Raw genomic sequence first — 57671 nt, 5'->3', positions numbered from 1 at the left:
GCTGAGCCAAGGTTCCGGCACCTGAAGTACCTTCAGAATCATTAGGACCGACTACATCGGTGACATTCCCAGTACTCAAGACGATGCCGTCTTTTAAACCGAAGGGGTCGTCATTGAAAAGACCAAAAGCATCAGCATTGCCTGTGGCATTGACAGAAAAGTTACTCAGTCCAGTCGTATCGCCCAACAGGGCATTCAGCAAAGCATTCGTATTGTTGTTTGGAGTCACCGTGAAAGCCATTGCTGAATTCCCAAACATGGTCAGGGCAGCAGTAACACCAATGGCAGCTGAAGCAGAGATTTTAGCAAAAAGATTCATAGTCCGTCTCACACAAGATTAGATGTTGATAGTAAAAATACCCAGGTGTTCGCAGCTTTTCTATTAACAGAAGCTGTAAATACTTAGAAAGTTCGTTCCTTAGGCTTACTTTGAATACAAGGAAGAATGTGAGTATTTCGGAAAAGCTTGTCGTTAATTCTGATCATTCTTCAGACCAATACAAGTATGTATTCGCTCAGAAATCTCAACAAGTGAATTTCCATAAAATTGGAAATAAGATGAATTGTAGAAATTACTTAGGTTTTAACCTTGCTGCCAATTTTTAGGTATCAAGGCTTGAAAGCAGCTTTCCGTATAGCGGTGACTCATCAAGATTTATCCGCAGCTTTACAGAAAATATACAATCAGAAAATCAGTGGTAAGGGAAAAAAATTGCCAAGTGTCTTATCCAATCAAGCTTTAATACTAATTTTCAGCTAAAAACTAAATGAAGATTCTATGAAGCTTTGAATTGGTTGTAACAGGGAATTGCTTAAGTAATACTACGTAGAAAGTAAGTTTCTATTACCCGCAATCTGCCTGCAAGACCTTAGCTCCATTCTTGGGCGATCGCTCGTAGGGCATTCTGAGGCAAGACGCGAACTGACAAGTCAGCGCTTCGCTATCGCACCTTTGAATGAGGCAAGTGAATTCAGAGCGATCGCTCCTATGTTTCCTCACTTGAGAGAGTGCCGTATTACTTTTGGGTTCCAGCTAGCGGCGGAAATTACCTTAATCGTTGAATCAGTAACGAGATAACAGTAGCAAGAGCAAGTTAGTAGCCATAAAAAAGCTGTGCCTTCTGTAAAGACACAGCTCTGTCAAAAATTATGCGTATGAGTTAAAACTCATACTATTGCGCCTAAGATAGGCACTCAAGCATCAATCTTTGCAATTCCAGCCAAATTACGCTTTTAGTGCTTTTTGCTTGTTGCGACGGCTGATCAAGGTCATACCACCAACACTCAGCAAGCCGAGCATTAAGCTGGGTTCAGGAACATCCTTCGGAGGCGCTACGACTCCCACAGAATTCCCTTTAATGAACACAGCGGAATCGTATGAACCATCTCCTACATCCTGAATCTTGATGCTCAGAGTGTTCTTGGCGTTTTTGTTGAGTAAACCTTCAAAGGTCAAGGTTTTGGTGTAACCATCTAACTGAGTACCAGGACTCCCTGCGGGATTGTTAATGTAGTCGGGGTTCGCAGAAGATAGATCGTCCTGAACGGGAACGAGGTTGTTGATCGTGACGGTTTTGCCGTCGTTTAACTTAGCTAGATTGACGCCATTGAGCAATAGCTCAAAAGAGTCGTTGAAAGAGGAACCACCGAACTCTAGGAACTCTTCCGAGCCGAAGACATATTGGAAGAACAGCTTATCTACGGTCGCGCCAGCGTCAAAGCTGATATCCAGTTGAGCCAAGTCACCATCGGAGCCACCGGGTCCGAAACCTGTACTCTGACTTGGAGAATTATTGGGACCAACTACATCGGTGACTTTACCCGTACTCAAGACAATGCCGTCTTTTAAACCGAAGGGGTCGTCACTGAAAAGACCAAAAGCCGCAGCATCACCTGTGGTGGTGATTGAAAAGTTACTCAGTCCCGTCGTATCACCCAACAGGGAATTCAGCAAAGCATTTGTATTGTTATTTTGAGTTACTGTGAATGCCATTGCTGAATTCCCAAACATGGTCAGGGCAGCAGTAACACCAATGGCGGCTGAAGCAGAGATTTTAGCAAAAAGATTCATAGTCCGTCTCACACAAGTTAGAAGTTGACAGTGAAAATACCCTGGTGTGCGATCGCAGCTTTTCGATTTACAGAAGCTGTAAGTACTTAGGAACTTCAGTATCCAATTGACCTTGAGTTCCAGTTCCAATTTATTTCTGTATCTACTGTGGCATTCTGCAGAGAGCCTTGTCAGTAGGATTTCCTAAACTTCATTAAAAAAATATATCCTTAGCTCGTAGAATTTTAGACGATTAATAGTGTAAGACAGACGAATTGCTGACTCTATAACTATTTCATCTGTCCTAAGGCTTACCTTTGCTACAGCTAAAAGTATGAATTTTTCGTAAAGGCTAGCCCTTAAGCCTGGGATTTTTCTCAGTACTAAGAAAAATTTTTATTTGCTTTTGGATGTCAAAAGTAAATTCCCTTAAAAATGAGAAAAAAGACTCTGTAGAAATTACTGAGGCTTTAATCTTGCTTTCATTTTTCAGTCATCAAGGGGTGAAACCTGCTTTACATATAGCAGCGAGTTATCAATATCTATTCACAGCTTTACAGAAAACTTACAATGATAAAATCAAGCAGAAGAAAAAATATTTGCCGAATGGCTTAGTTAATCAGGCTTTAAAGCTAATTTTTCACTAGAAACTCAATGAAGATTTTATAAAGGTTTAAATGAATAATTGCGTGAAAATACTTAAGCATTATTACTTAGAGCCGGGGTACTAATTGTCTAAAATCTGCTTACAAGACTTTGCTTCATCTTCGGGCGATCTCTTGTAGGGCATTCTGAGGCAAGACGCGAACTGACAAGTCAGCGCTAGGCTAACGCCTCGCTTCGCTAACGCTATCGCGCAGGTGAATGAGGCAAGACGCGAACTGACAAGTCAGCGCTTTGCTATCGCACCTTTGGGTGACGCAAGTGAATTCAGAGCGATCGCTTGATAATAGACACTCTCACTTCAAGTGTCATATCATCTTTGGGTTCCTACCAGCGGCAGCGATCGCCCTAATTGTTGAATCAGTAGCGAGATGACGGCACCAAGAGCCAGTGAGTAGCCATAAAAAAAGCTGTGCCTCCTAAAAGACACAGCTAGCTAGCAGTCAAAATTGGGTTTTGCGCTAAAGGTCTTACTCTTATGCCTGGGATAGGCACTCAACCAGCTAAACTATCTTTGCCATCCCAGCCGAATTAAGCCTTCAATGCTTTTTGCTTGTGGCGACGACCGATCAAGGTCATCCCACCAACACTCAGCAAGCCGAGCATTAAGCTGGGTTCTGGAACATCTTTCGGAGGCGCTACAACTCCCACAGATTTCCCTTTAATGAACACAGCGGAATCCCATGAAGAATCACCTACATCTTTAATCTTGATGCTGAGAGTGTTCTTGGCGTTTTTGTTCACTAAACCCTCAAAAGTCAAGTTTTTGGTGTAACCATCTAACTGAGTAGTCGCACTCCCTTGGGGATTGTTAATGTAGTCGGCGTGATAAGGACCATTAGGATTGGGAACGAGGTTGTTGATTGTGACGGTTTTGCCGTCGTTCAACTTAGCTAGGTTGACACCATTGAGCAGAAGTTCAAAAGAGTCGTTGAAAGAGGAACCACCGTACTCTACAAACTCTTCCGAGCCGAAGACATATTGGAAGAACAGCTTATCTACGGTAGCGCCAGCGTCAAAACTAATGTCGAGCTTAGCCAAGTCATAGGAACCAGCCGTATCACCGGACGTTCCGAAACTTGTACTCTTACTTGAAGAATTATTGGGACCGACTACATCGGTGACTTTACCCGTACTCAAGACAATGCCATTACTCAAACCGAAGGGGTCGTCACTAAAAAGACCAAAAGCAGCAGCATTGCCTGTGGCATTGATCGAAAAGTTACTTAGTCCCGTTGTATCGCCCAACAAGGCATTCAGCAAACTATTCGTATTGCTGTTTTGAGTCACTGTGAACGCCATTGCTGAATTCCCAAGTAGAGCGAGAGCAGCAGTGACACTAACGGCAGTTGAGGCAGCGATTTTAGCAAGAAGATTCATAGTTTGTCTCACACAAGTTAGATGTTGGCAGTGAAAATACTCTGGGGTGAAGATGGCAGCTTTTCTATAAATCTAAGCTGCGAATAATTAGGAACTTATAGTAGTTAATTAACCTTTGGTTCCTGTGATTTCTTTTCTGTACCTACTTTGGCATCCTTAAAAAGGAATTACTAGACCATTTATCTAAAATTCATCAAAACAATATGTACGTAAGTAGTGCAATCGCGGATTAATTAACTAGCATTTTTACGCCAAATTGCTTATAGAGTAAGCTTTTTGTCCATAGAAAAGCTTGTTTTTCCAAGCAAACGCATACAAAATTCCAGTAAAGTAAAATTCTTTTATTAAACAACTCTTCACTTTTCAGAATAATGTTTGATTTTATTAAAATTCAACAGCGTAGATTTTCGGGTATTTCAGTAAAAACACGTTGTATAAAATTACAATAATTAAGTTTTTATGTTTTTTGAGGTGTCCAGACATGAAACTCACTTACGTATTACGGGCAAAAAAATAATTTTTCTTGGTAGTTTTATTCAAAAAAATACGTATGGCAAGCTAATAGCCATATAGCTATAAGGAATTATTTGTCGCGTGCGTTACTCAATAAAGCTTTGAGGCAAATTGAAAGCTTAAATACTAGAGAACATTAATATGAAAATTTAGCTTTGCTTTTAAGTGAAATTAAGTAAGTAAGATTTCTATTGCCAGGAATTTGCCCGAAATACATTCCCTTCATCGTCGGGCGATCGCTTATAGGGCATTCTTAGGCAAGACGCGAACTGACAAGTCAGCGCTTCGCTATCGCACCTTTGGGTGAGGCAAGTGAATATCAGAGCGATCGCTCTTTTGTGTCCTCAATCCAGTGAGAGTGCCGTATTATCTTTGGGTTTCTGCCAGTGGCGGATATTGCCCTAATCGTTAAATCAGTAAGGAGATGACGGCACCAAGAGCAAGTTAGTAGCCATAAAAAAATCGCTGTGCCTTCAACGCTCAACAAGCCAAGCATTAAGCTGAGTTCAGGAACATCCTTCGGAGGCTGTACGACTGCCAGAGACTTCCCCTTAATACAGTGGAAGGCAATACACGCTGCGATCGCTATCCTTCATGCAGAGATGGATGCGATCTCATTTAGGGAAAACCTCTCCTGAATCATTCCGCAAAAAAACTACCATGCCTTTTAAAAAAAGACATAGCAGTCACGCAGTTAAGCTGGCGCGAGGCGCATCGGCTATTAGCTTAAGCTTTGCCTTGCTGTTTACGCTTGATCTGTGAAGTTGCCCCAAAAGCACCTACCGCTAGCAAACCAAGCACTGAAGCGGGTTCGGGCACTGACTTAGCCACTTGCCCGAAAGTGAAGTTATCGAGAGTTGCACGGGACTCGAAGCCAGTTTGGGAGAAGGAGTCGGTGTCGTTGCTGTCGATGACGCCATCGTTGTTGGTGTCTCTAAGACCGTCCTGGTTCCAGGAGAAGTGGCGGGGAACTCCCAGCAACTTGATTGAGCTGATTGCCGTATCAGATGTGAATCCAACAAAATTAATTGAGGGATTGAAATCAAATATCTGGTCATCGATACTGATCTTAAAGTCGTCAGTACTTAGGTCGAGCAAGCTCTTGAAATCGAATGCGATCGATGTCGTATTCGATGGGAGAAGAATAGTGAGGTGCTTGCTAACGGAATCGGAAGAGGATTCGCCACCGTATGAGCTTGACTCCGAGTAGCTAAAGCCGTAGGTATATAGCGCATCACCTGAACCTAAAATGGGGACTGAGTCGCTATAGTCGTAGCCGTAAGGAAAACCCCCAACCACCGCCTTGGAATCACCACCTTTAAATTGGACACCTTTCTCCGTAAGCGTGGTGGTGCTGCCTCCGTAGTATGTATATCCACTGCTGTCGGGGTCGTTCTCGGCTGTGTGTAAATCTTCAAAGTCAATATTCTGGAGATTTTTTGATCCAGCATTGAAGGCTGCACGATCCGAGTAGAAGGTTAAAGCTTGGGCTGGAGCAACAGCGGCAATTGTTGCGAGGGCTGCGGTTGCTACTATGACGGCATGAGGAATAAATTTCTTAACCAGGGTAGAAATAGCCATTAAACTTTTGACTCCAAAAAGGTGAATGTTGCGGTCTGAATACCCAGCCAGTGCGAACATGCAAAATCTCTGCTGGGTCTATGAATACTCAGACAGTGCGATCGCAGTTTTTCGATTTCCAGTAGCGGTAAATACTTAAAAACTTTGCTCGTTGGGCTTATTTTTACTACGGGTCAAAGCCTGGGTATTACGGAAAGGCTAGTTCTTGATTCTGATAATTTTTTAGAAAAAAGATATGCATTTGTTTGCTCCAAATGTCAACAAGTAAATTTCCATGAAATTGGAAAAGAGATGACCTAGAGAAACTACTTAGGATGTCCTATTACTTTGGTTTATCAGTCTGTAAGAAGCGAAACTGTTGTCAAATATAGCAATGACCGTTCAATATCTATTCGCAGCTTTACAGAAAACTTACAATGGTAGAATCAAGCGGAAAGAAAAATATTTACCAAATGGATTATCCAGTAAAGCTTTCAAACTGATTTCCAACTAAAACTTTAATGAAGATTTTATAAAGCCTTTAAATTACTAATCTCGTGAAAACACGGAAGGGTTATTACGTAGGAGAAGGGTGCTAATTGTCCACAATCTGCCTGCCAGAGCTTGGCTTCATCGTTGGGCGATCGCTTAGAGAGCATTCTTTGCGGGACTTAAACAAATTTAAAGGCTCTAAAGGGGCTGAAAAGCTCTCTGGGTAAGGAAAAGAGATTGATGACCTAAAAACGCCTGAAACCCTTGTGGATACTAGATTTATGCATATTCGAGCTGAAAATACTTCTCTGTCTAGGTTTGAAGCGATTTTTGCCTTAGTTTTTGGCTAAGTCCCATTAGGCAAGATGCGATCGCTCTGGTAGGGACACGCGAATTCAACATCCCTTATCAAAAAAAACTGCTGTGCTTCTGGGATGGAAGATACAGCAGTTCTCAATATTGATTTTGCATTCACTTGGGACTATCTTCCTATTTGTGTTGCCGTTTCCCCAACAGCCGCGAAATAGAACCTAACGCACCAAGCGCTAATACACCCAACCCAAAAGAGGATTCAGGAACAGCAACAGCAACAACTGTACGGGATGCGAGGCGAAACTCAGCCATGCCAAAGCCAAGAGAAGCACCGTTTGAGAGATCGGTGATTTTGATGCTGGAAAGCAAATCCCCCTCAGTGGCATAAAACCCAAAATACTTAGCACCTGAAATACCATTAACTTTCTGCAACAGGGTTGTCGAGGTACCATTGATACCCGTTACTGCGATATCGAATAAGCCAAAGAGGTTTGGCTCTACATATAAATCAAATGCACTAATCCCAGTTGGCAGTGTAATCGTCGTGGTTAAGACATTCCAGCCGCTAAAATATACCTCGCCCATGTAGCCATGACTCCACGTTGTCCAGCCGGAATTAATTTCCATTTTTTGAACCTCAGGGCTGAAGGTCAAATTACCCAAAGGCGATGAGAGAGTAGAAATAATCGAAAACTCTGGTTCGGAACTATTTGTTACCTGAACCATGTTGAAACCTAGCTTAGATAGGGTATCTGATCCAGTTGCCCATGACCCTGAATTATCTACTGCCAGAATTGCCGCTTTGAGGGGGGGGACATTGGCGCACATCCCTCCTGCTGAGATACAGGCTACTCCAGCGGCTGTCATAGATAGTTTTTTCATAAGACTTAAGGCACTCATAAAACTTTTTTCTAAAAAAGTGAATCTTGACTATATGGGTTGCCCGCTCCGCTGGAGGGAACTGTGAAAAGTTTGTGGCGTTCGCAAGCCAAAGCACTGTAAAGATGACGAATCAGGATTTCAGGTAATCGCAGATAGAATCAATCTCTACAGATGAATTTTCAAGGTTTCGTGTCAGTTGTTGGTAAAAGCTGCTCCAGATAGATAGAACTTTCTACAATTCCGTGCCTATCCAGTTAAATGTTAATAACTGTATAGTCTCTGACGTATGAGTGCCTTTGTTGTTTCAAACAAATCTACAAATCTCCTCTTGACTTTGTGTACTTTAAAAAATAAAACTTTTTTTGTAGTCATTTCTGTGGAAAGTGTGGCACATTTATTGAATCAATTACCAGCCCCTTCCCGTAATCTTTATCGAAACAATATATTTAAATAGCTAAAGTCAAGAAAACTTGAAATCCTAAATCAGCCTTTAGACAGAATTTCTATTGCTAAGTTAATGCTAGGTTGTAAAAAATTATACAGAGAGTTCATAAACTTTCAATAAAGGATTAATCTTTGGAATGCTACTTTAACAGCCGTTAAGGGCGATCGCTCTGTCAGCTCCCTGTCTAGAGGCGATCGCATCTGGTGTTAGTTATGCTGGGAGGGTAGTTGGGGCTTTGTCGGCTCACGCCGTGCAGACACTCCCCAATCCGTCAAAACGGTTTGCAAAGAGGTGATTGGACATCCCCAACTCCCTTAACAAAGAGGCTTAGAATCGATTTTTTCCCTTAAAAAAGAGGCTTGGGAGAGCAACAAAATCATCGCGGTATACGCTAGCTGCAAAGCTGCTGTGATAATGCGATCGCGTGTTGGATGTAACGTGAAGTAGGAAATAGTATTGCCCAATACATCTCTCCTCTCTGACACCAATTGCTATCCTTTCTAAGGAAGATCCGGAAATTTCCAATTTTTTCTCGCCATTAGTTAAGGATGTTTGTCTCTGGCTTTCTATTCCCCTTTTTGTATCAGCATTTCAGAGTGATTATTAGCACTAATCACCCATTCCCTGGATGCAGAATCTGGTTCTCCTGGCACTTCCTAGAGCGGTGGATTCCCCGTGATCCCAGTTGGCTGTTTAAATTTGGGATTTTTGGTTTTGAAATCCTGATAAATAGGTAGTTTCAAAGATTTAACCCATACAAGGGCTGAACCAAATTGATGACTTCCTCACATCATTACTAGCTAGCCATTTCCAAAGCTACTGTACGATTTATAACTGTAATTTTCACCGTTTTTAGTTCTACATAAACTTAGGTGGCATTTCCGGTTTATAAATTGGATAGAAGCGATCGCTTTTTCGGAAGATTCCAGCCCAATCTAAGGGCGTCCGGCTTCTCCTTCCCTTACGCTCAAGGCGTTTAAGCGTGTTAAGTTGTCTCGCTCCCAATTGGATTGGAGCTATGCAAAAGCGATCGCTTTTTGACAAAACTTTTATTTTTTATCTAGATAGGTGAAATTGACAGGTTGGGCTATGCCAACCTGCCTAAGAAGCAAGCTAATTTTTCAGGACTGTTTGCGCTTGCGGATAGCACCCGCACCAACAGCACCAAACGCCAATAGAGCGATCGCGCTCGAAGGTTCGGGGACGTGTTTAACAGTCACATCAAAAGAACTGAAAGCAAACCCACCATCGCCATCAGAGACTCTTAAGCCAACGGTATAAGTCCCGCGATCGCTAAAAGCCCATTGCCCTGCTGTGCCGGTGAAGTCATCAAAAATGCCATCATTATTGATGTCCCAATCAAAGCTGAGCAGATCCAGGATGCCCGGATCGGTTGCGGTAGCCGCAAAATCAAATTTCTGGTTTTCTAAAACCGTGAGTGCTGAGGTGATGCTAGTAATGGTGGGGGCAACGTTCTCAACCGTCACGTTAAAACCACCGTAAGCATACCCACCATCGCCATCTGAGACTTGCAGCCCGATGGGATTGAAACCTTCATCGGCAAAGGAAGACTGCCCGTTGGGGCCAGTGAAGTTATCAAACAGGCCGTTGTTATCCAAGTCCCAATTGTAGGTTAGAACATCATAGATCCCTGGATCGGTCGCGGTGCCACCAAAATTAAAGAGATCGCCTTCTTTAATAGTTAAATTTGGGGTCAGGTTAGTGATAGTGGGGGCAACATTGAGAACCGTCAGCGTTTGAGTAACGGGCGGACTATTCTCACCTCGACTATCCTGTGCTTGCGCTGTCAAGGCAAAACTTCCCTCATCCGCATAAGTCCCTAGGGGTACGGACAATGCACGGACTCCTGAAGTATTAGGATCGCTACCAACAAAATTGCCATTCAGAAAGAAGGCGATCGCGTCGGGATCGGGATCGGTGGCATACAGTATCGGCGATACCGATTGACCCTCATAAATCGTGTAATTGTCAAAACTCAGAACCGGCGCGATGTTTGGGGGTGGTGGCGGCGGTGGCGGCGGTGGCGGCGGCGGTGGCGGTGGTGGTGGCGGTGGCGGCGGCGGTGGCGGCGGCGGTGGTGGTGGTTCTAAGGGCTTCACTGGATCGGCGGTGGTACCGCTATCCGTATCGGCGATAAATCGCATCGTCCCGTTAAAGCCGCCGTTCCAGGACATCGAAAGCGCCCCAAATAAGTCGCCGTTTGAAATGTCAATCGGGACTGAGTAGGCATACGCAGTGGGAGATTGCCCTGATATTACCTGGAATTCCCAACCCTCTGCTGACCCAGGCGTATTCTGGGAACCATTTAGATTAGGATAAGTATCAAAAACGGCATTTCCAGGAATCGCATTGATGAGTAGCGAACCAATAGGGCTGACACCGGAGTGAGTCAATCTCCAGCCGTATGCACCATAGGCTGGAGCGTAATCGTATGTATTACCCGCTTGGGTGAGCGACCAGCCACTCCCAAATGCGCCGCCCGAAATAGAATCTGTGGCACCCCAAATTGCTGTTTGGGAGGTTCCATCTAGAAAACCAACTGTAATCTGCATCCCACTCATCATGTTTCCGGTAGTTGCATAACCGGAGAGAGTGGTTGCCCTAGAGGGTGCGGCTGTTCCCAAGGCAATCAGGGTGGTCACGATACCGGCTGATAGATGTTTCCACAAAGAGGTAGTCATTACACCGGCTCATCCTCAAGAGTAGATATTTTAATGCTGCAACGGGTTTTCTCGATGCCCCTAATCAATCGACTCCTGAAAAGCTCTTTTTTTTGTGGGAAAAGAGTTTTAAATACTGGAGTGATTCTCTTTTTATTGTTAATGACAACCGATAAATTGCCTATCCACCCACAGCAGTAAAAACAGCCAATCCGTTTATGTTTAACTTTAGCCAGAGGAGTAAGTTTCATGGCAAATTAGACTCATTCGCCCTAAATTTGCATGAAAACTAAGTTCGCTCTGAGGAGATAGGAAAGCATAAAAGCTTGAGATTTAGAATCCCATTTATTTTAATTTTAAGAAATAAAAATAGGATTAAAAATTTTGTGACGGCTTTGATAGGATGGGTGCCGCCCTCCAGCAGATGTCAGGAACGCATAGAGTAGCGATCGCTCATCAGTACGCTCCTGAATGCGATCGCTACTCTTTATCCTCTGGCTCCGCCTCTGTTTTGACTCGCCGGATAGGCAAATTGGCGATTAATGCCGTTGCCCGTTGGCTACTTTCGAGAGAAAACTCCAACCCCTCTGCCTCGATTTCGACATAGCGAGAGACGACTTCCAGGATTTCCTTCCGCATTGACTCCACCATCTCTGGTGTTAAATCAGCTCGATCGTGGGCAATGACCAATTGCAAGCGGCGCTTGACTTCCGCGCGGCTGTTGTCAACATTAATGCGAGGAAAAAGTCGTTCTAAAAGTTCGCTAATCATGGATCGGGCAGATGTGAAGGTTAGATAATCTTAGACCACAATAATTTTCGGATGCGAGAAAAGAAGCCGTCATTACCAGCATCCAAATTCAGAAACTCAATCGGCTCCCCTTCTAGACGGCGAGCAATGTTGAAAAATGCCGTTCCCGGTAGGGTAGGATTTTCAGCCAGTACCAGAGGTTCGCCCCGATTGGTGGAGACAATAACCCGCTCATCATCAGGAATCACACCAATTAAGGGAATGGCGAGAAGTTCCTGCACATCTTCTACCGACATCATGTCATTGGCTTGCACCATTGCCGGTCGAATGCGGTTGACGATCAGGTGGGCACGCTTAATGTTTTGTGCTTCCAGTAAGCCGACAACCCGGTCAGCATCGCGCACAGAGGCAATTTCTGGCGTTGTCACAATCAAGGCTTCCTGGGCGGCAGCGATCGCATTCTTGAAGCCCATCTCAATCCCCGCTGGACTGTCAATCAAGACATATTCGTACTTGGCAGCTAATTCATTAACCAGCTGTTTCATCTGATCGGGGCTGATTGACTCCTTGGTTCGGGTTTGGGCAGCGGGTAATAACACCAGTCCCGGCTGCCGCTTATCTTTCACCAATGCTTGATCTAACCGACATTCGCCTGCCAGGACTTCAACCGCTGTATAGACAATCCGATTTTCTAGCCCCAGCAGCAAATCCAAATTTCTCAAGCCAAAATCCGCATCAACTAGAGCAACTTGACGCCCCGCCCTAGCTAAAGCCATGCCTAAATTTGCCGTTACGGTGGTTTTCCCCACCCCTCCTTTGCCGGAGGAAATCACAATAATGCGACTCATGTTGAAAAGTTCTTAGCTTCGTTTTAGTGCGTGAAAGTATAGGGGCGAGTTTAATCGAATTGTCTATTCTCCCACAGCTATACCTAGTAAATTCGCCCTTGAGAGAGTTTGGATTTTCCCGTTTTCAATTAGGTCAATCAATTATTTTTGAGTTTTTTAGTTTTGAGTTCAGTATATACTTACTACTCAAAAATAATAAGTCCTTCAATGAAAGCTAAGGCAAAACTTAGGGCAGACAGAGAGTAGACATCGCCCCTACAACCCCTACAGAACTTATCACTCCCCCTAGATTGCCTTTTTAACGTCCAACCCCCATCGATAAAGACTGAGTTTTAGAAAACTCAGTTGTTCTTGCGATCCGAATTCCTTCCGGCGTTACGTAGGCAACCTCCGGATAAAATTGAGCCGGTGGATTTTCCGGTGCCCTCGCCAGATAATCAGCGATTCGCAGTTGGGTGGGTTCCATCTGTAGCGCCATAATTAAACACTCTTGATTGCCCTCAGCACCAGCATGAGCAATCCCGCGCAGACGCCCCCACACTATAATGTCGCCCGATGCGATGATACTGCCGCCCGGATTTACTTCTCCCAGGATAATGACAGTACCGGGATGACGAATTTCCACCCCCGAACGCACGGTCGTTTGCACATAGAGGGGTTCAGCTAATACAGTCGTTGGCGGCGAAGGCGGTTGATTGAGGGGCGAAACTGGGGGTGCTTGTTCCACCGAGTAACCGGCAGCCGCCGCAGCAACAGCGGTTTGACGGCGACTGGTGTAGACACGCTTGAGTTGTAGCCGATCTTCGGCAAGGGCATCTGCGATCGCTTGTAGTTGGCGTCCATCTAATAAGCGATCTTTTGCCACCAAATGCACCTCTGTATTCGGCTGCCAGAAGCGTTCACCGGCATTGAGGCGCTGCTTCAGCTGTTGCCAAAGGTCAGACCAGCTAGCCGTGGCGGGTGTCTCCGCTTCTGGGGGCAAAATTAATGTCAGCCACCTTTGGTCGCTTTTGATGCGAACTTGTTCGTGGCAATTTACTTCCCCTGTATTTTCGGGAACAACTGAAACAGCTATCGGAACGGACGAATCAGAAGTCATGGACGAAAAGCCTGACCTGGGCGGATTGACTAATTATCCATGATATAGGCAAGCGGCATCAGGGCAAGGAGACAAGAGGGCAACCGGAGAACTTCTTATCCCTCAACCTTGAACCTTCCGTTGGCTAACGATGCTGACTCAGACGCCGATAAACCGTTGCTAACCCATCCGCATCCCCCACATTGCCAGGAAACAGCACCACGGGCAAATTTGGAAATTGGGGATGATTCTCTGGAGTCCGTACCATCGAACATCCGGGCAAAATCTGACCGAGTAACCACGCTGAGGTTAACGCCAACCCTGTACTCAGCACATCATTAGAAGTAATGCCGCCTTTGCTGATGAGAAAACCAATATTTGCAGGTAAACCCTGTACGATATCCATCAACAAAGCAGAAACATCTTCCCCAAACAGTAACCGCGTTTGCACATCCTTAAAAGTAAGTTCTTTGCGGCTAGTGTAAACTACAGGCGTTTTCCCGGAATTGTACGCTGCATGAACCTTTTCCAGTGTTTCATTGAGGAGACTTCCTAACGCAGTAACAGAATCATCAAGTAAACGTTCAATCTCTACTTCAATGCCAACTGTCCCCGGTTCTTTTAGCAGTTGTTCTAGCTGTTGTGTCGTCTTTTTGACATGAGAACCGACAATCACTGCACCCAGTTTGCCTTCCCGCACATATTGCGCCATATCTTCTGCCGCTACGGGTTGTGGAGGCAAAGCAGCTAAGGCGGTTAAGATACTGGCAGCACTGCGAAATAGGAAGCGTTTTCCCTGACTGGCTGCTGCTAGAATATCCTCTGCAAAGCGGTTTAAATCTGCCTGATTTTCTCCATCTACGACGCCGCACCGATTGCCACTGAGGTTCATCAGTCGTTCCAAACTCCCAGCGCGAATATCTGTTAGTAAAAAGCGTTCTACCTTGTTAGCTGGAATTCTACCTTTTGTCTTCTCTTCCACATAATCAGGCAAATAACTATGGTGGTAGCCAAAGACTGAATCGCGGGCAAACTCAGTTTCATGAACGGGTGTAGGAACGCCGTCAATTATCAAATAATGTACGCTGTCGCGGGTCACTCGTCCCCCCTCGAAGAAGGCAGGAACTAGAAAATGGGCATCAAAGGAACCCAATTCTTCTGCAATAACATCCGTTTCGACTGGGTAATGTCCGCGCAGGGTGGAGTCAGAACGACTAACAATTAGAAAATCATGAATGTTTGATTGGGTAATGGCTTCCTTCAAGTTACGGCAAGCTTCTCTAGTAACCTTTGCCGCTTCCTCTGGAGTCAGCGCCCTCGTATTCGTCAGCACAAAGAAAATCGGCGACTCATCCGCCAACCCTAACCGCAAGGTATTTACATCCCAGCGCGTCAGCAGCAGGCAGCCGTGAACGGTCTGAGAACCAGTAGGATCATCATCGAGGACAATAATTTTTGGTTTGGTTGTCATCTTAAATCCGAACGCTGCCCCTATAATTTTCTCATCTCTTTCTGCACGCTGACTCCAATCTCCAACGCTTCAAATTCGTGACAGAAAGTTTCAATTTATTAGTATAGGCGATTGCCTGCAATAATTTGTTGCAATAATTAGTTTGGATACAAGGATGCGATCGCTCTTTTCCAACCCCTTCCATTCATGTATTAGACAGAGAGAATGACAATAGGAATCGCCAATTGAAAAACAGCAAAAAATTCTCTTAAAAATCTATTCCCTTCAAATTTTCCTTAAATTTACTCTGCTTGACGAGCCAGATGCCATTAATCGGCGTAGCTTACTTTTGTTGGTGTCAAAAAGCTGGGTTCAAATAATGTCAGTTCTGTCGCATAGCTGTGACTACGCAAACTCGTACAAACACCTAAATCTAGATACTGTTTTATATCTACAAGAATTTTGTTTGCAAGCATTTTTGCCAAGCTAACAGGAACGGCATTTCCGACCATTTTATAACCGTCTGAAATATGCTTGTATTTAAAAATAAAATTGTCTGGAAAAGTTTGTATTCTTGCACATTCTCTAACAGATAATCTCCGATATGAATTTAATGAATTAGGGTCAAATATCCATTTATCTTTTCCAACCCAAACCATTTTTTTTGCCTGAGGATGTATAGGAGCGTGTCTACCACCAGCCTGAATCGTAAAAGATGGCTCATCCCAGCTTCTTACTCTATTTCTTGACATATAAATGCTGGAAAAGCCCCCTTCCATATATTCATGATTAGGTACAAATGAGTGACGTTTATATACCTCGCTTACTATTGGGATAGGTTGTATTTGATTCAGATCATAGATAGCGTCTCTTAAATTTAAAACTTCAGCGCTACCCTTCGGGAACTCAAAAGTTCCTCCCAGGTCTTCTCGATATCCTATAATAATTACCCGTTTTCTATCTTGAGGTACTCTAAAATTACTAGCATTCAGCAGTTTGTAAGTCACATCATAACCAGCATCCTTAAATTGGTACAAAATGTTTGTAAAGGCTTGAGTATGCTTTTCTGCTAAAATTCCGCTGACATTTTCAGCTAGAAAAAAAAGTGGCTTTTTTTCCTTAATAATCCTAATATAATCATAAAATAACTGACCTCTAGTATCATTTATTCCTCGCCCAGCACCAGCTTCACTCCAACTTTGACAGGGAGGTCCACCAATGATACCTATGGCATCAGGAATTTCATGAGAACTGATTGTTCTAATATCTCTTCTATCTAGCTTTGTTTCTGGATGGTTTAATTCGTAAGTTTCCCAAATTGTCTTATCATATTCATTTGACCAGACGACATTAAATCCGGCTTGACGAAAACCTAAGTCTAAACCACCACAACCAGAAAATAAAGATAAAACATCCATTGATTTTTGCTGTCAATTATTATATTACAATAGTTTATAAGCTATGACTTTAGCAGGAATAAGCTGAACCGGATTATTTGGAGATTTTATATTCACATCAATAATTTTCAGCTCATTATTAACCAAGGATTCGATTTCATTCCGGTCTGGTGCAGGAAATGATAGATACTTACTTTCTTTCATTATAGCAATCATTTGAAACTGGTTATTTTTCTGATAATCCAAGTTTACATAGTCAAAAACTGATAGTGGATTTTCTATTCCCCACATTCCTCTAATCCTCAAATAAGTTATATTCAGAGGATCTACTTTATTGATTCTACCTAGTTCTTTTGTTTTTGAAAAATTAACGCCCGGTATTTGATTAATTCCTCTTGCCATTGTATCTATAATCCTTTCATAAATTTCTCTGTCTGCGGCATAGCAGTCACCATAGATAAGCCAAAGTAGTTTTATTCTTTTATTTTCTGCAACTCCAATCGCATAAATAATATCTTTTTCATGCCAATTTTCACAGTTACGGCAATGACTTGTAATCAGCGGACTATCAGAAAATAACTTAGACTTAGGGTAAGAGCTGTTTAAGGCGATAGCTGCTCCCAACGACTCTATCTTTTTAACTTCTATAGCATCACCATTTTTCAATATTAAATCCGGTGGGTTGTTAGCATTTCCACTATAAGAAAACACTTCAGAATATTTCGCTAATCTTCTTCCCTGGTCTGTCTCATTAACAGTGTCAGCAAATACATCCTTAACGAAAGACTCTAACGCATCTCCAATCTGATTAATTCTATTTCTCCCTTCGTAATGACTAATTAAATTTGAAATAGGATGAGCAATAATTGTTTTTATTGCCTTCAAAATATTAGTCATAAATTTGAGGTGTAGCTGTTACCATCTTTAAATAATACAACAAGGAGTGATATCGCTCTCCTGAAGAAACAAGAGAGCGATAAAACTTTATGAGCTAACTAAACTTAATGCACTAACTCAATCGCGCGTTTTGTTAACGCTTCGGCAGTTAATCCATTAAATGCCATCAATTCACCTGCACTCGCTGTCGTTTCGCCACGCTTCCAGGAGAAAGTATCGCGCTTGCAGTTACTCCGCAGCATGATGGGTTCCAGCATCCCAGAAGCGCCACCTGTGACACCAACTAAAGCATCACCATCAAATAGCTTGGCAAAGCCAGCATCATCCAAAAAGCCGCCATCGGATTCGGAACAGGTATCCCAGGAGACATCGTGAGGACGATACAAGCGGCGGGGATTGATAATCGAGACAATCCGCGCCCCAATGCCTTCGGTTTCTAAAAACGCGGCGGCTTCAAAGACTGGCATCAGCGTCATATCGCCAATCACGGCAAACACCACCATTTTGTCACCGGGGATTTCATGCAGCACAATGGCACCGTCGCGCAACCCTTGGCGAGTTTGTTCAAAAGTCGTGCGAATCGGTAGGGGCGATTTGCTCGCAGTAATCACAATTCCCTTATTTTTTGTTGTCAGCGCCCAGTCGTAGCAGACTTGGATACTATTCGCATCAGGGGGGAATAGGGGGAAAACGTTGCCATTCCGCATCATGGCGGCGAAATACGCTTCGATTTCCGGACGTTGGTGCGTCCAACCATTGCGCCCTTGTTCCAAGGCTCCAGCAGTGTATAAGGTAATCGTAGAGGGAGTGGGACGGCGCAATTCTGCCATCGCTTGCGTTACCGTTTGCCAAATCGGTAAGCCGTTGATGGCAAAGGATTCGTAGGAACACCAGAGAGTTCTAGCACCCATCAGGGATAAGCCAACCGCTAACCCGGCACAAGCGTCTTCACTGAGGGGTTCGTAAACTTGTCCTTGGGGTGTTTGATTGTAGAGATCGTCCACTGTAGGGTGGATAATCTTGAGGGCTTGGTTAATATTGGCAATCCCAGAAGCTTCGTTGCCGTCAGCGTTGGTAACGAGGAAATTGCGATCGCTTTCTCCCACTTTCCCTACCAAACGCCCCATTGCTGTCGTTGACACCTTTGCCTCGCCACCCACAGGATATTCTTCCAAGGGCAATTCACCCAAGTCTGGCAACGGTAACTCAAATTCTGTCACAACGGTCTTAGAAGCAGGACCACCACCAGCGCGTTCGCAATTCGTCCGCACCAATTCCCACGCCGCAGATGATAAGGCGCGTGTTTTCAAAGCGGTGGAGATGTGGGCACTGTCCAGGGTGTCTTTAGGATAGAGGTTGTGGGATTTTGCACCTTTGGCGTGGACACCCGCACCCTTGAGCTGTTTAATAATCAGTACGGTGAGTTTGCCGCCGAGTGCAGATTTCGCTGCTTTATCTGCTGCCAGTAGCACCGCTTTGGTGAATTCCAGCCGCTTCTCGAAGGAAAAGGCTGTGCTATCAACGTAATCTCCTGGTTGGTTTTGATCGTCGTAATCTTTAGCATTAATTAGGATAACTTCTTCAAACCCATTGCCGCGCCAGTAACCGATCATCTGCTCGTTGGATTTGGTGGACACCATGCTATGGTGTTCCTGGCTGTAGCCGTTCCAAACTAGAACGGGCAAGAAATTTGTGACTTCGGGATAGGCGGTGTGGAAGTGTCCCATCCCACTCATAATGTAGGGTTCGCCTAAACCTCCGTCACCGAGAGTGAAGGGGAAAAGCTTGTCGCGGTGCAGCTTTGCTGCTGCCATTGCGAAATGTTGCCCTTGTCCCAAGGGGCCAGCGGGTGCGAGAATGCCCGGAATGTAGCCGGAGAGGTGTCCTAAGAGTCCGTGCTTTTCCCGGAAGCGATCGCGCAATTGCTGCACAGTCGTGATTCCCATGTCCTCTAGCGACCGATCCAAGAACATCGCACTATAAAATCCGGGGGCGTGATGCCCGACTTCGGTGATGATATTCTTGTAACCGAGCATAACCAAAGCCGCATAGGCTTCTGCTTGAGACGCAAAACCGCCGGGGTGTCCGGATGCTTTACTTCCAGTGACTTGCAGGGTCAAATAGCGTAAAGCATCTGCATACAATAAAGTTTGGAAGACAGCAGCCGGATCGGTGGGAGAGGCGATGCTTGGCTTACCTTCTTCTATGGCAGGAGATTTTCCAGCCGTCTCAAATCCTGGCAAATTCTCGCCAAAATATTGAATTCCATCGGAAAAAGCAGGCGTCGCTAACATCGCCTCTTGAGTCGGTGCGGTCATAGTCTCAGATTCCTCTTGTAAATTAAGTGCGCGAGAAGCTAAAAACGTAAAATGGCATTGGCTTCCCGTAGGGTAGGTTTGTCAGCAGTGCTAGGATTGTGCGATCGCCAAGTGTATGAGCGCGATCGCTACTCGCACCCTTCCCCTTGCTTGCTCTGTTGTATGGTTATTTCAGCCGGTAGGCGCTCATCAACCCAAAAACCGTTTTCCTGAAGACGTTGGACTCCAGACGCTAAGAAGTCCGTCCTTCAGCCAACTCCTAGCCTCTTAACCCTCGATCCTACAGCCTTCTCGGTCTATAAATCTCTTTTCTTCCTCCAGTTTTGAAGATTAAAATCTTATTAGAAATTAAACTTCTCCTTATCTCTGGGTGAAATTCAATCGAGCGCTAATAAATTAGAATAATGTTTCACAACTAACAAACAATTCCGCTTGTCAGTGCGGGTATAACTCAAATAGTCTGCAATTTTTTGTAAAATGGCGATACCCCGCCCCCCTGTAGCATTTTTACTGATCTCCTCTGGTTTTTGGAGGCGGGCTTCTAAATCAAAAGGCGGCCCTTGATCCCAAATTCGGATTTCTAAACATTCCGAAAACAAGTTAACTTCAATATCAATAGGAACCTCGGAAGTTTTGCCTTTGTGGGCATGACGAACCGCGTTCGTAAATCCTTCTGCTAGAGCTAATTGGCACTGTAGCCAAACTTTTTTAGGAATATCTGGTTGATTTAGATTTTCAAACCATGACAAAAGACCGTCTAACGCCTTGAGGTCGCTGGAAACTTGTACAGAGATTTTTTTGATGAGTTTCAACTGTTCAAAGCCTTTTTAATCAACGACACTGAAGCTTTGGATTAAAGCTTGGGATTAAACACCGGCACAAATCAGAGAGAATGCAGTCTAGCCTATAGATAATTATTGCGATCGCGAGGAATTTTTTGGTTAATGGGCAGCGTACTACTTTCTGATTAACCTCATGAATGCGTGGTATGAGGGAAGAAGTCGGAAGTGCTTAGACTGAAATAGAGTTCATGGCTTTGGGCGTAGCGCTTGCTAGATTTGGTAATGACGGATCTCAAAATATCTACAGGAGCATTTTTGAAAAGCAGTAGCAATGTTGATCATCATAATGCGAGTCAGTAACGGGTGGAAAGTCTGGAGAACTTCGAGCAACCGATGACTATACTTGTTTATGAATGTTCATATTTTCGGTGAAGTTTAGCGATCTTCACACTTGCCTCAGGTGTCATCCTTCAGTTTTAACTGCCTTCTATTTTAAGCGACCTGTAGTCCCTCTATCTCATGCTTCAAGTTCTGATTATTGATGATGACCCTGCGATTCAGCTATTGCTGAAAAGAACGCTAAAAACCGAGGGTTATGAGTTAACCGTCGCTAGCGATGGCGAAGCCGGGTTGACCCTAGCGCGAGACTTACGACCCGCACTGGTGATTTGCGATTGGATCATGCCGCGCATGAACGGGCTGGACGTGTGCAGTCAGGTCAAGGCAACGCCAGAACTTTCAACGACCTTCTTTATTTTGCTGACATCAATGGGTTCCGTTGAGGATCGGGTGAAAGGGCTGGATGCCGGGGCAGATGATTTTTTGTGCAAGCCCATCGATATGTATGAGTTGAAGGCGCGAGTGCGGGCAGGCTTAAGGCAGCACCAACTCAGCCACGACTTGCAGCACCAAAAACTGCTACTGGAGGCGGAATTAGCCGAAGCAGCCGAGTATGTCTGTTCCATCCTCCCTTCTCCGTTGACCTCGCCTCCTGTAACTATCAATTCGCGCTTTGTTCCTTCCCGCCAGTTAGGAGGGGATGGCTTTGATTATTACTGGCTAGATCCAGATCATTTAGCTATTTATCTATTGGATGTCGCCGGACATGGATTGCGGGCTGCTTTACCGTCTCTTTCGGTCATGAACCTACTCAAAAGCCAAGCCCTTCCTAAAATTAATTACTATGAGCCTAGCGATGTCCTCAAGGCGTTAAATGAAACCTTCCAGATGACTGACCGAAATGATAAATATTTCACCATCTGGTACGGTGTCTATAACCGAGTTAAGCGCACCCTAGTTTACGCTAGTGCTGGGCATCCACCAGCAGTTTTAGTCTCCAGAACCTCGAATTTAATCACCCAGGTCAAACGCCTGAAAACCCCAGGTTTGCCGGTTGGGATGTTCCCTGATGCTGAATTTATCGATGATAGCTGCGAGGTGGAAAAATCCAGTATCCTCTACATTTTCAGTGATGGAATCTATGAGATTAACCAACCGGACGGCACGATTTGGGGTCTTGATGCGTTCATCAATCTGCTTGCCGAATTTCCGAAGAATAGCCAGAACAATCTAGACCAGATAGTGAATTCTGTTCAAGATAGAAACCCAGACGACTATTTTGACGATGATTTGTCGTTGCTGCAAATCAACTTTGATTAGGCAAGTGCTAATTGCTAATTGCTAATTGTGAATGACGATTAGCGATTAGCGATTAGCCATTAGCTATGGACTAATCGCGTTATTAAATTCTTCTCGATTGGGGAAGATTTCAAAGACGCGATCCATACTGGTCAGTTCAAACAGCATTCTTACTTGCTCATTAATCGAGCAAATAAAGAGTTTACCACCAGCGGCGCGAACAGTTTTGAGTGCAAGCACTAGCGCCCCCAACCCAGAACTATCCATAAAGGTAACGTCCTTAAAGTCAATTAACACTATATTGCCTCCGTTTTCGACAATATCGCTAATTTCTTGACGAAACTGAGTTGCCTTCATACCGTCTAAAATGCCAGAGGGTTGAACAATTTTGACAACAGGATTCATATTCTGTAGTGCTGACCCGTTCCAAGACGATGTAGACCTAGCCAGTATAACTGCGAGAATGGCATTGGGCTAGAGTTTAGCCGCCGTTAACGAAGAAAATCAGCGAACTGACTCTTTCAGCACGAGGCTAACTCCTCGCTTCGCTAACGCGATCGCACCTCTTCCCGCCTCTCACGATCCCCTCACTTGCCCTAGGTCCCTCCGGGTGATGCCATGCCCTTAGCGGCTGAACCCTAATTACTCGCCCTGCATCTTCCACCAACAGTCCTAAAGCCGTTTCCTGGCGTGTCAAGCTGGCTGGGGCGGGCGAAGGATATCCTTCGAGTGATAGACACTTTAAAGTTCTTAACTTTCTTAGAATCGGGGATATACACGGGTCTGAGAGTATTGTCCATGCAAGAGTACGATGTTGTCATTATTGGTGCCGGTCACAACGGACTTGTCTGTGCCGCATATCTGCTCAAAGCAGGCTATAGCGTTCTGTTACTAGAAAAGCGTTCCATTCCAGGCGGCGGTGCAACAACTGAAGAAATCTTACCGAAAGAGGCTCCGGGTTTTAAGTTCAACCTCTGCTCGATTGACCACGAGTTCATTCACTTAGGGCCGGTCGTCGAAGAGTTAGAACTCACTAAATATGGCTTGGAATATTTATATTGCGACCCAGTCGCGTTTTGTCCCCATCCGGATGGCAAATACTTTTTAGGTCACAAATCCGTTGAAAAAACTTGTGCAGAGATTGCACGTTATAGCCCCAGAGATGCCAAAAAATATGCCGAATATACCGAGTACTGGCAGCGCGTACTGGGTGCAATGATCCCGGTGTTCAACGCACCGCCAAAATCTGTTATTGACATTGCTGGCAATTACGACCTCAAAAAGCTGCAAGATTTATTCTCCGTCTTGGGTGGGCCAAATAAGACGTTGGATCTGATTCGTACCATGCTCACCAGCCCGGAAGATATCCTAAACGAGTGGTTTGATTCCGAGTTTCTGAAAGCGCCCTTGGCTCGACTCTCCGCAGAACTTGGCGCACCTCCGTCCCAAAAAACCATTTCTGTCGGTTCAATTATGATGGCGATGCGCCATGACCCCGGAATGGCGCGACCTAAAGGTGGTAGCGGCGCACTGGTTGATGCCTTGCTGAAGTTGGTGAAAAGTAAAGGCGGTGTTGTCCTGTGCGACCAGACCGTTGAAAAAGTATTAATTGATGACGGTCGTGCGGTAGGCGTGCGGGTGGCAGGTGGCACCGAATACCGCGCTAAAACTGGCGTGATCTCCAACATTGATGCCAAGCGCTTGTTCCTACGCCACATGGATGAGAGCGATGTTGATTCAGCCGACCCGAATTTAAGGGAGCGCTTAGAGCGCAGAATTGTCAACAACAACGAAACGATTCTCAAGATCGATTGCGCCCTATCAGAGCCTTTGCGCTTTGAACACCACAACCACCAGGATGAGTACCTGATTGGCTCAGTTTTGATTGCTGACTCGGTGCGCCATGTGGAAATTGCTCACAGCGAGGCTTCTATCGGCAACATTCCCGATGCCGATCCCTCAATGTATGTGGTCGTACCCACGGTACTCGATCCGTCGATGGCTCCAGAAGGTAAGCATACGCTCTGGATCGAGTTTTTCGCGCCTTATCAGATTGCCGGTGCAGAGGGTACGGGTTTGCATGGCACTGGTTGGACAGATGAACTGAAAAACAAAGTCGCAGACCGCGTGTTAGATAAGCTAGCCGACTATTCACCGAATCTCAAGCACTCCATTATCGCTCGTGCCGTGGAAAGTCCAGCGGAACTCGGCGATCGCTTGGGTGCTTATAAGGGGAACTACTACCACGTTGATATGACCCTCGACCAAATGGTCTTTTTCCGTCCGTTGCCGGAATTGGCGAACTACAAAACTCCGATTGAAGGGTTATTTCTCAGCGGTGCGGGTACTCATCCAGGCGGTTCTATTTCCGGGATGCCGGGACGCAACTGCGCTCGTGTGTTCCTGCATACTCAGCAGCCAATTGCCCAAAAGCTGAAGGATGCGGGAAATTCTCTCAAATCTACGGTTGAGTCTGTGTTTAAAATTTCGTAGCGATAAATCGGGGCACGGCATTGCCCGTGCCCGTACGAATGGAAGGATTAGGAGATAATTTGAGCTGAGCGATCGCTCGGTAAATCGAGGATAAAGCAGGTCTGACGATCCTTACTTTCCACTCGCAGAGTCCCTTTCAAATGGGCAATTAATCGTTTCACGATCGTCAACCCTAATCCGGTTCCTCCTTGTTTCCACGGGTCATTACTGGGAATGCGGTAAAACTTGTCAAAGATATGCGGAAGTTCGCGTTCCGGAATCTCCACGCCGGAATTGCTGACGCTAAACTGAACGCTCCCTGGCTGACTCTGGACTTTGAATGCGATCGTTTCTGATGCGGGGGTGTACTTGCAGGCGTTGTCTAGTAACTCGCTCAAAATCCTGCCTAGCGTCGTGGGGTCGCAGATGAAGCGAGGGAGGTCGGCAGGGAGGTCAAGGAGCAAGGTTTGCTGGTGGTTTCTGGCTCGCTCTTGAAAAGGTTCTACAATGGGCGGCAGCCATTCCTGGAGCTGAATCGCACTCAGTAATAAAGGGTGAGCGCCTGCATAGAGTTTTTGTAAATCCAGCAGGTCATCAATCAGGCGAATTTCTCGTTCGCACTCGTTCTGCAAAATCTGAAAGTAGCGAGCGACTTTGCTTTGTTGTTCCCTCGGCTTGCCCATCTCGGCAAATAAGGCATAGTCACGATTCAGGGCAATAGACAACATCTGAATCGCCATTTTCATGTTAGAGACTGGTGTGCGTAACTCGTGGGGAACGGTATTGAGAAAGTCATCTTTGAGGCGATTGAGTTTTTCCAGTTCCTCGACTTGCGATCGCGATGCTTGATAAAGTCGGGCTTGCCGAAGGGCGATCGCGCACTGATTCGCGACCTGTTGCACCAGTCGAATTTCTAACTCGCTGAAGGCTTCTTGCTGCGGCTTAAATAACCACAAATCTCCTAATACCCCTTGGTCATCAACAATCGGGCAAGCGAGTCTGGTCAGCGCACCGCGACTATCGGGCACCCGTTGACAAAATTGGAAATATTCACCTTGCAGTAGCTGAGAATAACCCTCCCGGAAGTCTGCCATCTGCACCACCTGCCCCTGGAAGGAAGGGATTCCTAAGTTGTATTCGTACTTGATGGTAGACGTGGTATGGTCGGTATCGTACAAACCTGTATCGCAGCCATCAATATTCAACCCGACGCCTAATTCCCAGACGGCAATTTGTAAAATCTGGTTTTCGTCGAGGCGATCGCGGACATCGTCGGTGATGCGTTTGAGCAGCGCTTCAAAGTCGAGCGCTTGTTGCAATTGGGCAGTGCGATCGCGTACCTGGCGCTCCAAGTTCGTATTCAGTTGCTGCACTTGCCGATACAGTTCCGATTGCTGAATGCCAATAGATACCTGGATTGCCAATTGCTTGAGCAGATCGATCTCCAGCGGTTCCCACTGACGGGGTGCCGAACATTGATGAGCCGCGAGCAACCCCCAAAAGCGATCGCCATGCATGATGGGAACGCCTAAGGCAGCTTTGACTTGCGACGAATGGAAAAACTCAGTGATATCTACGGGAAACCCTACTTGTTGAATCTCATCAATCACTCTGGCGTTCCCCTGTCGATAGAGGGGCATACATTCTCTAAACAGGGGCGAGGGTACGGTATTGCCTAAGAACGAGAACCAATCTGCATCCACTGATTCAGCCACCACGACGCCATCACCATTCGGCTCTATGCGGAAAATCAGTACGCGATCGCTCCCTAGAACTTGGCGAATTTCTGCCACCGTCGTGTTGAGAATTTCCTCTAGGTTGAGCGACTGGCGGATGTGTTCGGTAATCACCCGGATCGCCCATTCCCCTTCCGCCCGCTGCCACAGCGCTTTTTCAGCCCGTTGACGTTTAGCAATCTCCTGTTTGAGTTGCTCGTTGGTTTCCCGAAGTTCAGCGGTTCGTTGTTCAATCTGGGTTTCTAGTACCTGGGTTTCTAGAAGATGGCGATCGCTTCCAAAAGCAACTTCTTGCTGCTTGCGCTCGGTGATATCTTGTAACAACCAATGCAGTTCTACCACCTGCCCACTTGAGTCGCGCACTGCTCTAACTCTAAAGGCGGCAGGAAAGTGCGTACTCTGCCGAGGCTGAATCTCAACCTCCCATCTGCTTACTTGGTCAGTTTCGAGGAATTGGCTTAAGTTTGTATAAAAGTTTCCCAGAGCTTTACCCGTCACAAAAATAACTAACGGTTTGCCCAGCAAGTGTTCCTGCGAAATCTTCAGCAAGTTCGCTGCCGCTTGGTTAGCTTCTAGAATCACGGCATCAGAATTCGTCACTAAGTACCCATCTGGGGCCAGATTGAATAAATCTTGGTAGCGCTGTCGCTGTATTTCCAACGTCTGATGGCTGGCGATTAGCTCTTCATTCTGCGATCGCAGTTCCTCTAAGGCTACCTGCAATTGTTCTAGAGTTTTGTCGTGTTCTTTCCAGCTTTCCACCAGCAGTGGCTTGTCTTGGGTGGGAAATTCCTCAGTTCGTCTCCAAAGCTCTTTCCGGCGTCGTAAGGTAGCCTCAATCTGCTGCTCGAAAATTTCCATTTTCACCACTGGGCACTTCCATTGAGAAGTTATACCAAATCCAGCTAATTACTCCCTTCATTCGCAACTCAGACGATGCCAACCTAATAGTTGCTTTTAAATTAAAGAGTTATTAGCAATTGATAAAGAGATTTTATTTTCCTTCTATTTATGAAGGATTGACACTAGCTTTATGGGTATTTGTTTGTATATCATAGAAGGTTTTTTTATGTATCTTTCTTAAGTATAATGAAGGAAAGTGAATTTTTCGGGTAGAGGCGACTCACCAGAGCTGGGTGTGAAAGTCATCTGCTGTAGGTCAGCCGCTCGAAAAATTCATCTTTGCAGCTTTCGATAAAACTTGTCTGTACTACTCAGGAAAAGTCTGCCTTGGTACCGATGGAGAGAAGCAGGCAAACCTGATGAACTGAAGACAGCGTTAACAAATTGATTAATGACACGGGTTTTAATTCTGGGAGGAAGCGGACGGATTGGTAGCAGTGTGGCAGCGGATATCGTCGCTCACACACAGGCGCAAATTACCGTTACCGGCAGAAAACCAATCGGGGCGCACGATGTTACAACCTTGCCAACGTTGGTCAGTGAAAAGCTGGGATCGCAAGTGCAATTCCAGGCTTTAGATTTAGCGGATCGAGAAGCGTTAAGGGATGCGATCGCCTCTTCCGATCTGGTAATCCACTGTGCGGGGCCATTTCACTACCGAGATGCCCAAGTGCTAAAAACCTGTATAGAAGCGGGTGTCAACTACCTGGATGTCAGCGATCACCCATCTTTTACTCGCAAAGCATTGGATTTCCGGGACGAAGCTGCTGCTGCTGGAGTTACGGCAATTATTAATACGGGTATTTTCCCCGGTATTTCTAATAGCATGGTACGCCAGGGCGTCGAGCAACTAGATGAGACAGAACGCATTCATCTGAGCTATCTAGTATCGGGGTCGGGTGGCGCTGGCATTACGGTGATGCGAACAACATTTTTAGGGCTACAAAGCCCTTTTAAAGCTTGGATAAATAGTCAGTGGCAGATAATCAAGCCGTATAGCGATCGCGAAACCATTGAATTTCCCGCTCCCTATGGTCGTATCGGCGTTTACTGGTTTGATATGCCAGAAGCCTTCACGCTACCCGACACTTTTCCTGTTAAAACCGTCATCACCAAATTTGGTACAGTTCCCGATTTTTACAATTATCTAACTTGGAGCGTTGCCCACTGGTGGCCCTCTAGCTGGCTCAACAATCCAAAAGTCATCGAATTTTTAGCTCGCGTCAGCCACCGAATGACAGATGTTAGCGATCGCTTCACTGGCATCGGTGTAGCAATTCGGTCTGAAGTCAACGGTCATAAAGATGGTCAACCAGCAAGTTATTGCTCAACTTTAGTGCATGAAAATACAGCCGTGGCAGCTGGTTATGGCACCGGCACGCTTGCCGAGTTATTACTAGCAGGCAAACTCAAAAAACCAGGCGTCTGGCCTGTAGAACAGGCACTTTCTACCGATTTATTTGAACAAACTATGCAGAGCCGAGGACTGAAAATTCATCATGAATGGCTAAAGAAATAAACGAATGTATCCTGCGGTAGACGGCATAGATGTAACTAGATAAGTACGATTCATTTCGTACTTAATAAATTGTGTTAGTAGTCATACTCGCACATCATCAATTTTCACAAAAAGCAATTGGGAGGGAATTTCCATGCAACAGATTTTAGTGACTTTAAAACAAAAACTCCATAAAAACATCTTTGTTTTAAGTTTGATGACTTTAATCAGTGTGGCAAGTTTATTCATCGCCGCACAGCCTAGTTATGCAGTGTTACATTCAAGAGATAAGCTGACATCGGACGACCGAGTTGACCGCGCCTATCAATATAGCGAAGCAACAGGCTTTCTTGAAGAGGATAAGCAGCAAAAATCAGCAACCCCCAATGAACCCTTTGACTATAGCGAAAAGGCAAACGAAAAGACTGTACTCAATTCCAAAGAAAACAATAACGACTCTAATTTAATAGAAAAAGCACAAGACTTGATTCAAAAAGTGACAGGCAACGACTAAATCCAATCTTTAGCATTCTAACGCTACGGGATTGTTAGTTGTAGTCAGTCTAGTTGTAGGTTGGATTGAGGAACGAAACCCAACCTACAAACTTCGTCCCCCTAGAATTGCTTCCACTGGGTTTCTAAAAACTCCCATGCCTGAGTGCCATCCACAACCCAGCCAACCACATACGCTTCTTGACTTAGCGATCGCTTAATTGCCGCCCCTAAATCTGGCTCATCTTCAACTAGGAGAACCCGCATAATCCCCTTTTTCCCTCCATTTGTTACATATCAGCCCTAATGTCACATCAGCAAGGTAGCACTGTGTAGGAGCAAGGGAATGGCAAGGGAACTCCGCCTCTACAACAGTATTTTCAGCACTTTGGTAGATGTAGATAGAAGTAAATATTGCTACAAAATTGGTAGCAAACCACAATTTACCTGCTCTCACGCAGAAGACATCAAAATGCAGACTAGACCAAACCAACCGATGACACCAGAAGATGCATCTACATGGGTGGAAAGACTGGCACGTTTGGGTTTTGGGGCGCGAGGAGTCGTTTACGCTACGGTGGGAGTGCTGGCAGCGCAGGCGGCATTTGGTGCAGGCGGCAGAACCACCGATACAGAGGGTGCGCTGGTGACGATTGTGACACAGCCTTTCGGGAAATTCTTGCTGGCAATCGTTGCTTTGGGTTTGATTGGTTACGTGTTGTGGCGTTTTGTGGAAGCGATCGCCGATCCGGAAAATAAAGGCACCGATGCCAAAGGGCTTGCATCACGCCTGGGAGCGGTTGGCAGCGGCTTAATCTATGCTGGTTTAGCTTGGAGTGCGATTAAGCTGATCCTGGGTTCGGGAGGCGGCGGCAATAGTAATTCTTCACAAGATTGGACAGCACGCTTGTTAGCGCAGCCCTTCGGTCAATTCCTGGTTGGGCTTGTGGGAGCCGGAATCGTTGGCATGGGCTTCTATCAATTTTATAGAGCCTACAAAGCCAAATTCCGCAAAAAGTGGAAAGTTAACCAGATGAGCGAAAAAGAGGAAAAATGGGCGACTTTTGCTGGCAGGTTTGGGATTGCTGCCCGTGGTGTTGTCTTTTCCATTACTGGCTTATTTCTGCTTCAAGCGGGGCGTCAGTCTGACGCTAACCAAGTTCAAGGGCTAGGTGGGGCGCTAGCAGCGCTGGCACAACAACCTTTTGGCCCTTGGTTGTTAGGAACTGTGGCGCTTGGTTTAGTCGCTTATGGGATTTATAATTTTGTAGAAGCTCGATACCGCCATTTTGCGGCGAGGTAGTAAATATAATTCCTCAGAACCCGGAACCCCACCCCCAGCCCCTCCCCGCAAGCGGAGAGGGGTACCGGAGCCGGAGTCGTAGGCGATGACGGGGTGGGGTTATTTTATTAAGCGATTAATCAAACTTAATATTAATATTAGGTATTTTCGGAAATTCAGGTATTTGTAAAAGCTATGCTGAACAAGCATGATGAGTTGTTACTGAAGGATCTAAAACTTCAACCATTTTGGCTACTTCAGTTATATGTAGTTTTAGGAGTGGTGGCAGCAATTTCTGGATTTGTTCTTGAAAGTGGGGATCTCTCAAAAGCGGCTTGTCTGGGCGGTGGTTTCCTAATCGCTTTGGGAGCTGAAAAGTTAGTAACGCACCGCATTAGAAAGGCTGCACTTTCTCTGATTAACAGAAATTAATGCTGGGCTTCATGCTTTTTCTGCCACTTCTTAAATAAGTGCAAGAATTGAGCTGTGAAAATCACTATTTAAAATTTATCAAATGGTTTGACAGCAAAATCTCCTAATGTCACTGTAAAACTTTCCGGATTACCAGTGGCGACAAAATTAATAATTACTTCACTCGCTATGGCAACAGCCAACATTACTAGATTCCGCGCTAACGGGTAGTCGCAAACGTCATCGTTTACAGGTGAAGGAACGCGGTAAATTTCATTCCAGATTATCTCGGCATAATCGGAAGCTAAGCCAACATGCAGGCAAGGAATATTTGCCGCCGTGCAATAATCTTTTACAGCTTGACGGCTGGTGCTGTTATCAAAAGTATCAATAACAAGCGTACTACCGCTGAGCAATTGGGCGGCGTTTGCTGATGTTAATTCTTTTGGACGCCCATCAACGGCAACACCCAAGGCGCGGTAAAGAGTATTAGTAAGAATTTTAGCTTTGTAAGCGCCAACATCTGAGCGGTAATAAGGCTGGGTGGAGAGATTGCGTTCCTCAATGCGATCGCGATCAATAACCACCAGCTTACCGAAGCCAGAACGCGCCAGATTTTCGGTAATATTTGCCCCCAGCGCCCCCGCACCGCACACCGTCACTGGGAAGTCTTTCAGCTTCGCCATCAGTGCAGATGTTCTGTGGAGTTGTTCGTGAAAAAAGATAGACATTTTTGCTAATGGCTAATAACTAATTCAAAAGTCCCAGGTATCTCTCGCTTCGATTACGCCAACGAGGGATTGCAAGTCAAAATCGCGATCGCGTCCGCTTAGGCAAATGCCAGAACTTATTACTGTCAGATCGCGCTTGTCAATGGCAGAGATGTGACGTTCACCGCTGCGAGTCATCCACTCCACTTGCCAAAAGTCACCGCGATCGCGCACATCTTCGAGTTCGCCACCACCCATCCCCAAGGCATCGCGCACGCGCCTTTCATCACCTGACATCGCCCGCCGATACGGATCTTGCCTTGCCTCTTGATAGTGTCTGTATGGGCGCTGTGCCTGCTGCTGGCGTCTTGTATCCCGTCGCCGCTGGCGCAAGCGTTCTTCCTCAAGTTGTTGCTGTCTTCTACGTTGATATTCTTCTGTCTGCTGCAACGCCAAGTCATAGACGGTACGCATCTCTGGCGTCATCCCCGCAAAACGAAGATTTTCTGTTTCCGTCCCATTCCTCAATTGTTCTCTAAGTTGTTCCGCCACCAGGGGATCGGCACGTCGATCCAGTTCATCAAACCACCAAGCGCTGCCATCCCAACGCGCGATCGCAGGCTCAAATGCTGCCCCCTCGGTAACTAAATACACCGGCACCGGCTTAGCAACACCCAAGCGCTGCTGCATATCAGATTCATTGACAGGGTACGCCAGCCACGTCTGTCCTTGCAAAACATAAGCCAGACGCAAGCGCAACGGCTTCAACAGTCGCAGATATTCCGCCACCTGCGGCAAGTTTGCTTCCTCTACCATCTCAGCCTTTTTCTCATTTATCGGCTGAAAAATGCCCCATCCTTCAAAGTCTTGTGGCTGCGGTTTAAACGTGTAAACCATCCCCGCTACAGACGCGCGTACTTTTCCCCCACCCACGCACGGTGCGAGAAATTTAGTATCGCGCAATTGCACTTCCTGTGCAGCAATTTGGTTAAGGAGGTTGCGAATATCTGTCATGATATTGCCTTGATTATGATGTTTGGCTTAGCTAAATTTTCTGGTTAATATTAATGGCAGTAACTTCAGGAACCTATAGGTTGGGTTGTAGCTTGCTTCGCGTAGCGGTACAATAGCGAAACCAACATTCTAAGGATGATACTGAGTTTAGTTAATCAAACCCGGCCTACAAAATGGCGGTTTGAATTAGTATTTTTGCTCTTTATAGAGCCTCCTATGCTGTTCGTTCAACAAAGCTTATTTCACAAATTAAATAGATTGGATATATTTATTTTTTACTCTTTTTTTGTGTTTTTTTTGCACTTTCGCTGTTAAATAACAACCTTGCATCCTGATTTACCCTAACTTTAGACAAATCGGTGAGCAAATTCATAGGTGAAATCAACTCTTCCCTTGCGTAAAACGGCTGGATCGATTCTTTCAGTTGTATTGCAAGTCATCAAAACTACTAACTTTTGCTTAGTATGAATCCCAGAATCATCAATCACACTTTGATATAGGGTTCCATCCAGTAAGCTCAAAATATGCTCAGTCTTATTATTATTTTGAGCAGCTTCTGAAGCGCGATTTTTGGCTAAATTATCCGCTTCGTTAATAATTAGACAAATTCGTTCTAAGTAACTTGGCGGTACAAAATTCTCAACCGCATCGTGATCCAGAATAAAAATCACATATCCGAGAGGCGCAAGAATTTCTTGTGCTACAGCTTGCGTCCAAGCAGTTTTTCCCGTACCCGGATCTCCGTGGACGAGAACCGCTAACTGACTTTGGTCGAGAATTGCCTGCTGTACCATATCGGTAAAACTTTGAATGTCAGCGGGAAACGACCGAATTGGAAATTCGCCGTGAATTTTTCCTACACGACTTTGGTAGCCACTCAGCATGACGGCAAGATTGAAAGTTGCTTTATTAATCAGTGGCGCTAGTTCCTTCGCCATTAGGGTATAACGTCGCCGTCCCCGATCTAAATTTTCAATTTCTAGCCAAGCTTGCTGTTGAGGCCAATAGGCATAAACCGTGTTAATGATATCGAGACGCTCCCAGTTAACAAATCGATCTACCGGAAAATAAAAATATCGATCTAGATAATACTGGGTAATCATATCTGGACGACCCAATAATTCCAGAATTTTGAAAATGGTTATTTCCTGTAGGCGGTTGAGAACGTGTTCAATGGGAATGCTGTTACGGCTGACAAATTGAATCACCGGCGAATCAACACTTAAAACGTCTTGAAAGCGATAATCTGGAGTTGGAGGATCTGGGGTAATGTAATTCCAAAACTCATCAACTTCATATCGCGTACTTTCAGAAAATACATTTAAAATATTTGCCCACCAAGTATATTCGTTCCGACCTATTGCATCAGCAACATCGCTTGCTAAACCCAAAGCTTTCTGACTTAGCTCTTTAGAATCGTTAAATACTAAATGCCAAAGAAATCCCCAGTCTATCTGTCGGGTTAAGGGACGCCAACCTGCACCCAATAAGCCTTTAGCTTGCGGGTTTTTGTTACCTGGATTGCTTTCGTCGTTTCCAAAATATCCCGATCCCATAGTTTCAGTTCTTCTTGTTTTAATTGTAATAATGAGAAAGTAATGCGTTCAGTTATTTTTTCAAGTTGCCATTAAATTTGTTGCAAGTATTCGACTGGAACGCAATCCACTAGCCAAACCCCATTTTCAGAACAGTAAAATTCATATCCTGCTTTGTGCATCGCCGCCGCATCTACAGCAAAAACTACTGGACGACCATGCCGTGCGCCTACAGTTTTTGCGGTAGGAATATCCTTCGATAAATGGACGTGGTGGCGCGACATTTTACACAGTCCTGTACTTAAAATTGATTCGACTGTACCGTTTCCTGTACCGTGGTATAATACATCTGGAGGAACAACGGCTTCTAGCTGCAAATCAACTTCTGTACTATGTCCTTGATTCGCCCGAATTAAGGTGCCTGTTGAGTCAAAAGAAAAGCGCTTTTTGTCATTTTTAGCAACAACTTCATCAAGTTCAGCACGAGTAAGAATAAAAGAACGCTCTGCACACGCTTTTAGAAGTTCATCGACAGCAACCCAGCCACCAGGTGCAAGTTCAATACCAATAGCTTCAGGAGTATGCCGAAGATGCTTACTGAGATATTTGCTAATTTTAACTAAGCGAGAATTATTCATTAAATCGCTCTTTTTAGCTTAACAATACCAGTCATCTTCTAAATATCGCTTGACCAACTCTGCGTGGGATAAAGGACTGGATAAATCGTCTAAATTGCAGTTTGTTTCATAATCTAATAACAACACAGTTTTGTCTGCACTTAGCTGTTTGAGTTCCGCAAGTAGGTTCTGAAGGCGGTTCTCTAGTACCCATTTATACGATGGTAGGTAGATGGTACGACGGGCTTATAGGACAATAATTTGTCTCCGGTTAAGCCTGCACGATGCCCTAGAACCTTGCCATAAGTTCGTGTCGTGCGCTTTATCCCTCTCATATTAGCGATCGCTAGTTTGCCCGGATCTACATCCGCAGACTCAAAAACCTTTAATCCTTGCCAAATTCCTTCAACGGTATAGCTGAAGTGTCCAGGCGAAAAAGGAACGGGAATTCCACCATGTGGATAAAAAGGGCTAAAGCGAATCCAAGGTTCGGTACTGCGAGAAGTTACGTCGAGAATTGTTGCTGCATCATAGCGTTTACGTAAAGTATCCAGGGATGTACGGCGACTTTTTACAAAAATCGGCATTAAAAAGTGCTGAAAGTGTAGAGACGCAATGAATCGCGTCTTGAGCTTTGAATAGGAAAGAAGCAAGGGAAGGCGAATACTTGTATTATAAGGTACTACAGGATGCTTGTGGCAGATTCCCGATCGTTTCTATTTTCCGAATGGTAAGGGCACACAGGCGTCTGTCTCTAAAGCTCTATACCGTGCAATGAGTTTGAAATTAGCTAGTGCAACTCAGTACCGTCTTTGCGGAGGAGGTAGCGATCGCAGTTTTGAACAGAGACAAGACGCGATCGCTGTTCTGTACCAATTTTGGATCTAGCGATCACGCATAGGGGCATCCGTCAAGCAATTTCTTCGTAAGATAGTTGTTATTTGTTAGCAGACATGACACCCGGTAGAGAGCAAGCACTCTTAACTTTACAAACATATCTGGTCGCTGGAGATCGGCTCAACGCCACATCATTACTGGCGAATGTCTTGATTAAGAACGGATTTGTCCAAGCCGCTGCCTTGTTTGACGATGCTCAAGGGAACGAGATTGCCCCTGATGTTTGGATGTCGGCAATAACAACAATAAAGGATACCTCCGAAGGGTGTGTAATCGATAATGTTTTGTACAGTCCGGATAATTGCCATTTGATGGGCGTTTATCCAGATGAAGAAGATGACGAACCAGAGTTCACATACTCAATTGGACTTTGGTATAACTTTCAACACCCAGAAATCCTATGCCTGGGGCTTCCTAACCGCGTTTCAGGGGGACTGATAAACGAATTCGCTAGGGAAATTGCCGATGGTAATGCCCCACCTCTGGATACTCCTTTGAATGACGTAGTTGCCGATGGTTATCAGCTCCAATTTAAACTCTGTAGTAACAAGGCAAAAACAGAATACACCTGCTGGGCTTCCTGGTTTAACGGAGGTATCGACTATCCCGTTGTCCAGATGATTTGGCAAGACAAAGAATACCGCTGGCCTTGGGAAGAAGGGTTTCACCCGATTCAAGCTCAACCCTTGCTAACCTAAGTTGTAGGGTGCGCTAAGCATAGCCGTAATGCACCTTACAAACATAGTCCTACTTATCATCCCGAACAGGCAAAGGTATCTCCAAAATTTCCATTAGCCTTGTCTCTCTTCAAAATTGGGACGCCGTTCCGTACTAATTTTGGATCTAGCGATCGCATTTATACAATTCAAAACATTTGCGGCAGATGCAAACATGACTAATTGAATTTTAAATCCCCTAACCCACCCTCACCAAATGCAACAGACCAGTACGCGGTAGTAACTTTCACAATACCCTGTACGCTTGTGACAATACTGGGCTTAACTTGTTAGGTATTGGCATGGCCCATCATGCCAGCTTAAAAGGCTGTTGCCAACTTAACCCAATTGGCAGGGTTTCGTACTCGCTTCTGCTGAATTGGCTACCAACTTAATTTTCAATTAATCAATTAGTTATTTGAGCATGAAACCCCTAACCCACCCTCACCAAAATCAATAGACCAGTACACGGTAGTAACTTTCACAATGCCCTGTACATTTGTAACAATACTGGGCTTAACTTGTGCAGTGGGATTTGAACCCATAGCATGGCCCCTCATGCCACCAAATAGCGACTATTTGTAGCCACTAAACCCAACTTAACCCAGTTAGCGGGTTGTACTCGCTTCTATTGATCGGGCTACCAACATGCTCAATTCATTAAGTCAATATTCCAGTTGGCTGATTGGATTCTCGTATCTAACTCACGAATTCGTCTAGATAGTTGATCCATTTGCGTTTGTAGCTCTGCAATATTAACCGTGCTGAAAGATTTAATTTCAGCTTGACTGTACCGATTTGCGGTAAGAGCGGCTGCATTAACTAGAGAATCATATATACTCCTTTTTAACAAAAGTGTATCTCTCTGTGCTAAAGCATCAGATATGGTCATTTCGTCTGACAAATTTGTCAATGAATTGGTCTTGTTGATTCTCTTAATCAAGTCTGCTAGTTCATTTAATGTTGCTTCTAACTCAGCAATCAATGCTTGGGGATTTTCAGGCGGTTGTTCTCCCTCTTGAACTTTGGCACTTCTGATTAATCTTTGCCTTAATTGCTCAATTCTTTTCTGACAATCTGCTCTCAGAATTAGAGCTTCTGCTAATTTCATGATGCTTTCCCACTTTAAATTTAATTAAATTTGAGCGGGGCTGTGTAGAGACGTAGTATGCTACGTCTCTACACAGCCTGTTATTTGTCATCCCGCACGGGTAGCGGTGTCTCCAGAATTTCCATCAGCAATTCCAGACGCGAAGGACGAGACAGAAGCGGGATAAGATTCGGCAGCGAATAGTAGTCACCCGCAAAGCTGAAAGTATCTATCTGCACCTGTTTTTCTTGTAACTTGCGCTCCAGCCAATCGTAGGAATAACCTACTTTGACAATGAGGACGCTTGGCTCTACTTTGAGATCGCGCTTGTAGGCGTCGAAAGTTTCCACAAAGTAGGGAGCTTTATTTTCCCCTCCGTCTGTCACGAGGATGATTTGCTCAACCAGTTGCTGTCTCAGGCGCATCGCTTCCAACCCGCAACCGATGCTGGTAGCACCGTTTGCTTTGATGTGTTGGAATGCCCGTTCCCAGTCACTCAACTGATTCCCAGACGCTTTGACGGGGTAAGGCATGGTGTCAAAGGCGTAGACAAATAAATCTGCCGCCGCCATGCCGGAAATGAGAGCGGCGATGCGCTTTCCGACTTCGATGGCGCTTTCCATTGAGCTAGACTTATCAACTAGCAGGGCGGTTGGCTTATTAATTTTGCCCCGCTTTTTGACCTGCTCGTCCATGACGCGCTCTAATTTTGCCGCTGTTTCAGCGTCTAGTTCCGCCGCATCCGCCGCAACGCGCCCTTTTAAGGCTGCTACCCGCCCATCAGTTTGCGCTTTCTCCAATTTCTCGTCGATGAGGGCTTTTACCTGGGGGTTTTCCATCGCACCGCGAGTTTGGAGTGACTTGAGGTTGTTAATCACCTCTTGGGGTGTCATGGAGTTAATTAGCGCCACTAGCACGGTGGGGGTCATTTGTTTGATGGCTCCCACGGCAACTGTGTAGGGAATTTTGTGTTCTACAATCAGTTGCGCTTGCTCTAAGGGTGAAGATGCGATCGCCATCAGCTTTAGCGCAAAGGCTAAACTATCTTCTGGCGGGTTGTCTTTGAATAACACTGCATCAGCGCGATCGCTCGGTTTAATATGCAAGCTAGCATACAGGTGCTTCATCGCACTCCGTGCCCGGAGCGCTGCTCGATCGAAGAATACAGGATTTTTCTCCCGTTCCCTCAGATAGCGCCGCACCGCAGTTCGGGTAGAACGCGGCAACTTACCCCGGTGCTGCTTCAAAAAGTCTACAATCCGTGCGACTTGATAAGGCGGAAACTCTTGCAAAAGCACATAACCAGCGTCCCGGTGTTCCCCTAAACTACTAGTCAGCAGACTCCCCACAAATACCTCTTTGTGGTCGCGGACATCCCCATTGCGCTGATACCAGACTGCTAAATGTCCATAGAAAATGGGGTCGCTCTCCACCATCGTCTTGTGAACTTCACTCACCTTCTCTAGCTCCCGGTGAGGCGTGGTTAGCAGACTATTTAACATATCTAAACGCAAGTCACGCTCGGCTGTTTGCACAGGAATCACCTCGATATAAGTCACCCCGTACAAGTTGAGAAAGCTCTTGGTTACTTTGGAAATAAGTATGTAAGCTTTCTCGGTTTGGATACGGGGCGATCGCTTGAAGAATGGGAAATTATAAGCTCCGCGCAAGTCGGCAAAGCCGTTTCACTTTTTCTGATGCTCTACCACTGAGCTATACCTCCAATTGGAGATAATGGGATTTGAACCCACGACAACCAGAACCCTAGGTGTGTATGCTTCACTCATCTGGGCGCGGAGCAGAAAATTATAAGCGCCGTCTGCTTTTTGAGATAAAATCAGGTCGCCTAAAAGCGTAGGTCGCGCTTCCACGGCTACTGGCAGATGGCTTCAAAATTAGATACTTCTATATACTACAAATATAATACAGAATCGTCAAGAGACTGGAAAAAGTTTTTTCGCTTTCGAGACTGACGATAGAATACAAATTCCCTACCAAGTCAGAACACCTGTATGGGGATGGTTCATTTCTATCGCCGTCCGGTTGCGGTCGATTTATTTGCGGGTGCGGGTGGATTTTCTTTGGGGATTGAGCAGGCTGGGTTTGATGTAGCGGTGGCAGTTGAAGTTGACCCCGTTCACGCAGCCGTTCACGCCTTTAACTTTCCCCATACCGAGGTTTTGTGTGCAGATGCGAGAACGTTATCCGGGGAGGCGATTAGAAAAGCGTTACAGAGATGGGCATTGCACAAGGGTTGCAGTGGGGTTTCCCCAGTCGCACCCGCTTGGAATGGTGAAATCGATTTAGCAATTGGGGGACCCCCTTGCCAAGGGTTCTCTTTAATGGGCAAGCGGCGTCTCGACGATGAGCGCAACGATTTGGTGTTGCATTTCTGTCGATTAGTCATTGAACTGCAACCCCGTTACTTTCTCATGGAGAACGTACCCGGCATTGCTCAGAAAGAACACGCGATTTATCTGGAGCAACTCAAGAGTGCGTTTAAATCGGTTGAGTACCACATCACCGAACCCGTGCAGGTATTGAATGCGGCAGATTTTGGGGTACCGCAGAATCGGAAAAGGCTATTTTTATTAGGAACTCGTGCCGGGGAGGTGCCTTTGTCTTATCCTGTTGTCGCAGGTTTTGTTGCAGGTAAGGGCGTTAAGGCAACCTTCCCCGATACTTCATTCCCCGATATTTCCTTGCCAAATACTTCCTTACCAAATACTTCCTTGCCAAAGAAAAGAGGCAAGAAGAATCCTTTGATTCTTCACTCTTTATCCTTTCGAGTCACCGTAAAGGATGCGATCGCCGATCTCCCCAACCTCGATGATTTTCCCGAACTCCTGACAACCGATGAAGTCTTGCTACAGCAGCGACAACTAGAGCAGATGGAGACATTAGCCAGCATCTATGCACAGCACTTAATGGGGATTGCACCCGAACCGAATAATTTCGCCTATCCCCGGCTAGTCAATCCTCATCTGTTGACTAGCTCTCTGCGAACCCAACACACAGCAGCTTCGATTGAACGGTTCGAGAAAACAGTGCCCGGACAGCTAGAATCGGTGAGTCGCTTTCGACGGTTGAATTGGGATACCCTGTCTCATACCTTAAGAGCCGGTACGGGTTCTGGAGGCGGTCGTTACACTTCTCCCCGCCCGATTCATCCCGATTATCCCAGAGTGATTTCAGTCCGCGAGGCGGCGCGACTGCACTCTTTTCCTGACTGGTTCCGCTTCCACACAACAAAATGGCACGGGTTTCGACAAATCGGAAACGCCGTGCCGCCAAAACTGGCAAGAGCCGTAGGCTATCAAGTGATTGCCGCCCTAGGGATCAGACCACCCATGCCACAACAGCCGATAAATTTGGGTGATATCAAGCTAGTGAGGTTTAACCCGTGGGACGCGGCTCACTATTGGATAAGCGTCAATCGTCAGGGTTGATTGCAACCCTCTACTGAGAACTGACGACTGACCAATCGCTAAATCTACTTTTGTACCTGACTCTTTGTTGCAGAGACAGGATTGTATCCCGGTGCGCCTGGAGGATTTTGGGATTCAGCAGCCCCTTCTGTAGGACCGGCGATCGCTTTCCATGCCGGAAAACCGCCTTTGAGTTCAGCCACGGACTGGAATCCAGCCGAGCGAAGTTCGGAAGCTGCGCGAGAGGTTTCGGTGTCGCTGTCGCCATAGACGTAGATATCGCGAGCGGGGCGAAGGCTAGTTTTCGCACGCTCTACTAATTCATCCATCGGCATGGACATGGCTCCCATGATGTGACCTTCATTGAAGGCACCGCGATCGCGCACATCGAGAATTGTTAAAGCTGGTTCGCCCCATTCCAGACGGGATTTCAAGTCATTCACGCTGGACTGCGCTTTCATTCCCGGTGGGGTGGGAGTAATGTCTGGAAGGGCATCTTTTGCCTTAGAAATGGTGTCTTGAACCTTGCCGCTAGCGCTTTCAACGCTGCTTACGGCTTTGTCTTTAGCGCCTTCAATGTTGTTTTGAATGTCACTCATAAAAAAACTCTAAGTAATTGATCTGTTCTTAGGAAATTTAATCAAAAATTGATATTTAACTTCTCCTTCTCCAGAAAGAACATTTAAATGATCCTTCTTTAGGCAGAGTAAAGTGTTAGAATTCCTATCCCAATCGACAAATATTTTCGGCAAAATTCCTGCAAATAAACAGCGACTCTCGCCTAACTTAAACTGGATCTCATGGTGTCTAGTATTCAAACTCTACCGACAGAGGTAGTCAATCTAATTGCCGCTGGAGAGGTTATTGACTCTTTGGCTGCTGTAGTGCGGGAATTAGCGGAAAACGCCCTTGACGCCGGTGCAACCCGCATCAGCATCTCCCTATCGCCACAACAGTGGCGGGTGCGAGTCGCAGATAATGGCTGTGGTATGGACTTGGTAGACCTGAAAGAAGCTGCAACTGCCCACAGCACTAGCAAAATCCGCGACTTGGAAGACTTGTGGAAAATTAGCAGTCTGGGATTTCGGGGAGAGGCGTTGCACAGTTTGGCAGCTTTAGCAGAATTAGAGATTTTTAGTCGTTCTGCGGGAAGTTGTGAGGGTTGGAGAGTGGTTTATAACTCTGTCGGGGAATCCGTGCAGGTAGAAACTGTAGCGATCGCGCCCGGTACTGTTGTCACCGTCTCTAATCTGTTTGGCAATTGGTTGGCGCGGCGTCAGGGAATGCCTTCCGTCGCTCAACAACTCAGAGCAGTGCAAGCCACAATTCAGCAAATCGCCCTTTGTCATCCTCATGTCACCTGGCAGGTTCAGCAAAATGACCGCCAATGGTTCACCATTAGTCCTGGGAAGACAGCGCAACAGATTTTGCCTCAAATTCTCCGGGAAATCCGACCGAGTGATTTGCAGCATCTGACAGTGGAAGTGCCAACATTCCCAGAAAAAATCCCAGAAAAAACAGGAACAGACACGCCGGGAAGCGGCGGAGAATCCAACTCCACTCTAAACTCAACCCTGACAGTGGTACTCGGCTTGCCAGATAGATGCCATCGCCGCCGTCCCGATTGGGTACGAGTGGCGATGAATGGACGGCACGTAAAGTCGCCGGAACTGGAGCAAACGATTTTAGGGGCTTTAATGCGAACTCTCCCGCGCGATCGCTATCCGATCTGTTTTCTGCATCTTTTCATCTGTGCCAGTCAAATAGACTGGAACCGCCATCCCGCCAAAGCCGAAATTTACTTAAACCAGCTCAATTACTGGCAAGAACAGGTAACATCAGCGATTGAGCAAGCCTTGCGTCTGAATGTGGGGACAATTCTGGAAAAAACCCCAGAGCGAGTTAGCCGCCTGATCAAAGCAGCGGAAGCGAAAAGTGCCTACAGCGTCAATCGTTCCCTTCAATCGCAGCCAACGGATACTCAGGCAAAGAAAACGGATGAGATCGGATTGATGGAACTCCGAGCCGTTGCCCAAGTTCACAACACCTACATTGTGGCAGAGCATCCGGCTGGGGTGTGGTTGGTGGAGCAGCACATTGCCCACGAACGGGTTTTGTACGAGCAGTTGTGCCAAGCTTGGCAACTCGTCCCCCTAGAACCCCCCGTCATCTTGAATCATCTTTCTCCTGCTCAGATCCAGCAACTCGAACAGATCAACCTAGATATAGAACCTTTTGGCGAACAACTCTGGGCGATTCGCACGGCACCCGCACCCTTACGAGAACGAGAAGATTGTGCAGACGCCCTAGTGGAACTCAGCTTGGGTGGAGATTTGCAAACCGCTCAAGTAGCGATCGCCTGCCGCACCGCTATCCGCAACGGGACTCCTCTGGGATTACTCCAGATGCAAACTCTCTTAGAGCAATGGCAGCGAACTCGTCATCCTCGCACTTGTCCCCACGGTCGGCCAATTTATTTGTCCCTCGAAGAATCATCGCTTTCACGTTTCTTCCGCCGTCATTGGGTAATTGGCAAAAGTCATGGGATCTAGAAATAATTCAGTAGAGACACGGCTTTGGCGTGTCTCTACTGAATTATTAAGAATCAGCAGGAATCTTTTGTTTTTGTTTCCTCCCTCCTTTCTTGATATTGTGTTCGTACCAATTCATCAAAGGAGTAGCACTAATCCCATGCAAAAATACAGAAATCACGATAACGATGTAAGTAATCCAGGCAATTTGTTCGCCCCCAGTATCTTTTAAACCTTCGCCAAATGCATAGGAAAGGTAATATAAAGAACCAACGCCACGAATGCCAAACCAGCCAAACAAAAAGCGGGTTTCAGAGGGATAGCGACGACCAAGCAGGCTAATCCAAACTCCCAAAGGTCGAATCAAGAAAATCAACAAGACTGCTACCAAGAGACCCTGACCACCAAATTGGCGAATCGGCTCATACCGCAATAGCGTTCCTAAGAGCAAAATTGTTGCGACTTCCAGTAGTTTCTCAATTTGTTCGGTGAATTCAAATTGAGAAATTTTCTTTTCTGGATCGTTGTAACTCCGCTGAACGACGACTCCAGCGACAAAAACTGCCAAAAAGCCGTAGCCGTTGACAATTTCTGTCAAAGCATAGGTAATTAAAATTGTACTAAGAGCAACAAAATCCTCCATCAATTCATCGACCTGTCGGAAACGTTGCAGTTGCTGGTCAACCAAAACAACCATTTTTGCCGCGATAATTCCCATGACAATGCCAGCTGCGATCGCCCAAAGTAAATCAACCGCCACCCATTGTTTAAACCAGTTGTCCCAGTTGCTATCTTTTAAGGCATGAATCCCGAAATAAACAAACGGAAAAGCGAGCGCATCGTTTAAACCGCCTTCCGAAGTTAAACCAAAGCGCAGCTCATCTTTATCTTGTAAATCTCCCATCTGCACTTCTGAAGCCAAGACGGGATCGGTTGGGGCGAGAATTGCACCCAGTAAAATCGCTGGTCCCCAATCCATTTTTAAAAGCCAATGACCGACGGCAGCGATCGCAAAAATTGAAATTGGCATCAGAAATCCAATCAACCGCACCGTTGTGTTCCACGATCTTAATGTGAGTGGGCGATTCATCTTTAGACCGCAGCTAAAGACGGAGACAATCACCACAAATTCCGTTAGTCGTTCCAGAAACTCAGCATCTGGTCGTACCTGCACTAACTTAAGCCCGTATTGCCCCAAACAGATACCCACGAGCAGGTAAATAATGGCATACGAGAGAGGTAATCTTTTAATCCAGCCCGATCCCAAAGTAACCATCAGCAGGAGTAGACCAATCACCAGCAGGTCAAGAATATAAATAGATACAGGAGGGAATAGGACTTGGAGCATGACTTAGCGATCGCATAGTTGAAAACAGTACCCTCTGAACTCTACTGACTTGCCGAAAACCCCAAATCATCACCGGGCTAGATTTTAGACAAAATGCGAGCGATCCACTTTTACCACTGAAGGCTGAGGATGACACTTTTTGAAGTCCTCTAAACGCTGATGTCAAATTATCCTCTCGTGGAAGGTTTTTGCTTTAGATTACAGCGATCGCATCGCTGCCTCTGCTAGCTTAGTTTTGCGATTGATAAATAAAAGGAGAAAAGCACGCCATGACACTGCCTGATGGACCGCAGACACCGCAATTCCTGCAACTACTCCAATGGATTTCCCAGCCCGTGCAGTACCTAGAAACGTCTGTGAAAGCTTATGGTGACTGCTTCACAGCCCGCTGGGGTGGCTTTCCCCCGTATGTACTCATCTCTCACCCGCAAGGAATTCAGGAGCTGTTAACGACAGATCCTAGACAGTTTAACAGCGGTAGTGGGAATAAGATTTTACAACCTTTTCTGGGCGACCAATCTCTGATACTACTGGATGGCGAGCGCCACCAGCGCCAGCGACAGCTACTGACTCCCCCCTTTCACGGGGAACGAATGCGAGCTTACGGCAAGTTGATTTGTGACATTACCGAAGAAGTCATGAGTCGCCTGACGATTGGCAAACCCTTCCCAGTCCGGGCTACCATGCAAGAAATTTCTCTGGAAACCATCTTAGCGGCTGTCTTTGGCATTAATGAGGGTCAGCGTTTCCAGCAACTCAAGGAACTCCTCACTTCGATGCTGGATGCTGTGAGTTCTCCTCTTTCGTCCGCCGTCCTCTTTTTTCCATCACTCCAACGAGATTTTGGTTCTTGGAGTCCTTGGGGAATTTTTCTTCGCCAACGACAGCAAATTGACCAACTCATTTACGCCGAGATTCAGCAACGCCGGGAGAAATTCGATCCGGATCGCACAGATATCCTGACGCTGCTGATGTCTGCGCGGGATGCGGACGGACAACCGATGACGGATGAGGAATTGCGCGATGAATTAATGACTCTCCTGTTCGCGGGTCACGAAACCACGGCTTCTGCGATCGCCTGGGCGTTGTATTGGATACACCATCAACCAGAGGTACATGACAAGCTTCTCCAGGAGCTGGATAGTGTTGGGGATGTTTCAGATGTCAGCGCCATTTCTAAACTGCCCTATCTAAACGCTGTTTGCTCGGAGACGTTGCGAATTTACCCAGTGGCGATATTTACTTTTGGTCGAATTACGCGATCGCCAGTGCAGCTGATGGACTATCAATTTGATGCCGGTACAGTGCTTGCTGCCTGTATTTATCTAGTTCATCACCGGGAGGATATTTACCCGCAAGCAAATTGTTTCAAACCTGAGCGCTTTTTAGAACGGCAATTTTCTCCCTATGAATATTTGCCCTTTGGTGGTAGCAATCGTCGTTGTATCGGCATGGCATTTGCCTTGTTTGAAATGAAGTTGGTACTGGCGAAGATGTTCTCGTGTTATCAACTGGCTCTCACGGATAAACGTCCCGTTAAACCTGTCCGTCGTGGCGTTACCTTAGCCCCCCCGGCAACGATGCGGATGCTTATAACCAGTCAGCGTTCCCAGAATACTCAATCATATCAGCCCCTGTCTACTTCTGCATAAATGACTGCTAGCTCAATAGCTATGCGTCTTAACTTTTCGCGAAACCTGTTAGGATTGGCAAGAAAAGCTCAGAAAATTAACAGTTACTACTGAAGATATGCCAAAAGAGTCTATACCCGGCAAAAATCGCTCGTGAAAATCTCTGGCGAATCTACTCAGCCCTCGCTTTTATCATTCCCTTTTGTCTTCCTCCCTATTGTTCTGGGAGACGGTCATGGGCTTAAAGCACACGAATTTTGGGTGGTGCCAAATCTTTTTTTCTCATTTCCTCTTCCACTCCTCAACATGGGTAGAAAAAGCCAATCCTACCGCTTTCAGCACTTTTTAAAGTCAGGACAAATTTTAGAGGCGATCGCTACCCAGATAGCGATCGCCTCTGGTTTTAAATCGAGAAAACCGCAGATATTGTGTAGATATTGTAAAGATAGTGAGGTGAATGCTCAATTTCTATGTGTTTTTAGCTAAATCTTAGTCAGAACCGGAACTTTTAGGTATTTTCTTCATTCTCAGCCTTATTCAAAGCAGAGTATCTTTAGTTAAGAAGTAATCTAGGGCAAGGTAATGGTAATACTTAATGTTATTCTAATTTGTGCAGCTTTAGGTATTAGTATTTGGTTCCTTTTAAATTATGGAAATGAATTATTTAAAGCACTGAGTGTCTTAATTTCCGGATTAGAATCTATATTAATGGTGATTATCGTCGTTCTTTTTAAAACTGCAAAATCCCTAATCATTGGAGGACTCATTGCTTTAGTCTGTGCTGGAATATTTAAAATAGCGGGTGCCCACATAAGCCTATTGAAAACTGCTGCGATAACAGTAGGAATTATAGCCTTCGCTTTTCTCATGCTGAAAACTTTTGTGGAAGAGTGGGGTAACTTTTACTGGAGTATCCGTAATGTGATTCGCAACAAATATCGTTAAGGGTAAAAACATCTAGTTTCTAAACAGAGCAAACTAAGCTAAGATTTTGAAGATTATCATCTTCCAATTTTTTCTATGAGAATTGCCCAAATTGCACCGTTGTGGGAACGAGTGCCACCTTTTCGTTACGGTGGGATTGAACTAATTGTCAGTTTACTGACTGATGAATTAGTTCGGCGCGGTCATCAAGTAACATTATTCGCCTCTGGGGACTCGATTACAAAAGCTCAGCTAAAGTCGGTACATAAGCAGGCGCTGCGCTTAGATCCAAAGATTAAAGAGCCTGGAGTTTATGAGCTAATGATGCTTTCGCAAGTTTATCAACAGGCGCATCACTTTGATATTATTCACTCCCACGTCGGCTATGCTGCTCTGCCTTATACCCCTTTTGTGAAGACCCCAACCGTACACACCACACACGGTATTTTCACGCCAGATAATGAGAAAATATTCCGGCAATTTGCTTGGGAGCCTTATATCAGTATCAGTGAAGCTCAGAGAGAACCCCGACTTGGTTTAAATTACATCCATACGGTCTACAACGGCATTGACCCAGCAGTATATCCCTTCCAGGAAAAAGCAATTGAACCGCCCTATCTAGCCTTTGTGGGGCGTATTTCCCCAGAAAAAGGTCCGGAAGGAGCGATACAAATTGCTCGGGCCAGCGGCTATCCTTTGAAAATGGCAGGTAAGGTTGACCCGGTAGACAAAGTTTATTTTCAAGAACAGATAAAACCGCTGATTGATGGCGAACAAATCCAGTATCTAGGTGAAGTTTCTCACGAAGAAAAAGCGCAGTTACTAGGAGAGGCAACCGTGACGCTGTTCCCGATTACCTGGCGCGAACCATTTGGCTTGGTAATGATTGAATCGATGGCAACGGGGACGCCAGTGATTGGAATGGCGATGGGTTCGGTGCCAGAAGTCATCGCGCATGGCAAGAGTGGATTTGTTTGCCATTCTCTACAAGAAATGATTGACGCAATCCCACAGGCAATGACCTTAAACCGCCAGACGTGCCGAGACTACGTTTTAAGTCGTTTTAGCATCAAGACGATGGTGGATGAGTATGAACGAGCTTATCAAATGACATTGGTGGGGAATCCGGAAGGAGGAAAAAACTAGGGAATTACTAATTTTTGGCATAAGTTTTTTCCTTGAATTTGATTAATTCTAGGGGATCTAAACCAGAGGGTGTCATCAATTCTTTTGCTAATAAATACCCGGCACAAGTCCAGGTTTGATGCCTTCTGGCTTCTCTGCCAATTAAGTGACCGCTTTTCCCGTCATAATATTCAGGCCACTCTTCTTTTTGCAAACGTTTTCCAGCTTTTTCAATTGCTGCTTTTGCAAACTGCATATATTCTTCTTCTTTTGCATCTTGACCCAATTTTCGAGCGGCGGCTGCCCACATCCACATCAAAACAGGCCAACTGCCCCCATTGTGATACGACCAAGGGCTATTTTTAGGATCGCAACCCGTCAAAATTCTCCAATCTTCGTCTTCTATGGCTGGATAACAGATTTTGAACGGCATTTGTCCAAGTAGCTCTTTATGCCGTCTTTCGATGAGATTCATGATTTTCTCGGACTGATCGTTGGTCACTAAAGAACAAACAATCGCCATCAAGTTACCCACCGAAAAGAATCGGAAATCCATCTGTGATGGGCCAATATTTCCGACTAAATAACCCCCGTCTTCTGGTAGCCACTCGTCTAAATTTGCATAAGGAATGGATGCGGCATAGATATTATATTTGTTGATAGCGGTTGCGCCATATTCTTCAACATTGTACTGATAGGTCTGATTTAGGCGATCCATATCCATCCAATACTCAGTCCGAATATGGTTCGCTAGAGAACCCAATCGTTTCTGTATTGCTGAGAGAATATCTTTATTGTTGTGATTTTTGCGATCGAGTAGCTCATCAGCAGCACGCAAGGCAGCGTAGAAGAGAACTTGGATTTCTAGAGGGTATCCATAGATGCCCATCCGACGGTCAATCATACAAGCTCCATCAGGCACTAAAAGCGTGGGTTCTCGATCGAAGCGATCGCTAAAACAAAGTTCCAGAATTAACCTGATCCCTTCTTGGAAGTCGGCTTGATGGACTAAAGCGGTGTTTCCTGTCGCTTTCCAATAAGCCCTCAACAGGATAATCCACCAAAGGCTGGAATCAACCGGCGTGACTCTAGCGATCGCGTGCTGACCAAAATCGGGTTCTAGGTGTTCTTTTCCTTTCTTATTCTTAAGAATTTTGAAGCTGGCTGGCATTAAAACTCGACCCGTATTCAAAAAAGTTTCGGATCTTTCTTGCTGGTGGAGTTCTAAGGTTACTTCTAGAAAATTTTTGACAATTTCCTTGCCGTTGATTGCTACCTCTTTTTTGCCATTTTGAATAGTAAATTCACCTTTCACTAAAAATAAAAGTGCTACCGGAACAAAATCGCGAATAAAAACTTGGTCATAATTCAGCGGATCTTTATTAGCTTTTTTGGGAATATTTATTTCATTTTTATCTCTGATATAAGTATGAGCAGCTGGAGTTCCAACCAGCCGTCCTTTATAAGAGATAAGCGACTCCACCAGTATTTGTAATGCTTCTATTTCCAGCGCCTCTACTCCCATCAGATGCAAACTCCTTAATTTTCAGAGCAACCTATTATACGAGATGCTGCTTCATCACAGACACTTTAAAGCCAAGAAATTGGGCAACATAATCCTTTAAGTAGAGCGTACTATAGAATGCAGGGTGTAGTGTATTATCGAATTTCCTTTTAACACCGTCATTCCCGCCAAGGGTATGATTGACCAGGTTAAGCGAAGAAAAAATCCGTCCGTAGCAGGAGAGCTGGAAAAAAATTGGAAATTTTGTTCTCTGCGAACGATAGAGCGGATCGTTGATTAGATTTGTAGAAGTATCAATAAGGTCACATTTGGCGGAACCTCGATCCCCTACTGAATATCAGTAGCGATGCGATGGGTAAGATTTTAAATTAGATTGTGTGAACCCCATCCAAGTCTCACAAAGACCCTGTACTCTTGAGCAGAAACTTGATTCATGGCACCGGATATTCTTGAACTGGACGGAAAAACCTTTGTTCCCGCACAAGAGCTGCCCATTCCAGAGTGGCCTTGCGTTCTTGGCGATCGCCCCCAACCGACTCTCACGATTAAAGACAATGACCTGTTTTTAGTCACTGATACCCTAGGCAACATTGCCGGGTGTTTAGGCGATGACATGAATAGCAGTATGGGGCTGTTCTGCGCCGATACGCGGTTTCTCAGTCGCCTGGAACTGCAAATTAACGGACGCCCCCCCGTCTTGCTCAGTAGCACCTCTGACAAAGGATTTGCCCTTTCAGTTCTGTGTACCAATCCCAGCATGGACGGAGGAGCGCGATTAGAAGGAGGGGATAAATTAGAGCCAAATGAGCAAATTGACGGCGGGGCAATTTTTGACTTTGCTCCCTTGAGAGCCGACACCATTGGAATTAACCGGGAAATTGTCCTAAATGGAGCGCTCTTTGAAGAATTAACCGTTTCCAACTACAGCACCAGTTCTATCCGCTTTCAACTGAGTCTCAGCTTTGATGCGGATTTTGTGGACTTATTTGTAGTCCGGGGATATGGTCGAAAACACAAGGGGCAGCTGTTACGAGCCGTGCCTAAAACTCAAGCCGCAGAACCCGAAAAGCAAGAAATGACGCTTGCTTATCAAGGGTTGGATGGCTCTGTAATGGAATCTCACATCGAGTTTATTCATCGTCAGCCAGACACTCTCAGCGGTTATACGGCGGTTTGGCAGCTAGAGATGGATTCCCACGAAACCCAAAAACTGGGCTATCGGCTGCAAATGCGTACCAATAACCGTCCCACGTCTAGGGTATCTGCCCCAATCACGCTAGTACAGGCTAGAGCCGCAGAGTTATCGGAGCAGCAAGAGTGGCGTCAACACGTAACCGGGATTCGCTCAGACAAAAACACGTTTAATCGAGTCATTGAGCGAGCCGAGCAGGATACTTATTTACTGCGCCAGTCTTTCGGCAAAGGGAAGGTACTCTCCGCTGGAGTGCCTTGGTTTTCGACGTTGTTTGGGCGCGACTCGATTATCGCGGCGTCGCAAACGCTGATGCTCGATCCGACAATTGCCCGCGAAACCCTAACGATCTTGGCTGAATACCAAGGGAAAACGGATAATGAGTGGCGCGATGAGCAGCCTGGGAAGATTTTGCACGAGCTGCGTTTGGGTGAAATGGCGCGTTGTGAAGAAATTCCCCATACGCCGTATTACGGCACCGTCGATGCGACACCGCTGTGGTTAATGCTGTACGCGGAACACTTTGCCTGGACAGCAGATCGGGAAACCCTGGAGCTATTGTGGCCGAATGCTTTGGCAGCAATGGATTGGATTGACCGCAACTCAAAGGAAACGGGTTATCTCATCTACCAACGTCAATCGAAGCGGGGTCTGGCGAATCAGGGGTGGAAAGACTCTGGCGACTGTATTGTGAATCGGAAAGGGCAGATGGCGATGGGCGCGATCGCTCTTTGTGAAGTTCAAGCTTATGTTTATGCTGCTAAAATCCGTCTGGCAGAAATTGCCCGAATGAAGAAGCGCCTTGATTTAGCGGACAGGTGGCAAGATGAGGCGAGAGATTTGAAGAATCGCTTTAATCGAGATTTTTGGATAGCAGCGGAAGACTTTTGTGCCTTGGCTTTGGATGGCGATGGCAATCAGGTTGATAGTATTACTTCTAACCCCGGTCACTGTCTGTATTTGGACATCCTGACGCCAGAAAAAGCTTATAGCGTCGCGGAACGGTTACGGGCACCGGATATGTTCAACGGCTGGGGGATTCGCACCCTCAGTAGTTTGTCTCCGGCTTATAATCCGATGGGCTATCATGTCGGTTCTGTATGGCCTCACGACAATGCAATGATTGCGATGGGAGTGCGATCGCTCGGTCTAATCGATCAAGCGCTGGAACTTGCCAAAGCTTTAATTGATATGACTTTACAGCAACCCTATCAACGACCGCCAGAACTTTTCTGCGGCTACGAACGCACAGAAGATAACACCACGGTCAAATATCCCGTCGCTTGTTCTCCTCAAGCTTGGGCAACTGGCAGTATCTTCCAGTTGCTGCAAATGATGGTAAATTTGGTGCCCGATGCTCCCAATAACTGCTTGCGGATTATTCACCCCGCTTTACCAGAATCGATTAATCGTCTAGCGCTACAGAACTTGAGAGTCGGGCAGACTTTGCTGGATTTAGAATTTGAGCGTTCCGGCAATACCACTGCCTGTCGGGTTGCCAAAAAACGCGGCAATTTACGGATTGTGATTGAAGCTTAATAGAGCTGGGTGGGGAATGCCCACCCAGCTCTATTAAGCTAATTACCAGTCTTTAATAAACCTTGCTAATTTTTCGAGTAAATTATCCGATTTTACTTTTGAAATGCTGCTACTTCATGCTTCCTCAGACGTTTCCCCATTGATACCGGGAGAAGATTTGTAGAGGGCGTCCAATTGTTCGCGGGCGTCTTCTACGGTCATGGAACGCATCACCAGAAGCGGTTCATTAATCGGGTTTCCCGCATCATCTAATAGTTCCGGGTGCGGGATCGAGCCATAAGGAGAGCGAGAATTTCTAAATTGGGACTGCATCCCTGGCGGGTAGCGCCGTTGAGAATCCATACTACTGATGGTTAACAAGTTGCGGAGCATATTTCCAATGGCAAGAAACGCCAGAACAGTAAAGGCAATTAGATAAAGCAGATGTAACATACAATTTTCCTCCAAGCCGCACACAGTCTAATGGGATGTTCGTCAATAGGGGCTTTCGCATTCGTGGCGAAACGGTAATGCTTGCCCCCAGATTTTCCGTAAAAATGTTTCGCCCTTAGATTTACTTGTTCGTGGAAGTGGATTGCTCAGCGTGGAAGCGCATCGACACCTGCCAACACTCAGTAACCAACTGGTGCCACGGCATCAGAACTGACGTTTCAATGCCAACTTGGGCATCAGTCGCTTGGAAGAGCATCTGAGCCGTGCTGACTTCAGCATGAGCAAGCTTGACTCGATCCAGCAAGTCGGATTGCTGTTGGGCACTTAAAAAAGTAATTTCTTCAGTTTCTAATAGAGCGCGCGATCGCGCAAACCAATACTGAAAATCTTCTAAGAGCGGTTGTAATACCGTTTTCAGCAATTCATTTTCAGGCAAGTTGGAAGGAGCCATGAATCAAAAACCGAATACTATCTAATTTAATCTTAACGTAGTTTACAATTCGTAATAATATTTTTAGATTCTCTTAAACAGCAACCGCATCGCCAGGTAAAAACAACCTCGGTATGATAGAGGCAGTAGCACTCGATTAATTGCCCGTTTCTTCGTCCTTATGGAACCGCCGATGAGCGTCTCAGAATCTCCAGCGTCTCAAGAACAGCCAGAAAAAATGTATTTGCCCCGTCCCAGCGAATCTGAATCGTTGAAGAAAATCCGTCACACCGCTTCCCACGTTATGGCAATGGCGGTGCAAAAGCTGTTTCCCAAAGCGCAGGTGACTATCGGCCCTTGGATTGAGAACGGCTTTTACTATGACTTTGATAATCCAGAGCCATTTACCGAAAAGGATTTGAAGGCCATCCAGAAAGAGATGGTCAAAATCATCAATCGGAAATTGCCGGTGATTCGGGAAGAAGTCAGCCGCCAGGAAGCTGAAGGTCGGATCAAGGCAATTAATGAGCCTTACAAGCTAGAAATATTAGAAGACATTGAGGAACCAATTACCATCTACCACTTGGGGGATCAATGGTGGGATTTGTGTGCAGGCCCTCATTTGGAAAATACCAGTGAGTTAAATCCGAAGGCAATTGAACTCGAAAGCGTTGCCGGTGCTTATTGGCGCGGCGATGAAACGAAAGCTCAACTCCAGCGCATTTATGCCACGGCTTGGGAGACCCCAGAACAGCTGGCTGAATATAAGCGCCGCAAGGAAGAAGCGCTGCGCCGCGATCACCGCAAACTCGGTAAAGAACTGGGACTCTTTATTTTCTCAGATCCGGTGGGACCGGGATTACCTCTGTGGACGCCGAAGGGAACGGTGTTGCGGACTGTTCTGGAAGACTTCCTGAAGCAGGAACAGATGAAACGGGGATACCAGCAGGTGGTGACGCCTCACATTGCCAGAGTCGATTTATTCAAAACTTCCGGACACTGGCAGAAATACCAAGAGGATATGTTTCCGCTGATGGCGGAAGATGAGCAGGCGGCGGCGTTGGAACAGGGATTCGTCCTGAAGCCGATGAATTGCCCCTTCCATATCCAAATCTATAAGAGCGAGTTGCGTTCTTATCGGGAACTACCGATGCGTTTGGCAGAATTTGGCACCGTCTACCGTTACGAGCAATCTGGGGAATTGGGCGGCTTAACGCGGGTGCGCGGTTTCACGGTGGATGATTCCCACTTATTCGTGACGCCAGAACAGCTAGACAGCGAATTCCTGAAAGTGGTGGATTTGATTCTGTCGGTGTTCAAGAGTCTGCAACTGAAAAACTTCAAGGCGCGGCTCAGTTTCCGCGATCCGGCTTCAGATAAGTACATTGGCTCTGATGAAGCGTGGGAGAAGTCTCAAGGTGCGATTCGCCGCGCCGTGGAAACCCTGGGGATGAACTACTTTGAAGGCATTGGCGAAGCAGCATTTTATGGCCCCAAACTGGATTTTATCTTCAGCGATGCCCTAGACCGCGAGTGGCAATTGGGTACTGTCCAGGTAGATTACAACCTGCCAGAACGGTTTGATTTGGAATATGTGGCGGAGGATGGTTCCCGGAAGCGTCCGGTAATGATTCACCGTGCCCCCTTCGGCTCTCTGGAACGGCTGATCGGGATCTTGATTGAAGAGTATACGGGGGATTTCCCCCTGTGGTTAGCACCAGTCCAAGCGCGATTGCTGACGGTGAGCGATGCCCAGTTACCTTTTGCTCAGGAAGTGGCGCAGAAGATGCGATCGCTCGGTATTCGCGTAGAAGTCGATACCAGTGGCGATCGCATGGGCAAAATGATTCGCAATGCCGAAAAGGAAAAAATCCCCGTCATGGCGGTGGTAGGAGCGAAAGAGGTGGAATCAAATAGCCTGAGTATTCGCACCCGCGCTGCTGGCGATGTGGGGGTAATTCCTGTAGAAGAAGTGTTGGAGAAGATGAAAAACGCGATCGCTAACTTCGACAATTTTTAAGAAGTTGCCAGTTCATCTAGGGTAGGGGCGCTCAAAAAGGGTGCCCTTTTTCAATTGGGTGCATCACAATAACCCGAGTTCGGGTTAAGGCAAAACTGGGATACTCCCTTGTGATGAGTGTGGTTTACCGAGCCTTCGTCCAGGTGTTTTGTCATAATTTCTGTTAAGATGAGTTTCTGCTAGTACATTCCGGTCTGTTACTAGCGCATTGGAAAAAGCTCATTTTAAGCCATCCAACTGAACTACAAATTTCCTGCTCTTAGACTGGCCCCAGGCATTTGATTTGGGATAGGGGCACCACTAGGAGCGATCGCATCCATGACATTTCGTAATCTCGGTCTTTCGACCGACCTGCTTCGTGCTGTTGCTGACTCTGGCTACACTGAGCCAACCCCCATTCAGCAGCAAGCAATTCCCGCCATCCTGAAAGGACAAGACATTTTCGCCAGCGCCCAAACTGGAACGGGCAAGACTGCTGGCTTTACCCTACCTTTACTGCAACTTCTGGGTACCAGCAACGCCAACCAGGTGCATCGCACGCCTCGCGCCCTCATCCTCACCCCAACGCGCGAACTGGCAGATCAGGTCAAAGATAGCGTCAAAACTTATGGCAAATACCTGTCGCTAAGATCCGCAGCGATCTATGGCGGCGTGGGAATTAAGCCGCAAGTTCAAACGCTGCATCGAGGAGTTGATATTGTAGTCGCTACGCCCGGTCGCTTGCTTGACCACCTTGGGCAAAAGACAGTCGATCTCTCGAAGATAGAGATACTGGTGCTGGATGAATGCGATCGCATGTTAGACATGGGCTTCATCCGCGACATCCGCAGAATTTTGGCAGTGCTACCTCCATCGCGGCAAACATTAATGTTTTCTGCCACGTTCTCTAAACCGATTCAGCAGCTTGCCAGCACCCTGCTAAAGTCTCCGACCCAGATCGAAGTGGCTCCCCGAAATACTGCTGCACAGCAGGTAGAGCAGGTGGTTCATCCGGTCGATCGCGATCGCAAGCGAGAACTGCTTTCTCATATGATTGGGTTCCACAATTGGCAACAAGTGCTAGTTTTCACCCGCACGAAACACGGAGCCAACCGTCTCGCTGAGCAACTTGCTCAAGATGGTCTGAAAAGCGCTGCCATTCATGGCAACAAAAGTCAGGCGGCTCGCACCCGTGCCCTGCAAGACTTTAAGCAAGGAAAAGTGCGGGTATTAGTCGCTACCGACGTAGCATCACGGGGTCTAGATATCGATCAGCTCCCCCATGTGGTCAATTTTGAACTCCCTAATGTACCAGAAGACTACGTGCATCGCATTGGTCGCACAGGTCGCGCTGGCAACGAGGGAAGAGCGGTTTCTCTTGTTAGCCAAGATGAATATCCATTTCTCAAAGACATCGAGCGATTGCTCAATCAAACCCTTGTTAAAGACGTGATTCCAGGCTACGAGCCAACCTCGTCAGCCAAGAGCGGGGCAGACCAACCGAAGCGTCAGCGCTCAAATCAAGGTCGTAGTAACCGCGCCAAGCCACAAACGCCATCCACACCGACTCGCAGCCCAAGCCAAAAGCCCACTGCACCAGGTCGCGCTCAGAAAAGGCTGCATACTGCTTAAGCGGCACACTTCTTAAGCGCCCTGCGATCTCCTCCTAGTGAAAGCGAAATCCCCGACTTCTCTTAGAAATCGGGGATTTTAACTGTTGACACTTGATAAGTCAAATAGGATTGTTATATATCCCTTTTCTGTCACTCTCCGAGTATTCTAAATAAAAGAATGAACAGAGAAAAACCTGAAAGGTAAGTAGGGCAATGGATGTAAAATTACAAATCCTCAAGCATTTGCCAAGAGATGCTCACCGAACAGTGACGCTCATAGATGAATATTGTGCAGAGTATAAAGACCTGTTTAAGGAAGTAAGAAATTATGAATGCTTCAAATATTTACATTTAGGGATAATGTCACCAATCAAAAGAAAATCATTACCAGAGATAGCGAAAGCTGTAAGTATAAACTCAGCTCAATCATTACATCATTTTATAG

50 protein-coding genes and 2 pseudogenes (1 of these 52 running past the window's edge) are annotated in these 57671 nt (G+C 46.0%); 21 read left to right on the top strand and 31 right to left on the bottom strand.

Annotated elements, in window-relative coordinates:
• Together H6H02_RS13525 and H6H02_RS13515 are read right to left on the bottom strand one after the other, a co-directional pair.
• Window positions 1-319 carry the 5' end (the start) of a choice-of-anchor L domain-containing protein gene (locus H6H02_RS13525; protein WP_190818450.1) on the bottom strand. It extends 500 nt beyond the left edge of the window, so the window shows 319 of its 819 coding nt (coding positions 1-319); the start codon lies at window positions 317-319; the stop codon falls past the left edge of the window.
• Between the two features lie 906 nt (window positions 320-1225).
• Window positions 1226-2071 (bottom strand): choice-of-anchor L domain-containing protein, encoded by an 846-nt coding sequence (locus H6H02_RS13515; protein ID WP_190818446.1) that lies wholly within the window; start codon window positions 2069-2071, stop codon window positions 1226-1228.
• Window positions 2072-2460: 389 nt separating this feature from the next.
• On the opposite strand from H6H02_RS13515, the gene H6H02_RS13510 reads away from it, so the two are divergent.
• A complete protein-coding gene (locus H6H02_RS13510; protein ID WP_190818444.1) occupies window positions 2461-2697 on the top strand; it encodes a hypothetical protein in 237 nt (78 codons plus the stop codon).
• A 250-nt stretch (window positions 2698-2947) separates the two neighbouring features.
• Complete coding sequence (locus H6H02_RS13505) at window positions 2948-3088, top strand: hypothetical protein (protein ID WP_190818442.1); 141 nt, start codon at window positions 2948-2950, stop codon at window positions 3086-3088.
• A 156-nt stretch (window positions 3089-3244) separates the two neighbouring features.
• On the opposite strand, the gene H6H02_RS13500 is transcribed toward H6H02_RS13505, so the two are convergent.
• Window positions 3245-4093, bottom strand: a complete 849-nt coding sequence (locus H6H02_RS13500) for a choice-of-anchor L domain-containing protein (protein WP_190818440.1) — start codon at window positions 4091-4093, stop codon at window positions 3245-3247.
• A gap of 980 nt (window positions 4094-5073) precedes the next feature.
• Between H6H02_RS13500 and H6H02_RS13495 the strand changes: the two genes are divergently transcribed.
• Window positions 5074-5244 (top strand): hypothetical protein, encoded by a 171-nt coding sequence (locus tag H6H02_RS13495; RefSeq protein ID WP_190818438.1) that lies wholly within the window; start codon window positions 5074-5076, stop codon window positions 5242-5244.
• Between the two features lie 88 nt (window positions 5245-5332).
• On the opposite strand, the gene H6H02_RS13490 is transcribed toward H6H02_RS13495, so the two are convergent.
• The 10 genes from H6H02_RS13490 to H6H02_RS13445 all read right to left on the bottom strand — a co-directional run bounded on the left by H6H02_RS13490 (window position 5333) and on the right by H6H02_RS13445 (window position 19716).
• On the bottom strand, window positions 5333-6187 hold the full coding sequence (locus H6H02_RS13490; protein WP_190818437.1) for a PEP-CTERM sorting domain-containing protein: 855 nt from the start codon (window positions 6185-6187) through the stop codon (window positions 5333-5335).
• A 960-nt stretch (window positions 6188-7147) separates the two neighbouring features.
• On the bottom strand, window positions 7148-7852 hold the full coding sequence (locus tag H6H02_RS13485) for a hypothetical protein (RefSeq protein WP_199329159.1): 705 nt from the start codon (window positions 7850-7852) through the stop codon (window positions 7148-7150).
• Between the two features lie 1566 nt (window positions 7853-9418).
• Window positions 9419-10999, bottom strand: a complete 1581-nt coding sequence (locus H6H02_RS13480) for a PKD domain-containing protein (protein WP_190818433.1) — start codon at window positions 10997-10999, stop codon at window positions 9419-9421.
• Between the two features lie 459 nt (window positions 11000-11458).
• Window positions 11459-11749, bottom strand: coding sequence for a cell division topological specificity factor MinE (gene minE / locus H6H02_RS13475; protein WP_190818431.1), 291 nt, complete (start codon window positions 11747-11749; stop codon window positions 11459-11461).
• A 20-nt stretch (window positions 11750-11769) separates the two neighbouring features.
• Window positions 11770-12576 carry a septum site-determining protein MinD gene (minD, locus tag H6H02_RS13470; protein WP_190818429.1) on the bottom strand — a complete coding sequence of 269 codons (807 nt, stop codon included), beginning with the start codon at window positions 12574-12576 and terminating at the stop codon, window positions 11770-11772.
• Between the two features lie 298 nt (window positions 12577-12874).
• Window positions 12875-13675 (bottom strand): septum site-determining protein MinC, encoded by an 801-nt coding sequence (minC, locus tag H6H02_RS13465; RefSeq protein ID WP_190818427.1) that lies wholly within the window; start codon window positions 13673-13675, stop codon window positions 12875-12877.
• 124 nt (window positions 13676-13799) lie between these two features.
• Window positions 13800-15125, bottom strand: a complete 1326-nt coding sequence (locus H6H02_RS13460; RefSeq protein WP_190818425.1) for a four-carbon acid sugar kinase family protein — start codon at window positions 15123-15125, stop codon at window positions 13800-13802.
• 308 nt (window positions 15126-15433) lie between these two features.
• A complete protein-coding gene (locus H6H02_RS13455; RefSeq protein WP_190818423.1) occupies window positions 15434-16522 on the bottom strand; it encodes a DNA cytosine methyltransferase in 1089 nt (362 codons plus the stop codon).
• A gap of 24 nt (window positions 16523-16546) precedes the next feature.
• Window positions 16547-17398 carry an NgoPII family restriction endonuclease gene (locus H6H02_RS13450; RefSeq protein WP_190818421.1) on the bottom strand — a complete coding sequence of 284 codons (852 nt, stop codon included), beginning with the start codon at window positions 17396-17398 and terminating at the stop codon, window positions 16547-16549.
• 104 nt (window positions 17399-17502) lie between these two features.
• Window positions 17503-19716, bottom strand: a complete 2214-nt coding sequence (locus tag H6H02_RS13445) for a phosphoketolase (protein ID WP_190818419.1) — start codon at window positions 19714-19716, stop codon at window positions 17503-17505.
• A 51-nt stretch (window positions 19717-19767) separates the two neighbouring features.
• On the opposite strand from H6H02_RS13445, the gene H6H02_RS13440 reads away from it, so the two are divergent.
• Complete coding sequence (locus H6H02_RS13440; protein ID WP_190818417.1) at window positions 19768-19929, top strand: hypothetical protein; 162 nt, start codon at window positions 19768-19770, stop codon at window positions 19927-19929.
• Between the two features lie 164 nt (window positions 19930-20093).
• Here H6H02_RS13440 and H6H02_RS13435 read toward each other — a convergent pair whose 3' ends face one another.
• Window positions 20094-20528, bottom strand: coding sequence for an ATP-binding protein (locus H6H02_RS13435; protein WP_190818416.1), 435 nt, complete (start codon window positions 20526-20528; stop codon window positions 20094-20096).
• Window positions 20529-21017: 489 nt separating this feature from the next.
• Here H6H02_RS13435 and H6H02_RS13430 point away from each other — a divergent pair, with 489 nt between their 5' ends.
• Complete coding sequence (locus H6H02_RS13430; protein ID WP_190818414.1) at window positions 21018-22157, top strand: SpoIIE family protein phosphatase; 1140 nt, start codon at window positions 21018-21020, stop codon at window positions 22155-22157.
• 63 nt (window positions 22158-22220) lie between these two features.
• Here H6H02_RS13430 and H6H02_RS13425 read toward each other — a convergent pair whose 3' ends face one another.
• Together H6H02_RS13425 and H6H02_RS26875 are read right to left on the bottom strand one after the other, a co-directional pair.
• Window positions 22221-22541, bottom strand: coding sequence for an STAS domain-containing protein (locus H6H02_RS13425; protein ID WP_190818412.1), 321 nt, complete (start codon window positions 22539-22541; stop codon window positions 22221-22223).
• Window positions 22542-22668: 127 nt separating this feature from the next.
• The gene (locus H6H02_RS26875) at window positions 22669-22833 is read right to left on the bottom strand and encodes a hypothetical protein (protein WP_206757279.1); all 165 of its coding nucleotides are present in this window, start codon (window positions 22831-22833) and stop codon (window positions 22669-22671) included.
• 101 nt (window positions 22834-22934) lie between these two features.
• Here H6H02_RS26875 and crtO point away from each other — a divergent pair, with 101 nt between their 5' ends.
• A complete protein-coding gene (crtO, locus tag H6H02_RS13420; protein ID WP_190818593.1) occupies window positions 22935-24629 on the top strand; it encodes a beta-carotene ketolase CrtO in 1695 nt (564 codons plus the stop codon).
• 47 nt (window positions 24630-24676) lie between these two features.
• On the opposite strand, the gene H6H02_RS13415 is transcribed toward crtO, so the two are convergent.
• Window positions 24677-27205, bottom strand: coding sequence for a GAF domain-containing protein (locus tag H6H02_RS13415; RefSeq protein WP_190818410.1), 2529 nt, complete (start codon window positions 27203-27205; stop codon window positions 24677-24679).
• Between the two features lie 433 nt (window positions 27206-27638).
• Here H6H02_RS13415 and H6H02_RS13410 point away from each other — a divergent pair, with 433 nt between their 5' ends.
• On the top strand, window positions 27639-28766 hold the full coding sequence (locus tag H6H02_RS13410) for a saccharopine dehydrogenase NADP-binding domain-containing protein (protein WP_190818403.1): 1128 nt from the start codon (window positions 27639-27641) through the stop codon (window positions 28764-28766).
• Between the two features lie 133 nt (window positions 28767-28899).
• A complete protein-coding gene (locus tag H6H02_RS13405) occupies window positions 28900-29259 on the top strand; it encodes a hypothetical protein (protein WP_190818395.1) in 360 nt (119 codons plus the stop codon).
• 104 nt (window positions 29260-29363) lie between these two features.
• Here H6H02_RS13405 and H6H02_RS13400 read toward each other — a convergent pair.
• Window positions 29364-29504 (bottom strand): annotated as a pseudogene (locus H6H02_RS13400) (DNA-binding response regulator); the annotation flags it as partial.
• A gap of 229 nt (window positions 29505-29733) precedes the next feature.
• On the opposite strand from H6H02_RS13400, the gene H6H02_RS13395 reads away from it, so the two are divergent.
• Entirely contained in the window at window positions 29734-30540 is an 807-nt protein-coding gene (locus H6H02_RS13395) for a DUF1206 domain-containing protein (RefSeq protein ID WP_190818590.1), read from the top strand.
• 174 nt (window positions 30541-30714) lie between these two features.
• A complete protein-coding gene (locus H6H02_RS13390; protein WP_190818393.1) occupies window positions 30715-30951 on the top strand; it encodes a hypothetical protein in 237 nt (78 codons plus the stop codon).
• 68 nt (window positions 30952-31019) lie between these two features.
• Here the strand turns inward: H6H02_RS13390 and H6H02_RS13385 are convergent, their stop codons facing one another.
• From H6H02_RS13385 to H6H02_RS13365, 5 genes are all read right to left on the bottom strand, one after another.
• Window positions 31020-31661: a ThiF family adenylyltransferase gene (locus tag H6H02_RS13385; RefSeq protein ID WP_190818391.1), complete on the bottom strand. Its 642-nt coding sequence runs from the start codon at window positions 31659-31661 to the stop codon at window positions 31020-31022.
• Window positions 31662-31685: 24 nt separating this feature from the next.
• On the bottom strand, window positions 31686-32654 hold the full coding sequence (locus H6H02_RS13380; protein ID WP_190818389.1) for a hypothetical protein: 969 nt from the start codon (window positions 32652-32654) through the stop codon (window positions 31686-31688).
• A gap of 347 nt (window positions 32655-33001) precedes the next feature.
• Window positions 33002-34210: an AAA family ATPase gene (locus H6H02_RS13375; RefSeq protein ID WP_190818387.1), complete on the bottom strand. Its 1209-nt coding sequence runs from the start codon at window positions 34208-34210 to the stop codon at window positions 33002-33004.
• Between the two features lie 71 nt (window positions 34211-34281).
• Window positions 34282-34827 carry an RNA 2'-phosphotransferase gene (locus tag H6H02_RS13370; protein ID WP_190818385.1) on the bottom strand — a complete coding sequence of 182 codons (546 nt, stop codon included), beginning with the start codon at window positions 34825-34827 and terminating at the stop codon, window positions 34282-34284.
• A gap of 182 nt (window positions 34828-35009) precedes the next feature.
• The gene (locus tag H6H02_RS13365; protein ID WP_199329157.1) at window positions 35010-35393 is read right to left on the bottom strand and encodes a hypothetical protein; all 384 of its coding nucleotides are present in this window, start codon (window positions 35391-35393) and stop codon (window positions 35010-35012) included.
• Between the two features lie 366 nt (window positions 35394-35759).
• On the opposite strand from H6H02_RS13365, the gene H6H02_RS13360 reads away from it, so the two are divergent.
• Window positions 35760-36401, top strand: coding sequence for a DUF4262 domain-containing protein (locus H6H02_RS13360; protein ID WP_190818383.1), 642 nt, complete (start codon window positions 35760-35762; stop codon window positions 36399-36401).
• Between the two features lie 670 nt (window positions 36402-37071).
• Here H6H02_RS13360 and H6H02_RS13355 read toward each other — a convergent pair.
• From H6H02_RS13355 to H6H02_RS13345, 3 genes are all read right to left on the bottom strand, one after another.
• Window positions 37072-37530: a DIP1984 family protein gene (locus H6H02_RS13355; RefSeq protein ID WP_190818381.1), complete on the bottom strand. Its 459-nt coding sequence runs from the start codon at window positions 37528-37530 to the stop codon at window positions 37072-37074.
• Window positions 37531-37610: 80 nt separating this feature from the next.
• Window positions 37611-39044: a hypothetical protein gene (locus tag H6H02_RS13350; RefSeq protein ID WP_190818588.1), complete on the bottom strand. Its 1434-nt coding sequence runs from the start codon at window positions 39042-39044 to the stop codon at window positions 37611-37613.
• 150 nt (window positions 39045-39194) lie between these two features.
• Window positions 39195-39380 carry a hypothetical protein gene (locus tag H6H02_RS13345; protein WP_190818379.1) on the bottom strand — a complete coding sequence of 62 codons (186 nt, stop codon included), beginning with the start codon at window positions 39378-39380 and terminating at the stop codon, window positions 39195-39197.
• 147 nt (window positions 39381-39527) lie between these two features.
• Between H6H02_RS13345 and H6H02_RS13340 the strand changes: the two genes are divergently transcribed.
• Window positions 39528-40958 carry a DNA cytosine methyltransferase gene (locus H6H02_RS13340; RefSeq protein WP_190818586.1) on the top strand — a complete coding sequence of 477 codons (1431 nt, stop codon included), beginning with the start codon at window positions 39528-39530 and terminating at the stop codon, window positions 40956-40958.
• Window positions 40959-41002: 44 nt separating this feature from the next.
• On the opposite strand, the gene H6H02_RS13335 is transcribed toward H6H02_RS13340, so the two are convergent.
• A complete protein-coding gene (locus H6H02_RS13335; protein WP_190818377.1) occupies window positions 41003-41536 on the bottom strand; it encodes a rhodanese-like domain-containing protein in 534 nt (177 codons plus the stop codon).
• 201 nt (window positions 41537-41737) lie between these two features.
• On the opposite strand from H6H02_RS13335, the gene mutL reads away from it, so the two are divergent.
• Window positions 41738-43489 (top strand): DNA mismatch repair endonuclease MutL, encoded by a 1752-nt coding sequence (mutL, locus tag H6H02_RS13330; RefSeq protein ID WP_190818375.1) that lies wholly within the window; start codon window positions 41738-41740, stop codon window positions 43487-43489.
• Between the two features lie 46 nt (window positions 43490-43535).
• Here the strand turns inward: mutL and H6H02_RS13325 are convergent, their stop codons facing one another.
• Complete coding sequence (locus tag H6H02_RS13325) at window positions 43536-44816, bottom strand: sodium:proton antiporter (RefSeq protein ID WP_190818373.1); 1281 nt, start codon at window positions 44814-44816, stop codon at window positions 43536-43538.
• A gap of 269 nt (window positions 44817-45085) precedes the next feature.
• Here H6H02_RS13325 and H6H02_RS13320 point away from each other — a divergent pair, with 269 nt between their 5' ends.
• The 4 genes from H6H02_RS13320 to H6H02_RS13305 all read left to right on the top strand — a co-directional run bounded on the left by H6H02_RS13320 (window position 45086) and on the right by H6H02_RS13305 (window position 48517).
• Window positions 45086-46468, top strand: a complete 1383-nt coding sequence (locus tag H6H02_RS13320; protein ID WP_190818371.1) for a cytochrome P450 — start codon at window positions 45086-45088, stop codon at window positions 46466-46468.
• A gap of 285 nt (window positions 46469-46753) precedes the next feature.
• A complete protein-coding gene (locus tag H6H02_RS13315; RefSeq protein ID WP_190818369.1) occupies window positions 46754-46933 on the top strand; it encodes a hypothetical protein in 180 nt (59 codons plus the stop codon).
• A gap of 96 nt (window positions 46934-47029) precedes the next feature.
• On the top strand, window positions 47030-47392 hold the full coding sequence (locus H6H02_RS13310; protein ID WP_190818367.1) for a hypothetical protein: 363 nt from the start codon (window positions 47030-47032) through the stop codon (window positions 47390-47392).
• 75 nt (window positions 47393-47467) lie between these two features.
• Window positions 47468-48517, top strand: a complete 1050-nt coding sequence (locus H6H02_RS13305) for a glycosyltransferase family 4 protein (RefSeq protein ID WP_190818365.1) — start codon at window positions 47468-47470, stop codon at window positions 48515-48517.
• 7 nt (window positions 48518-48524) lie between these two features.
• On the opposite strand, the gene H6H02_RS13300 is transcribed toward H6H02_RS13305, so the two are convergent.
• Window positions 48525-50021: a glycoside hydrolase 100 family protein gene (locus H6H02_RS13300; protein WP_190818363.1), complete on the bottom strand. Its 1497-nt coding sequence runs from the start codon at window positions 50019-50021 to the stop codon at window positions 48525-48527.
• Between the two features lie 433 nt (window positions 50022-50454).
• Here H6H02_RS13300 and H6H02_RS13295 point away from each other — a divergent pair, with 433 nt between their 5' ends.
• On the top strand, window positions 50455-52752 hold the full coding sequence (locus tag H6H02_RS13295) for an amylo-alpha-1,6-glucosidase (protein WP_190818361.1): 2298 nt from the start codon (window positions 50455-50457) through the stop codon (window positions 52750-52752).
• Window positions 52753-52866: 114 nt separating this feature from the next.
• Here the strand turns inward: H6H02_RS13295 and H6H02_RS13290 are convergent, their stop codons facing one another.
• Window positions 52867-53184, bottom strand: a complete 318-nt coding sequence (locus H6H02_RS13290) for a DUF2973 domain-containing protein (protein WP_190818359.1) — start codon at window positions 53182-53184, stop codon at window positions 52867-52869.
• A 121-nt stretch (window positions 53185-53305) separates the two neighbouring features.
• Window positions 53306-53635, bottom strand: a complete 330-nt coding sequence (locus H6H02_RS13285; protein WP_190818357.1) for a DUF2605 domain-containing protein — start codon at window positions 53633-53635, stop codon at window positions 53306-53308.
• Window positions 53636-53807: 172 nt separating this feature from the next.
• Between H6H02_RS13285 and thrS the strand changes: the two genes are divergently transcribed.
• From thrS to H6H02_RS13270, 3 genes and pseudogenes are all read left to right on the top strand, one after another.
• Window positions 53808-55634, top strand: coding sequence for a threonine--tRNA ligase (gene thrS, locus H6H02_RS13280; RefSeq protein ID WP_190818355.1), 1827 nt, complete (start codon window positions 53808-53810; stop codon window positions 55632-55634).
• 318 nt (window positions 55635-55952) lie between these two features.
• Complete coding sequence (locus H6H02_RS13275) at window positions 55953-57245, top strand: DEAD/DEAH box helicase (protein WP_190818353.1); 1293 nt, start codon at window positions 55953-55955, stop codon at window positions 57243-57245.
• 194 nt (window positions 57246-57439) lie between these two features.
• A pseudogene (locus H6H02_RS13270) lies at window positions 57440-57671 on the top strand (IS701 family transposase); the annotation flags it as partial.

It is taken from the genome of Coleofasciculus sp. FACHB-1120 (assembly GCF_014698845.1).
Taxonomy (GTDB): domain Bacteria; phylum Cyanobacteriota; class Cyanobacteriia; order Cyanobacteriales; family FACHB-T130; genus FACHB-T130.
Note: the sequence above shows the minus strand (reverse complement) of the source record. Positions and strands in the feature narration are given on the sequence as shown.

Excerpts from the sequence above, each read along its gene's own strand:
- H6H02_RS13515 (WP_190818446.1), bottom strand. The coding sequence starts at position 2,071 with ATGAATCTTTTTGCTAAAATCTCTGCTTCAGCCGCCATTGGTGTTACT.
- H6H02_RS13510 (WP_190818444.1), top strand. The coding sequence starts at position 2,461 with ATGTCAAAAGTAAATTCCCTTAAAAATGAGAAAAAAGACTCTGTAGAA.
- H6H02_RS13500 (WP_190818440.1), bottom strand. The coding sequence starts at position 4,093 with ATGAATCTTCTTGCTAAAATCGCTGCCTCAACTGCCGTTAGTGTCACT.
- H6H02_RS13490 (WP_190818437.1), bottom strand. The coding sequence starts at position 6,187 with ATGGCTATTTCTACCCTGGTTAAGAAATTTATTCCTCATGCCGTCATA.
- H6H02_RS13485 (WP_199329159.1), bottom strand. The coding sequence starts at position 7,852 with ATGAAAAAACTATCTATGACAGCCGCTGGAGTAGCCTGTATCTCAGCA.
- H6H02_RS13480 (WP_190818433.1), bottom strand. The coding sequence starts at position 10,999 with ATGACTACCTCTTTGTGGAAACATCTATCAGCCGGTATCGTGACCACC.
- minE (WP_190818431.1), bottom strand. The coding sequence starts at position 11,749 with ATGATTAGCGAACTTTTAGAACGACTTTTTCCTCGCATTAATGTTGAC.
- minD (WP_190818429.1), bottom strand. The coding sequence starts at position 12,576 with ATGAGTCGCATTATTGTGATTTCCTCCGGCAAAGGAGGGGTGGGGAAA.
- minC (WP_190818427.1), bottom strand. The coding sequence starts at position 13,675 with ATGACTTCTGATTCGTCCGTTCCGATAGCTGTTTCAGTTGTTCCCGAA.
- H6H02_RS13460 (WP_190818425.1), bottom strand. The coding sequence starts at position 15,125 with ATGACAACCAAACCAAAAATTATTGTCCTCGATGATGATCCTACTGGT.
- H6H02_RS13455 (WP_190818423.1), bottom strand. The coding sequence starts at position 16,522 with ATGGATGTTTTATCTTTATTTTCTGGTTGTGGTGGTTTAGACTTAGGT.
- H6H02_RS13450 (WP_190818421.1), bottom strand. The coding sequence starts at position 17,398 with ATGACTAATATTTTGAAGGCAATAAAAACAATTATTGCTCATCCTATT.
- H6H02_RS13445 (WP_190818419.1), bottom strand. The coding sequence starts at position 19,716 with ATGACCGCACCGACTCAAGAGGCGATGTTAGCGACGCCTGCTTTTTCC.
- H6H02_RS13440 (WP_190818417.1), top strand. The coding sequence starts at position 19,768 with ATGGCATTGGCTTCCCGTAGGGTAGGTTTGTCAGCAGTGCTAGGATTG.
- H6H02_RS13430 (WP_190818414.1), top strand. The coding sequence starts at position 21,018 with ATGCTTCAAGTTCTGATTATTGATGATGACCCTGCGATTCAGCTATTG.
- H6H02_RS13425 (WP_190818412.1), bottom strand. The coding sequence starts at position 22,541 with ATGAATCCTGTTGTCAAAATTGTTCAACCCTCTGGCATTTTAGACGGT.
- crtO (WP_190818593.1), top strand. The coding sequence starts at position 22,935 with ATGCAAGAGTACGATGTTGTCATTATTGGTGCCGGTCACAACGGACTT.
- H6H02_RS13415 (WP_190818410.1), bottom strand. The coding sequence starts at position 27,205 with ATGGAAATTTTCGAGCAGCAGATTGAGGCTACCTTACGACGCCGGAAA.
- H6H02_RS13410 (WP_190818403.1), top strand. The coding sequence starts at position 27,639 with ATGACACGGGTTTTAATTCTGGGAGGAAGCGGACGGATTGGTAGCAGT.
- H6H02_RS13405 (WP_190818395.1), top strand. The coding sequence starts at position 28,900 with ATGCAACAGATTTTAGTGACTTTAAAACAAAAACTCCATAAAAACATC.
- H6H02_RS13395 (WP_190818590.1), top strand. The coding sequence starts at position 29,734 with ATGACACCAGAAGATGCATCTACATGGGTGGAAAGACTGGCACGTTTG.
- H6H02_RS13390 (WP_190818393.1), top strand. The coding sequence starts at position 30,715 with ATGCTGAACAAGCATGATGAGTTGTTACTGAAGGATCTAAAACTTCAA.
- H6H02_RS13385 (WP_190818391.1), bottom strand. The coding sequence starts at position 31,661 with ATGTCTATCTTTTTTCACGAACAACTCCACAGAACATCTGCACTGATG.
- H6H02_RS13380 (WP_190818389.1), bottom strand. The coding sequence starts at position 32,654 with ATGACAGATATTCGCAACCTCCTTAACCAAATTGCTGCACAGGAAGTG.
- H6H02_RS13375 (WP_190818387.1), bottom strand. The coding sequence starts at position 34,210 with ATGGGATCGGGATATTTTGGAAACGACGAAAGCAATCCAGGTAACAAA.
- H6H02_RS13370 (WP_190818385.1), bottom strand. The coding sequence starts at position 34,827 with ATGAATAATTCTCGCTTAGTTAAAATTAGCAAATATCTCAGTAAGCAT.
- H6H02_RS13365 (WP_199329157.1), bottom strand. The coding sequence starts at position 35,393 with ATGCCGATTTTTGTAAAAAGTCGCCGTACATCCCTGGATACTTTACGT.
- H6H02_RS13360 (WP_190818383.1), top strand. The coding sequence starts at position 35,760 with ATGACACCCGGTAGAGAGCAAGCACTCTTAACTTTACAAACATATCTG.
- H6H02_RS13355 (WP_190818381.1), bottom strand. The coding sequence starts at position 37,530 with ATGAAATTAGCAGAAGCTCTAATTCTGAGAGCAGATTGTCAGAAAAGA.
- H6H02_RS13340 (WP_190818586.1), top strand. The coding sequence starts at position 39,528 with ATGGTTCATTTCTATCGCCGTCCGGTTGCGGTCGATTTATTTGCGGGT.
- H6H02_RS13335 (WP_190818377.1), bottom strand. The coding sequence starts at position 41,536 with ATGAGTGACATTCAAAACAACATTGAAGGCGCTAAAGACAAAGCCGTA.
- mutL (WP_190818375.1), top strand. The coding sequence starts at position 41,738 with ATGGTGTCTAGTATTCAAACTCTACCGACAGAGGTAGTCAATCTAATT.
- H6H02_RS13325 (WP_190818373.1), bottom strand. The coding sequence starts at position 44,816 with ATGCTCCAAGTCCTATTCCCTCCTGTATCTATTTATATTCTTGACCTG.
- H6H02_RS13320 (WP_190818371.1), top strand. The coding sequence starts at position 45,086 with ATGACACTGCCTGATGGACCGCAGACACCGCAATTCCTGCAACTACTC.
- H6H02_RS13315 (WP_190818369.1), top strand. The coding sequence starts at position 46,754 with ATGGGTAGAAAAAGCCAATCCTACCGCTTTCAGCACTTTTTAAAGTCA.
- H6H02_RS13310 (WP_190818367.1), top strand. The coding sequence starts at position 47,030 with ATGGTAATACTTAATGTTATTCTAATTTGTGCAGCTTTAGGTATTAGT.
- H6H02_RS13305 (WP_190818365.1), top strand. The coding sequence starts at position 47,468 with ATGAGAATTGCCCAAATTGCACCGTTGTGGGAACGAGTGCCACCTTTT.
- H6H02_RS13300 (WP_190818363.1), bottom strand. The coding sequence starts at position 50,021 with ATGGGAGTAGAGGCGCTGGAAATAGAAGCATTACAAATACTGGTGGAG.
- H6H02_RS13295 (WP_190818361.1), top strand. The coding sequence starts at position 50,455 with ATGGCACCGGATATTCTTGAACTGGACGGAAAAACCTTTGTTCCCGCA.
- H6H02_RS13290 (WP_190818359.1), bottom strand. The coding sequence starts at position 53,184 with ATGTTACATCTGCTTTATCTAATTGCCTTTACTGTTCTGGCGTTTCTT.
- H6H02_RS13285 (WP_190818357.1), bottom strand. The coding sequence starts at position 53,635 with ATGGCTCCTTCCAACTTGCCTGAAAATGAATTGCTGAAAACGGTATTA.
- thrS (WP_190818355.1), top strand. The coding sequence starts at position 53,808 with ATGAGCGTCTCAGAATCTCCAGCGTCTCAAGAACAGCCAGAAAAAATG.
- H6H02_RS13275 (WP_190818353.1), top strand. The coding sequence starts at position 55,953 with ATGACATTTCGTAATCTCGGTCTTTCGACCGACCTGCTTCGTGCTGTT.